The sequence below is a fragment of the Salinadaptatus halalkaliphilus genome, from assembly GCF_006543045.1.
Taxonomy (GTDB): Archaea; Halobacteriota; Halobacteria; order Halobacteriales; family Natrialbaceae; genus Salinadaptatus; species Salinadaptatus halalkaliphilus.
Window position 1 is genome coordinate 613 of record NZ_RBZW01000077.1, and the last position, 54,490, is coordinate 55,102.

Consider the following 54,490-nt stretch of genomic DNA (forward strand, 5'->3'; position numbering starts at 1 on the left):
GCGTAGAGATTGTTGTCGTCACTCCCAACGAAGACGGTGCCATCGGCCACCGTCGGTGACGAGCGAGCCAAACTGCCTGTGAATGCCCACTGTTGATTACCTGTTTCCGCATTCACTGCGTAGAGATTGGCGTCGTCACTCCCGACGAAGACGGTGCCATCCGCCACCGTCGGTGACGAGCGAACCCGACGGCCGGTTAGGAAGTTCCACAATACTTGGTAGCTAGAATCGGCAGCAACCGTGTTGGAGTTTCCCGTACCGAGGATGCCTAGTGTAGTGAGCCCGCTGATCTTCCGTAGTATCCGCCGCCGACTTGCCCTGGGCTGTCTATCCCACGGTTTGCCGTTCATATCCAATTGAGGGAACGCACATATAATCAATCACTTGGATTGTTTGCTAACTTGACGATCTATATCGGCCACGACGATTTCGCTGTATCAGAAATGTATAAAATTGCAGATATAAGAACTGCCACTAAACACTATGAGTCCCCGTGTCCCATGACTCTCTCGAATGCTGGCGCCGCCGTAACGTTCTCAGACCTGGCTCGAGAACCTCTCAGACGATGGTCGAGATACGGGTCGCTGACGACGCGGACGACCGCGACGATGCGTTTGCCGTTCGACGCACGGTGTTCGTCGACGAGCAAGGCGTCGACGAGGATCTCGAGTACGACGACCACGAGGACGAGGCGGTACACTTCGTGGCCTACGACGGAGCCGAACCGATCGGTGCGGCACGGTTGCGCGAGTACGAGGACGGCGTCGGCAAGGCCGAACGCGTCGCCGTCGTGCCGTCTCGACGCGAAAACGGTATCGGGCGGAACCTGATGACCGCCGTCGAGATGGAGGCTGCGACGCTCGGCTTCGAGACGCTCCTGTTACACGCTCAAACGCGTGTCACAGATTTCTACGAATCACTCGAGTACGAACAGTTCGGCGAGGAGTTCAAGGAGGCGGGCATCCCACACGTCAAGATGCGCAAATCCCTCGAGTGACGAAGACTCGAGCGCGTCTCAGACGAAGCCGACGATAAATGCGAGCCCCATCCCGATGAGGGCAACGGCCGTGATCGTCGGGAGGTACGGTGTGTATCGCTCGATCCGCTCATGATGGTGTTCGTAGCCCGCGATCAACAACAGCGTCGGCGCAATGATTGCGATAATGACCGCTAGCGAGTAGATCAACATGAGCTCGAGGCAGTGGCTCGTGCCGACGCCGCCACAGATCGCCAGAATCTGGATCGGCTCCTCGTGAGCGAATCCGAGCAAGAGCGCCGTTGCCCCGAGCGCCGTCAGCCCGCGTTCGGCGTGCTCCTCGGTGAGATGCTGGTGGCCGCCGCCGGGAAGCGCGTTTCGAACGCGCGCCAGGAGACCGTTAGTGTCGTCCATTTCGTGGTCGTGGTCCGTCGGATGGTCGTGAGTTCCGTGTTCGGACTCGTAATCGCCACCGCCATCCGTATGATGGTGCTCGTGGTGGTCGTGACTCTCGAGGGCGTCTCCGTGCCCCCCAGTTCGGTATTCGTGGATCCCGAGCAAGATGAGGAGACTGCCAGCGACGTAGCCGAGCCAGGGGCCGTCCGCGAACGCAGCGAACGTACTGAACCAAAAGTACGCTAATACGAGGACGACGCTCGAGACCAGATGACCGACGCCGAGGATCAACGCGGCGAGCAATCCGTAGAGCCAGCGACGGCGTTTGTTCAGCGCGTACGTCGCCGCGATCGGCCACCCGTGATCGGGCAACACACCGTGGATGAATCCGATGACGACGACGCCCAGCACGACGCCAAGTTCCATACCCAAATCGCGTCGCCGGTCGGGTAAACCGGTTGTTATGAACCGATCGAGGGAATCGTAATACGCCTAGTAAGCGTTGGTAGGCCAGCGACCGAGAATAGCAACCTGGCGGTATCCCACGGAGACAGTCTCTCGTACGGATCTACCGGCACAACCACTGGACAGGCCGTGACCGTAGTTAGTTTCCGTCGGCGTACTCGTATTCGGCCGCCGGATCCTCGACACCCTCCGTCCGCGAGCCGACCCAGGCACCGAGGGCGAGGCCGTAGACCAGGTGGCCCGCGTGAAAGAGCGCGAGTTCGTCGGCATCGAGGCGGATATCGAGCAGTTCCTTCAACATAATTTGTGAGCCAAACGCCGAGAGCCCCATCCCGTAGACGGCGCCCCAGACGAGACCGCGTTGTTCGGGTTCGATCGACCGTTCGGCATCCTGCAGGGCGAACAACGCACCGAAGACGGCCCCGGCTTGGATGCCGTAGACGAGGTGCAGGAGTAATCCGACGACGGGATGGTCGTCGGGATCGCCGCCGGGACCGTATTGGGCCCAGAAGTTCGCCGAGGGTGGGAGCGATCGCATGATCGGCAGCCGAAACGCCGTCATGATCAGCGTCGCGACGAAGCCAGCTTGCAGTCCGCGGACGCCGGCAGCCGTCGTCTGCTCGAGGCGCGATCGTCCGTCCGGCGGCTCGGTTCGATCCGTACTCTCGCCGGCAGGTCGAAGCTGCCGGAGTCGGTTGGACAGAGACATCCTCGCTCGAGCCCGCCACTACCACGGACGGGGACTTATATCGTCTGCTGGAACGTGTCGAAGTAGTATCAAAGTTGAGACAGACAGTATATAGGTCGGCCGCTCGATAGCCGACGTATGCGAGTCGCGGCCATCACTGATTCTGACCGACCGACCGAGATCGAGATTGGAGAGCGCGAGGACCCGTCACCGTCGAACGGGCAGGCCGTGGTCCGCGTTGAGGCGGCCTCGCTCAACCACCGCGATCTCTGGAAGCTGCGCGACGACGATCGACTGCCCGAGGAGCAGTTGCCCTTCGTCCCGGGGGGTGACCTCGCGGGAACCGTCGTCGAAACCGGCCCCGACGTCTCGAGGGTCGCTGTCGGCGATCGCATCGTTCTCTGTCCGCTCGAGAGCTGTGGTACCTGTCGGTTCTGCCGTGAAGGGCCCGAAAATATGTGCGAGAATTACAGCAGCTACGACGGCGCGTTCGCCGAACGGGCGCTCGTCGACGCCTCGCGGCTGATTTCCCTTCCCGACGACGTCTCGGTCGTCGAGGCCGCTGCACTGCCGATCGCCTACACGACCGCCTACCGGATGCTCGAACGCGGCGAGACGACGGCCGGCGACCGAGTCTTCGTCCCCGGTGCGACCGGCGGCGTCGGCATCGCGGCGGTCCAGCTCGCGAACGCGATCGGCGCGGAGACGATCGGAACCTCGCGCTCGGCCGATAAACTCGAGCGCGTCGAAGCCGAGGGGCTCGACCACGCGATTCGGGCCGAGGAACCGGACGAACTGCGGGCCGCCGTCGAGGAGATCGGCGAGGTCGACGTGACGATCAACCACCTCGGCGGGCCGTTCACGCGCGTCGGCGTCGACGTGCTCCGGACGAACGGCGCGATGGTCGTCTGTGGCCGCACCGCCGGCCGCTATCCGGAGTTCGACGCGCGCGACCTCTACTTCGGACACAAACGCATCCTCGGCAGCACGCTCGGCACCCAACCCGACCTCGAACGACTCGTCGGCTTCGTCGCCGACGGTCGCCTCGAGTCGGTGATTGCCCAGCGGTATCCCCTCGACGAGACGGCAGCCGCGTTCGAAGCGATGCGCGACAGCGAGATGGTCGGCAAACTCGTCATCGAGCCACAGGAGTAATACCACGTCGATGGTCCATCTCTACAGGCGGAGCAGGCCGAGTGCCTCGGGGTCGTACGGAAATCGGAGATTTCCGTGATGACGAGAGACTCCGTCTCTCGAACCACTTGACCCCGAGGGTGAAGGCCGTAAGCCCCGTTAAACGTGTTCCGTTCGCTCGATATATTGCTCAATCGTGTCGGTCGAAACATCGCCTGCCGTCCCAACGTAGTACGATTCCTCCCAAAATCCGCCACCCCATAGATACTCCTCCAAGAACGGTTCGTGCTGTTCCCACATCTCCCGCGCCGTGATGCTCTTGACCGTTCGCACAATCTTGCTCGGTGCGTGCTTCGGGTGGGCGGAAAGGAACAGATGTACGTGGTCTGGTGAGATGTGGAGCGACAGTATCTCGTAGCCGTACTCGTCGCACACGTCGCGGAAACTCGCTTCCAGCGAATCCTCAATTGGTTCGAGTATCGCGTGGTGGTACTTCGGACACCACACGAAGTGGTAGTTGACGTTGTACACTGTGTGGTTCGACCGCTTCTCCCCCATACCTATCAATACAACGACCAATCAGAAGTATTCTTTGAAGTGACTCATAGACTACCACCAGTAAACTTTTAAGCGTGGAGGAACAAGAGGTAGACGTGACGAAGCAACTCAAGGTATCCGACGCCGTATACGACGACCTTGACGAACTCAAGGACGAGGAGGGCCACACGAGTTTCGACAGCGTACTCCGTACGCTCCTCCTTCACTACCGTCACGTCCAACCCAACGAATCCGAAGAATGACCGACGCACAGGCTCTCGTCAAGACGCTGGACTTCCAACTCGACATCCAGAGTGACAACGAGAGCCTGCTGTACGACGCCACCCTCGAAGCTCGGTCGGCGTACAACGAAACCATCCGTCTCGCCAAGCAAGGCGTGGACTGGGACGCAATCCCCGACCGCGTGGCCGACGACGCCAACCTCGTGAAGAACACGACACAGCGAGTCGTCGCCAAAGCACTCGGCGCGATGGAGAACTACTACGAGTACGACGACTTCGGCCAACCGAGTCACAGCAAGGATGGTGCGTACCCGCTTCGTGCGAACTACGAGGAAGGGTACAACCTGTCGCTCACCGACGACGGTGACGTGGCGTTCCGCATCAGCGCGAAGCCGTACAAGCACGTCAAGGGCGTTCTCGAAGGCGACGACGCCCACCTCGACGTTCTCAAAACCGCACTCGAAAGCGACGAGTGGAAGATTGGGACGGCGGAAGCCCTGTTCCACAACGACAACCCCGAGTTGCACGTCAACGTCACCAACACCAAGCAGACCGTTCGAGACAAGCAGGACTCACGAACGGTCGTCGGCGTGGACGTGAACGAAGACAACGTGGCTCTCACCGCTCTCTCCGAGGATGGGATTGAGGACTCGTTGGTTATTGACTTCCCCGAAATCAAGTTCGAGCGTCATCGCTACTTCACGATGCGGAAGCGCGTGCAAAACGCGGGGAAGCAGAGTATGCACGACACGTTGGAAGGGCGTGAGGAACGGTTTGTCCGTGACCGACTCCACAAGGTATCTCGGCACATCGTGGAGTGGAGTCAGCGGTTCGAGAAGCCGTGTATCGTCTTTGAAGACCTCAAAGAGATGCGCGACAGTATCGACTACGGCACGCGGATGAACCGACGCTTGCACCACCTCCCGTTCCGTGCCCTTCAGTTCTATACGTCCTACAAGGCGTCGTTCGAGGGTATTCCGACTGGTTGGATTGACCCGTACAAGACGAGTCAACGGTGTCCGCTGTGCGGGCACGCCGAGCGAGCGAACCGCAACAAGAAGCGGTTCAAGTGTCGGTCGTGCGGGCATCAAGACCACAGCGACCGTGTTGCAAGCGTCAACATCGCCGTGAAAGGCATCAAGAAGCATCAGGACTGGAATGTGCCTACTCTCAACAGCCTTCCCCAAGTGCGGAAGGTGCGACGGCAGGCATCGGGGGCCGTGGACGCCCCGACCGTGACCCACGACGCCGTTCGAGGCTATCAGACCGATGGTATCGTGGGAGTGTCCGATTAAACCACGGGAAGCCTCGGGGCTTGACCCCGAGGCGGTTCACGCGTATCACGTGATCGAGGAGTACGAGCGCTGGGAACGGTTCCACGAGGCAAACGCCGAGACACGGGCAGCTCACGGTTCGCTCGGGACGCAGGTGTACCGAAAGTGCGAGGATCCAACCACGTTGCTCGTCATTCAGGAGATCGACGACGATCGGCTCGAGGAAGCACTCGAGTACTTCGACTCCGAGGCGTTTCAGTCGATGCTGGAACGGGCCGGCGTCGTCGACGTTCCGGAGTCCGGACTGCTCGAGCAAGTCCACGAACAGACCGTTTGAATATCGACGACAGTGCGTTTTTGCCCGTCCGACTCGAACGGGGGTGTATGACATCTGTCGAGGCGAAACGCGAGGCCGCACGCGAGGCGCTTACGGCCTACGACGGCGTGCTCGTGGCCTTCTCCGGCGGCGTCGACTCGAGCGTCGTGGCCGCACTCGCCGACGACGCGCTCGGCGGCGATGCGATCGCCTGTACCGCTCGTAGCGAAACCCTTCCCGAGGCGGAACTCGAGGACGCCAAACGCGTCGCCGACGAGATCGGGATCCGCCACGAGATCGTCTCCTTCTCCGAACTCGAGAGCGACGCGTTCGTCGAGAACGACGACGATCGCTGCTATCACTGCCGCACGATGCGGCTGGGCGAGATGCTCGAGACGGCCCGCGAGTTCGGCGTCGAAACGGTTTGTGACGGCACTAACGCCGACGACCCGGGTGCCGGCCATCGACCCGGGCTCCAGGCGGTCGAGGAACTCGAGGTCCACTCCCCGCTGCTCGCTCACGACATCACGAAAGACGAGGTTCGGGAGATCGCCGGCCAGTACGATCTGTCCGTCGCGGACAAACCCTCGATGGCCTGTCTCTCCTCGCGCATCCCGACCGGCATCGAAGTGACCGAAGATCGACTCACGCGCGTCGAACGGGCCGAAGCGCTGTTGCGCCAGTGGGGCTTCGACCAGTTTCGAGTCCGCGATCACGATGGTCTCGCCCGAATCGAAGTCGCCCCCGACGAACTCGAGCGTGCACTCGAACGCGAGTTCGTCGAAACTGTTCGTGCGGAACTCTCGGGACTGGGATTCGATCACGTTACGCTCGACCTTCACGGCTATCGAACTGGAAGCGTCAGTCCCGACGGCTCGACGGTCAGCAACTCCGTCGCCGACGACACCACTGCGATCGAACCGAACATCGACGACTGATCGACCACGATGTACTCGATACCTGTCAGCAGCACCACCCCGAGTACCGATCTGAGTCACCAAACGTTGGAAATGAGTGGCCAAAGGTGAACGTGCGTTCACCACACAACCGAAATTCAGCCATCGAACCTACCATTGGTTGTATTCCTCGACTAATGTCCGAGAATATTGCACAATACGATACGAACGTGGCACTCGAGTCAGTATTGCTAATCGATGGACGCCGACGTGCCGCCTGAGTGGACTACTGAAGAACGACAAACGTACACACCTGCCAACAGCGAACGGGAAATGCAGTATCGAACCTATCGCCACGAGTCCGGTGATCTCCGACTGAAGGTCGCACCGGCGTCGCTCGATGGCGAAGAACATCCCGGCTACGCTCTCACTGCAACGATGTATCCGGGATTGGATCTCGCCGAAACGGTCCGCGTTCGGACGGTGCTGACGTTCGAACGGTGCAACCGAATCGCCCGCGATTTCATGGATCTCTTTGCAGCCAGCTACGACGGCCCCGGCTCGATCGAAGACGCCGTCGACTACGCGTACGAGCGAACGCGTGACCACCGCTGACGTTCAGGGTTCTGTGGCGTTTTCGATATCGAGCGACTTTTTACTCGTTCCCGAGTAACTGGTTTTGATGATGTGGCAAGACCTCGTCTTTCTGGCCGGTAGCACGCTTTCGATCGTCTTTCTCGCTCCGACGATCCGCAATGCGACGGCTCGAGTCCCGTTGGGCTCGAGCGTTCCCTCGATGACGATCGGTGCACTCTACGCGTTTACCTACGCCACGATGGGAATGACGTTCTCGGCAGCCGGATCCGTCGGTGTCGCGGTTATGTGGTCGTTGATCGCCTGCTATCGGTCGCCCCACGCCGAGCCCGGTGTCCACAATATCGTTCGGTTCACCCGCGAGACGCTCGAGAGAGGGTATCGACTCGCCGCCAGCCTGGAGAGTCGCGATACAGTAGAACAGCACCAATCGGATCACAACCAAGCCGCGGATTGATCGGGATCGGTCACGACCCCGCGGCCAGCAGGATCAAACCGTCGTTTCTCATACGGCTTCCTGTACGTCAGTGCCGGCGCACCCGCGACCCGGGCGGCGGTTGCACCGGTTGATTCGCCTCGCTCTGCAACCGAGTCTCGTCTCACACAGTTCGACTCACTGCCGGGACATCGGTACAGTAATTCGTATCAATCGTCCGATGGCGCAGCTGAAGACGCCGCTGGAGCGTCCGACGCACCGTCTGCGAACGGATACCACGACTGTTTGGCGTCGGCCATGTACGGCGCCTCGAAGTCCGTTTCCTCGGGCTCACAGAACTCGATTAGCTGTTCAGTGCCAGTCGATTCGACCCACTGGCGGAACGTTTGGCCCTCGTCGCGGTGAGCCGCGAACGCCTCAACCAGGTTTCGAATCGCACCCGGGGCCTCGTCGGCCGGCACGCGCTGTTGGACCCACTCGACGAAGGATGGATTCTCGCCGATGCCGCCGCCGACACCGATGTCGAAAGCCTCGACCATCTCGTCGTCCTTTCGGGCGCGCATTCCCTGCAACCCGATGTCGGCGGTCATCGCCTGGCCGCAGTCGGCCGTACAGCCCGAGTAGTGCATCTTGATCGTCTCGATGTCGTCGGGAAGGTCGACGTTCTTGTTCAACCAGCGCAGTATGCGAGCCATCCGGCCTTTCGTCTCGGTGAGGGCGATCGAGCAGAATTCCGTCCCGGTACAGGCCATCGCCCCGCGTTCGAAGGGACTGGGTTCGGGCTGGAACTCGGAGAGCAGCGGTTCGGCCAGCAACTCCTCGAGGTCGTCCTCGTGAACGTCGACGATCACGGGGTTCTGTCGGCGCGTGAGCCGTACCTCACCGGAGCCGTACTCGTCGGCGAGATCGGCGAGTTCGATGCCGTCTTCGGCGGGCACGCGTCCGATCGGAACGTTCAGACCGACGTAATTCAAGCCGTCCTGTTTCTGGTCGTAGACGCCGATGTGATCGTGTTTACCCGCGTCGGTGGGCTTGCCGGCGTTGTAGGTGTACTCCTCGCGGAAGTCCTCGCCCGCGGTGTGCATCTCGAAGTCGACGTACTCCGCCTGGAGCGTCTCACGGATCTTTTCCATGCCCCAGTCCTCGGCGAAAAATCGCGCACGGTTCTTCGAGCGGTTCGTTCGACCGCCGTAATCGTGGTAGAGTTCGACGAAGCCACGGCCGACCTCGTAGGCGTTTTCGGGGCGAACGAAGACGTCGAGCGGCGTCGCAGCGCGGGGCTGGCGACCGCCGAGTCCGCCGCCGATGCGGACGTTGAATCCCTTGACCGTCTCGCCGTCGATTTTCTTGCATGCGGGTTCGAAGCCGATGTCGTTGATCGAGTCCTGGGCACAGCCGGATTTCGTCCCCGTGACGCTGATGTTGAACTTCCGGGGCATATTCGCCAGGGCGTCGTCGCCGCGAAGTTCTTCCTGGAACTGCTCGAGCAGCGGGCCGGATTCGACGTACTCTTCGACTTTGCCGTGTAGCGCGGTCCCGGAGATGTTTCGCATCGTATCGCCGCCCGCAGAGCGCGAGGAAACCCCAGCGGCCTCTAACTTCTCCCAGATTTCGGGCACGTCCTCGAGTTTGAGCCAGTGGAGCTGGACCGACTGCCGCGTTGTCAGATCGAACCAGCCGTTGCCGAATTCGGGGTTTTCGACTGGCCCCCTCGCGTAATCGCGGGCAGCCTCGGCAATCGCACGTAGTTGCCCCGGCTCCAGGATACCACTCGCGTTCGTCAGTCGCATCATGAAGTACGACTCCTGACCGGAGCGGTGGTGGAACAGGCCCCAGAACTTGAACCGGGTAAACCACGTGTCGCGTTCGTCTTCGGGGACGGCTTCGAAGCCGCCGTTCTCGGCGAACTCGAGGATGTGCTCGCGAACCTCGTCGCCGTAACAGTCTTCCTTCTGTTCTTCTTTCTTATGCACCATCGCCGACCACCTCGATACCGACCGAACGCTCTTCTGCAAATATACGGATTTCCACTCCAGACATTTCGTAATTCACGTGTTAGGACCATGTGTCTAAAGATTATAATGGTACTCGTTTACATACAGCCATTTCACGGACTGTTTTAGGATCAGTCGTAGGATGTACTACTGAATATTATCTGTATAAGGGCATATGCTAGCAGTGACTGTGCGGACAGATGTCGTCGTAAGTCACTGCATCGAAACGATACATCAAGCAGGAACGACGACAGTACACGGCCGCGGACGGTATTTCTGGGGCAACCGCGACTCGAACCGCGGTTCGGTCTTCCGACAAAACGGTCCCCCGGACCGTATGATACGGTTTACTGTCAGTCAGTTCCGGCCCAGCCGCGACCCGGGCGGCGGGTGAGCCGGTTGATTCGCTTCGCTCCGCAACCGAGGCTCGTCTCACACAGTTCGACTCACCGCCGGTACATCGGTACAGTAATCCGTATGAGTCGTCGGCCGGTGCTACCAAGTCGGTCTGGACCGTCGTCGACTCGGACCAGGACAACGAAACGGCAATGGCGAGCGCTGCGAGACCAGTCACAAAGCCGATACGAACCCGGTCGCATAGCCGGTGAGGCCTTGTACCAATAATGGACGTCCGTCCGAAGCGACCAGGGACCAGATTAGCGCTTCGTAACAGTTAGGGATTATCGTAGACGTTCATAGTTTTCTTCCGGCGAACCGAGATACTACGCCGAGGACCGGAGCTCGGAATTAGCGGTTGGCTACGATAATCCCTAAGTGTTACCTGTTCACTAGTATCAATATAGTGGTTGACAACCGAAGAACCATCGCTGTGGTCTCCACAGACAGTGTATCAGCCCGTCACGTCCCGGCCTCGGCGACTGCTTTCGCTTCCCCGTCACGAGACAGCGCGAGACGGACGGCACACTGTTTGAAGTGGGGCTCCTTCGACCGGGGGTCGACGTCGGAGAGCGTCAGTTCGTTGACGGCGGGGTGGTGAATCGGCAGCCAGACGACGCCGTCGGGGATCGATTCGTCGGCATCGATTCGAACGTCGATCGATCCGCGACGAGAAGCGACCCGCCCCGTCGACTGACTCTCGAGGTCGTCTGCGAGTGCGCCAGCCGTTGCGGGACTGACGCGGGCGATCGGCAGTTCGTCATCACGCGTCCGAACGCCGGTATTGTACGCGTCAGCATATCGTGCGGTCGTCAACGTCAACGGATACGATTCGTCGGGCGTCTCGGGAGCCGGTGGGGCCTCACCGTTCGAGAATCTAGCACGGCCTGACGGCGTCGGGAACGACCACGAGAGGTCGGCACCGTCGGCCGCTGAGATACTATCGTCTTCGCCGCCGGAGTCCTCGACGTATCGATAGCCGCCCGAAACGTTCGGCTCGGGCGCGGGCCAGCGAACCGCTGTCTCGGCCTCGAGACGGTCGTAGTTAATTCCGGAGAGATCAGCGGGCGTCCCCGCAGTTAACAGTGCAAGCTCTTCGAACAGTTCGGCGGGTTCGGGGCGCTCCGGAAAGAGATCGGGCGCGAGTCTATCTGCGAGCAGTCCGATTAGCTCGAGGTCGGTTTTGACTCCCGACGGTGTCTCCGTCGCCGCGCGGACACGGGAGACGGTCCGCTCCATGTTGGTCGTCGTCCCCTCGGATTCGCCCCAGGTCGCCGCCGGGAAGACGACATCTGCACACTCGACGGTCTCGCTGTGGAAGGCGTCCTGGACGACCAGGAAGCTATCGGCCAGCTGCTCGCGGACGTGATTCGCGTCGGGCATCCCCGCGACGGGATTCGTCGCGACCGCATACACCGCCGAGACATCCGAACCGATTGCGTCGACGATTCCGACCGGCCCGGGACCGGGGTCGTCTGGCAATCTCGAGACCGGAACGTCCCAGGCGTCGGCGACGTCGCGGCGGTGGTCGGGGTCGGTAAACGGTCGGTGACCGGGCCAGGTTCCCTTCGAAGAACACACGCGCGTTCCCATCGAATTTGCCTGTCCGGTCAGCGAGAACGGTCCGGATCCGGGACGGAGATTTCCCGTCGCGAGACAACAATCGATCAGCGCGCCCGCGGTCGCGGTCCCGTCGACGCTCTGGTTGATCCCCATTCCCCAGTACAGCAGCGTCGAGTCCTCGAGTGCCGCGGCAAGCCGATCGACGTCGGCGAGTGAAACGCCGGCACGCTCGGCGGCCGCGGACACGTCGGGCAGGTCGCCACGAAGCTCCTCGAACCCGTCGGTCGCCTCGGCGACGAATTGCTCGTCGACCCGATCGGTCTCGACGACGCGTGCCAGTACCGCGCGGGCGAGTGCGAGATCACCCCCGGGCGCAAGCGGGACGTGGTGGTCGGCAACGTCGGCGGTTTCGCTTTCGACGGGGTCGACGACGATCAATTCCGACCCTTCGGCAGCCGCCGACTGCGTGATCCACCGAAACATGACCGGATGGGCGACGGCCGGGTTCGCGCCCCAGACGAGGTGGGTGTCGGCCGCGGGGATATCGTCGTAGGTCGGCGGCGGTGCATCGCTCCCGAAGGCATCGTAGTAGGCCGTCACCGCCGAGGCCATACAGAGCGTCGTGTTGGCATCGTAGTAGCGGGTCCCGAAGCCGCCGCGTGCTAACTTCCCGAGGGCGTAGGCGGCCTCGTTGGTCTGCTGACCGCTCCCGAGGACGGCGACGCTGTCGGGACCGTCCTCGAGTGCCGTCTCGAGGCCCGTTCCCGCACGCTCGAGGGCGGTATCCCAGGTCGTCGGGACGAGTTCACCGTCGCGACGGACGAGCGGGCGACTCAGCCACTCGCCATCGGGATCGGCCGTTTCGCTGACGCCGCGCTGGCAGGCGAGCCCGTTGTTGACCGGATGCGACGCGTCGCCTCGAACCATATCGAGTCCGTATCCCTGTTCGACGGCCCGTTGGAGGTGGCCACAGCCGACCGCACACCGCATACACGTTGTCGGGACGAACTCGCTCACTCCCGACACCTCTCGAGGCGGTCGAGGAGGCGCATGCGTGGTTTACAATCGCACACTAGACAAGCATAGAGAGTCGATATCATAGTTTCGTATGCGGAGTTAGATTGCACACAGGCACTAAACACTAGTCATTTACAAACAATCCATTGTTGGCCGATTATCGGTCCGTTCCAGTAATCTATCGAGGAATACAAACAATATAAGGACGTGAACGGAAAGGGGAGTTCCGCGGACCAGACATCTGTGCACGGCACTACAGTCGATGCGACCGGAACACAGGTCAGTTCGCATCGTAACTCGAGCAAGACCTCCACAGCGAGTGCTGTGGGGGCTGTAACGAGCTACTCGGTGCCGACCCATTTGAGGACGAGCAACGTTCCCTCGAAGAGGAAGATCATCGTCATACCAACGAGCACCGGGGCCATCGCGGTCGGGTCGAACGTGAACATAAACGCCAGCCCGAAAAACGCCGCCCAGAAGTAGAGTCGTTTCTCGGCGAGCCAGCGGCGGGTGGTCACACCCATCATGATCGCCAGCATAATAAAGAGCGGAATCTGGAAGACGATCGCGAGGAACCCGGTGAGCGTGATGACGAGGTCGAACGTATCGCCGAGCGCGTAGGCGATGTTGGCGCTCCCCTCGGCGTAGAACGTAAAGTAGTAGAACAGGATCGGCAAGACGAGCTGGTACGAAAACAGCATACCGACGCCCGCGAGGACGACGCTCGTCGGGACGGCTGCCAGGTAGTACTTCCGTTCGTGGGGATACAATCCCGGCTTCATGAACAGATAGCACTGGTAGACGAACATCGGCAGTGCGACCATGATGCCAAGCAGCGCCGAGAGTTTGATCCGGGTCAGCCACAATTCGAGCGGATGGTAGATGTGTGGCGGTGGGACCTCCTCGGCCTGGTAGGGGAAGATATCGGTCCAAATGTAGCTGATCGCATCGGAGGCAAACAGGAGTCCGATCGCGGTCCCTGCAGCGCCGACCAGGGCGACCATCGCCAGCCGGAGCACCATCTCTTCGATGTGGTCGGCAAGCGGCATCTCCTCGTCGTCCGGCGGCGTCGAGATGCCGCCGACGTCTTCGTCGGGGTCAGGATACGATGGCTCCTCGTCGTCGTGGGCGCCACCGACGACACCCTCTCCGTCGGTTTCGACCGGCGGCTCCTCGTCGTCGTTCGCGGCCGGATCGGTGTCAGACGGCTCCACAGCCCCGTCGGTATCGGACGGCGCCGCAGCCATATCGGTATCGGGTCCGCGCTCGTCCGATACCGGTTGCTCGTCGTCGCCCTCGCGTGGCTCCGCGTGGTCCTCGCGGTCCCCCGTCGATCCCGACTCGTCGGCCATCTATCGGGATATAGATAGGCGGGCAGTTATAGGCCTTTTTCTTACGTACATCGAGGGAGAGTCACAAGGACCGGGAAATCTCTCGTCCGAGCGACATCCACTCGAAAGGTTGATAACTGGAAGTCAGGTAGGCCACAGTACGCAACATGAGTTCTGCCGTCGACGAGGACACCGCCCGCGCAATAAACAGCGGGCGCGAGACCCTCGGCGCGATGTTCTCGAGCGCCCAGACACACCTCCAGAAGGTGTTTATCGTATTCGTTATCGGCTTCATGGGGACGTTCTGGGCACTGCGGGCCTTTATTTGGGACTTCCTCGAGGCGACGGCAAAAGCGGAGATGGATCAGGAAGTCGCCCTCGCGACCGACATCATTACGCGAACGCCGTTCGAAGTGATCCTGCTGCAAGCGAAGATCGGAATGCTGGTCGGTGTTCTCGTGGCGATTCCTGCGCTTTTGTACTTCTCTCGTGACGCGCTTCGCGAACGTGGTATCGAGGCCGCGGTGCCGATTTCGAAGCGATACGTCGCCGGTTTCGTGACGATCTCGTTCGTCCTGTTTTGGATCGGCGTCACCTACGCATATTGGATCTTCTTTCCGTTTGCATTCGACTTCCTCGGTGCGGTCGCTCACGACGCCGGCGTCAATCCCAGCTGGGGGATCACCGAATTCACCGAGTTTATCGCCCTCCTGACGCTGTCGTTCGGACTCGCCGCACAACTTCCGCTGTTTATGAGCGTGCTCGCGTACACGGAGATCGTCTCCTACGAGACGTTTCGCGATAAGTGGCGCCACGCCATCGTCGCTATCACCGTCTTCGGCGCCTTCTTCTCGCCGCCGGACCCCTTCACACTGATCATGTGGGCACTGCCGCTGTTTGCCCTCTACATCTTCAGCCTCGGGCTCGCGAAGATCGTCACCAACATGCGACGCCGCGGCGCGGCCGAACTCGACACCGGCGCCGGCTTTGTCAAACGTCGCATCCTGCAGTTCGTCGGCGTACTCGCCGTCGTCGCCATCGGGGTGACTGCGTTTCTCAACCAGGCAGGATTCGAGACGCTCGAGGAATCCGTCCTCCCGCTGTTGCCTTCGTACATCCGACCGGACACTAGCGGCCTCGAGTCGATCGCCCTCGAGCACGGCCTGCTCGGCGAGGCCGCTATCGGCTCGCTCGCGGCACTCGTCGTCGGCTTCGGCCTCGTGCTCGTCTACACGCTCGTCGTCCTGCAGGGGCCGGTCTACCCGCGTGAAGGCGACATCCGTAACGCCGAGGGGCCCGACGACGTCGATTTCGACATGCTGGCCGCCGACGACATCGAGGAGATTCCGGCCCCCGTCTTCCTCGAAATGGACGAGGAAACCGCCCTCGAACACTCCCGGCAGGCGATGTACGACGACGACCGGGACAAGGCCGAAGCCATCCTCGACCGCTTCGACACGCTCGAGGCCCAGGCCGCGGACGGCGACGACGGCGACGGCAACGTCGCCTCGAGCGCCGGAACGGCCGCCGCGGAGACGGCCGACGAGGAGGAGGGGAGTCTCTTCTCGAGTACCGCAGCGGGGATGCTCGATCCGTTCACCGAGGAGGAGACGACCGAAGACGACATCGGGGGCTACGCGTACGATCTCGCCTTCATCGTCGACAGTCTCACGTCGAAGACGATCTACATCGTCGGCGTGTTCATGGCCGTCCTCGGTGGCTCATTTATTGCGCTCTACCAGGGCGGATTCGGCATCATCCTCGCCCAGTTCGTCGATCGCGTCCCGCCGGAGGTCTTAGACGAGGTGACCGAAGACGGCGCGACGACCGAAGAAGTGACGACCGAACTGGTGGGCGAACTCGGACTCGTCATCGCCTTACATCCCGTCGAGGTCCTCATCTTCATGGTGAAGGTGAGTACGATCCTGGCGTTTATCGCCGTCTTGCCGCTGATCATGTACTGGGCCTGGCCGGCGGCCAGAGAGCGCGGGCTCGTTCGCGGCGACCCGCGGCTGTTCCTCGTCTGGGGCGGCGCGTTGTTCGGCGGGTTCGGACTGGGTATCTTCGCGGGCTTTTACTGGATCGCCCCCTCGGTCATCTCCTATCTCATCACCGACGCGATCAGCAACCAGATGGAAGTCACCTACCGGATCAACAGCTTCTCCTGGCTCGTGATCTACACGACCATCGGCGTCGGGTTCCTCTTCAACATCATCGTCACGATGTTCCTCTTTCACGCCGGCGGCATCGTCCATTACCGGACCATGCTCAAAGGGTGGCGCCCCGTCGTCGTCGGTATCTTCGTCGTCGCCGCCTTCGCCAGCCCGAAAGGCATTCTGACGATGCTCCTGCTGGCCATTCCGATCGCATTGACCTACGTCCTCGGCCTGGTGATCGTCCACGTACTCACGCTCGGCGGTCGACTGTTCGGTGGCAAGCGTCGAGGGCCGACTCTCGATACCGGTCTCCTCGGTCGGTAGGCCGTTAGGCCGACTCCGCCGGCGCCGGTTGCTCGTCGGGCAACGGCGCGATCTCGAGGCGCTCGTCGACCCGAATCTCGATCGCACTCACTGGTTCCCCGAACGGCAGATCGAAGCGCTCCGTCGCGCTCGAGTCGTCGTCTTCCACGGTCGCGTCGATCTCGAGTTCGGCCGTCCCGGCCGGAACCGTCGCGACGGTTTCGTTCGTCGACGCCCCCGAGGGGACGCCCAGTTCGACCGTTTCGGAGACGAGCGAGTCTCCATCGGCGATCACGTCGACGGCCACTCGGATCTCCACATCCCGATAGTTGTAGAGGATAACGTCGATGGCGCTGCTCTCGCCGCCGTTCCCGTCGCGTTGGGTGTCGCCCCCGCTCGAGAACGGCTCCCCGAGACAGCCGGCAAACAGTGTGACCGAACTGCTCCCGGCTGCGAGTACGGTACGCCGATCCATATGTCCCCATCTCATACGGTTTACTGTAAGTCATTTCCGGCGCACCCGCGACCCGGGCGGCGGGTGCGCCGGTAAATCGTTAACAGTAATCCGTATCAGTCGGTCGGTAACTGCTTTGGGCCCGGCGGGGTGCCGACTGTGTCGCTCGCTCGAGATCACACCGCCAAAGCGAAATTCGAGCACGGGCGATAACGACAGCCGACAGTATAAGGGACCGCCCTCTAAACGTGCACGTAGACTGATGCCAAAGATCAGCGTGGAAATCCCACAGGAGTTGCTCGACGACCTCGACGACCACGTCGGCGACGATGGGAAGTTCGTCAACCGAAGCGATGCGGTTCGTGCATCCATTCGAAAGACGCTCGATATCCTCGACGAGATCGACGAGCGCCACGACCGCCTCGAGAGCGAAGAATGAACGTGACGACTGCCGTCCGCATACGGAGTGTTGGAGCGTTTTCCCGGTGATCGGTGGACTCTCGAGCGATCACCGGTACGGAACGACACCAGTCCGTCTCATACGGTTTGCTGTAACGATGTACCAGTGCAATCGCAGGACGGTCGCGATTGCACCGACAATGACTTACAGCATACCGTATCACTCCTGATCGAGTCGCTGTGCGAACCCGAAGTTCGGTTTGACATCCTCGACCCGGACGGTCACGGTCTCGCCCGTCTCGGTGCCCGGAACGAACAACCGGTAGCCGTCGACCGAGGCGATACCGTCACCCTCACCACCGACGTCGACGATCTCGACCTCGAGTTCGTCGCCTGCCCGGATGGGTGCGGTGAGACGGCCTTTCCCGATGAGGTAGATTTCGGAGGATTCGTTGCGAGTGGCCTTCGGTGCCGTCGCGCGAACGTACTGAAACTCGTCCCCGATATCGGCCCGGAGGTCGTCGACATCGGGACCCTGGAACACCTTCACGACGAAGTTACCGCCGGTATCGAGCAACTCGAGTGCGGTCTCGAACGCCTGTCGCGCGAGGTGTAGCGAGCGAGCCTGGTCGAGCGAGTATTCGCCGGACATATTCGGTGCCATGTCGGATACGACGGCGTCCACGGGCCCGCTGGCCCGTTCCGGACTGGCGGCGGTAGCCGCCCCGTCGACGCCACCGCCCGCGGCATCGATGACTCGTTCGCGCGTTCGCTCCTCGGTCATGTCGCCCCGAATCGTCTCGACGCGCTCGTTTTCCGTGCCGTCGAGGTCTTTGATCCGCTGGAGGTCGACGCCGATGACCGACCCCTGCGGGCCGACCTTCTCGGCGGCGACCTGGAGCCACCCGCCGGGTGCCGCACCGAGGTCGACGACGGTGTCGCCGCCGCTGATGACGTTCTCGAGCTCGTCGAGTTGTTTGAGCTTGTAGGCCGCTCGAGAGCGGTATCCCTCCTGTTTCGCTCGGTTGTAGTAGTCGTCGCGTCGCGTCATGGGTTCCTCACCGGACTCCGTGATAGGTTCCGCGGCGGAACGGTCGATGGATCTGCGGTCATAGAAGATCAGACGCCCCCGACTCGGAAAGGCACATCGGATAGTCTCTGCCAGCCCTCGGGCTCTGCACGAGCGTCTCAGAACGAAACGGGAGCGGGCCCGTTACATCTATTGCGTATCGTAACGTAATGGATCGTAACGATGAAAACGGTCACCACGCGCATCCCGGAGGACGACGAGGAGGTCCTCGCCGAACTCGAGACGGAGTTGAGTGCTGATCGGTCGGAGGTGCTTCGTCGCCTGATCCGACAGGGTCTCTCCGACTGGCGCAAGGAGCGGGCGCTCGACCAGCTCCGCGACCACCGGATCACGCTGCGGAAGGCAGCGGAACTGGCAGACGTCTCGTACGTCGAGATGGTGTCTCTCACCTCCGAAGCGGGGATCGATGTCGGGTACACGACGACCGACCTCGAACGTGATCTCGATCGCATCTAATGGTTGTCGTCGATTCCTCCGCACTGATTCCGCTCGCGTGGGTCGGACGACTCGACCTCGTCTCGATCGCCTTCGACGATATTCGGACGACAGAAGACGTTCGGGAGGAAGTCCTCACCGAGGGGAAGCGTGGTACCGCGACGCTCGACGAGTTTCTGGCGGACGTCGCTGTTCACGAAACGCCGGACACAGCCGACGAAGTGGCGTCGATGGAGGGAATTGCGATAGCCGACGCGTCAGTGATCCTGCTGGCGGAGACTGACGAGAAGCTCCTTCTCGCTAACGACAAAGGACTGGTCGAGGTTGCCCGGAGTCACGGCATCGAGTGTTGGTGGGTAACGACGCTGTTGCTCAGCTGTGCGAAAGACGGTGACCTGACGGCAGACGAGGCAACCGATATCCTGTACAATCTCGTCGACGAGGGAATGAACCTACATCCGAAAGTCTACACGCAGGTCCAGAAGAAGCTCCGAGAACTGGGGAACTGAATCGGGGTCCTGGGTTGGATAGAGGCGTGTTCAAAACTGACGAACGACACGTTCCGAACGGTCCCGACTCGAGACGGTCAAACACAACGCATAAATCGTCGACTCCCAACGTAGGCGATATGCAGGCCGAGCCGCAGCCGTTCGATCGGGTGCTGTCCTCGATGTGTACGAGGCCCCATCCGGTCGCGCGTGAGGCGGCCGAACAGTTTCTGGCGACCAACCCCGGCGATCCGGGGACGTATCCGACGATCGCCGCCCTCGAGGAGGATGCGATCGCGATGCTCGGCGAGATTGCAGGACTCGAGAACCCGTCGGGCTACGTCGCAAGCGGCGGGACGGAAGCGAACATCCAGGCGCTTCGGATCGCTCGCGAACGCGCCGACGTGGACCGCCCCAACGTCGTCATGCCCGAATCGGGCCACTTCAGTTTCCAGAAGGCTGCCGACCTCCTCGAGATCGACCTTCGAATCGTCCCGACGGATCGCAATTATCGGGCCGACCTCGAGGCCGTGCAGGCCTGTGTCGACGCGGAGACGGCCGCGATCGTCGGCGTCGCCGGCACGACCGAGTACGGCCGCGTCGATCCGATTCCGGCACTCGGCGAGATCGCTGATTCCGTCGACGCCCTCTTACACGTCGATGCCGCCTGGGGCGGGTTCGTGCTCCCGTTTACCGACGCCGAGTGGCACTTCGGCCACGCCCCCGTCGACACGATGACGATCGACCCGCACAAGATGGGCCAGGCCGCGGTGCCGGCCGGCGGCTTGCTCGTCCGATCATCGGACCTGCTCGACGAACTCGCTGTCGACACGCCATATCTCGAATCGACCTCGCAGGCGACCCTGACGGGAACTCGCTCGGGCGCCGGCGTCGCAAGCGCCGTCGCCGCGATGGAAGAGCTGTGGCCGACGGGCTATCGAGAACAGTACGTTCGGTCACGAAACAACGCGGAGTGGCTCGCAGACGCCCTCGAGAAACGCGGCTACGACGTCGTCGATCCGACGCTGCCACTGGTCGCAGCCGATGTCTCTCACTCGACGTTCGAAGCCTTGCGCGATCGGGGCTGGCGCATCTCCCGAACCGGAAACGACCAGCTACGGGTCGTCTGTATGCCACACGTCACCCGCGAGATGCTCGCGTCGTTCGTCGCCGATCTGGACCGCCTCGAGATGCGAGCGAGCGTCCCCGTAACGAGCGTCGACTAACGTCGCCGCTCGCGATATCAGTCTTCTATCAAGTAACTCACTCGAGTGCCGACCAGGAGTAGACGAACCGCTGGACGGCGGTCAGGTGTCCGACGACGGCGAGAAAGACGAGTAGCCAGCCGGCCAAGGTAAACCCGCCGTACGTGCCGGTCAGGCCGTACGCCAGCGCACCGACGATACCGATGATCGCCAGCCGATCTGCACGACCGACGAGCCCACCGTAGACGCGCTCGAGGCCGACAGCCTGGGCCTGCGTGCCGAGATAGGAAGTCATCACGACGCCTGTGACGGCGAGAAAGCCGAGCAGGTAGTTTTCGATCCCAGCGGCGATGCCGCCGATGATGACGATGTCGGCGTAGCGATCGAGGACGTGATCGAGTAAGTCACCGCCCGCGGAGGCGACCTCCTGTTCACGCGCGAGCGCGCCGTCGACGATGTCCAGCCAGCCGTTCAGCAGGACCAGAAACGCCGCGACGAGATACCAGATGGGGGCCGCACGCCCCCCAAGCGCGAACGCAACTGCAGCGAGGACGGCCATCCCGAAGGCAAGGACACTCACCCCGTTGGGCGTCATTCCGATACGATCGAAGCCACTGACGAAGGGGTCGAGAAACCGCGAGACGTACGGTCTGAACTTGTCGAGCGTCATTCTATGTACTCCACGAAGGAAACATCTCCGGCACTCGGTTCACGCTCACCCGTGATCACCGCCTCGAGGGCGTCCGCGACGACCTCGGGATCGCGATCGGTCGTATCGATCTCGTAGACCGACTCGAAGCCGTGTTCCTCGACGGCTTCGGCGAGGACGACATCGAGCGCCTCACTCTCCGCGTTTTCCGTCGCCTTCGCCTCGGTTTCGCCGCGCTCGAGCAATCGCTCCTCGAGGATGTCGGGTCGACACCGGAGGACGACGACGCGATCGGCCTCGAAGTGATGGGCGAGGTGCGATTCGATAATGACGTCGTCTCGACCCGCGAGCCAGTCGGCGAGCGACTCGAGATCGGCGATCTTGCTCTCACGGGCCGCGTCGATATCCGTGTACAATCCGTCGCGCTCGAGAACGTCGTTGAGGTGGGTCACCTCGAACGCTGTCTCGGCATCGCCGAGGATTTCGTCCGAGCCCTCGTCCTTGAAGCGGGACTCGAGGTGTTCCGTGACAGTCGTCTTCCCCGTCCCCGGGGTGCCGGTAACGGCGATCCTCACGGCTCGGTCACCTCCGCCGGCTGCACATCGAGGTCCACGAGGACAGCGTTGAGCGTCTCGATCGCTCGCTCGGTTTCGGCCTCGGTGCCGCAGGTGACCCGTACGCAGCCCGGCAGACCGAAACTCGAGCAATCCCGAACGATGACGCCGCGTGCTTGGGTCTCCTCGGCGACGGCGCTTGCGTCACCGACCGCAGCGAGGACGAAGTTCCCCTCGCTCTCCCAGACGTGGGTCTCGAGATGGTCGCGCATGGCCGCCCGCGACTCGCGGGCGGTCTCGACGGTTCGGTTGACGTGGTCGTCGTCCTCGAGGGCGGCGAGGCCGGCCCGGCAGGCGAGTTCGCTGGCTGCGAAGGGCGTGTTGACGCGGGTGTAGGCCTCGCTCCACGCCTCGGGCACGATCGCGTAGCCGAGACGCACGCCCGCCAGTCCGTACGCTTTCGAGAACGTTCGCAAGACAGCGACGTCGTCTCGAGCGTCGAACCCATTTCGGCCCTCGAGGAGGGAAACGGCGCTGTCGCGGTCGGCGAACTCGCCGTAGGCCTCGTCGACGACGACCAGCGTGTCCTCGCCCGTTTCAGCGGCGACGTGCTCGATATCGTCGAGTGCGATCGTCGATCCCGTCGGGTTGTGCGGACTGGTCAGCCAGACGATGCGCTCGCCGTCGTAGTGCTCGAGCACCGTCTCGGCGGTCTGGGCGAACCCGTCGGCTCTCGAGATCGTGTACTCGGTGACGCCGCCGTGGTGAAAGCGAGCGCTCATCCCGTAGTAGGCGAAGCCGGGATCGGGAACGAGCACGTCCTCTCCTGGCTCTACGGTCGCCCGGTGGAGGTAATCGATCGCGCCGTCGCCGCCGTTTGCCAGCCAGATCTGGGCGTCCACGAGCCCCCACTGGTCGGCGATCGCTTCGGTCAGGTCGGCGTGGGCAGCCTTCGGATAGCCGTTGACGCTTGCGGCCGTCTCGCGAATCGCCTCGGTTGCGGCCGGCGAGGGACCGTGTGGGTTCTCGTTCGAAGCGAGTTTGACGAACTCCGAGGGATTACGCCCGAGTTCGCGGGCGACTTCCTCGATCCCCCGACCCGCCTCGTAAGCGACGTGATCGGACAGGTCGCGCGGTTGCATACGCCAATCCAGTCGGGCGTGGCTCTTAAGGGTGCTTACCTCTCCTCGTGGCCGCCTCGAGCAGCCGGCTCATACGGACTGCTGTACGTCGGTACCGGCGCGACCGCGAGTCGTCCTGCGGTCGCTCCGATTAAACGGTACCGCAGACCGGCTCATTCCTCGTAGCTGTACGCGTCGTCGACCGGCGGCGCGCCCATCCCGAGTATCGTCGCCGTCGTCTCCGCATTGGCCGCGTTGGACGCCCGATGTGGGTGGTCCGGCTCGGCGATAAAGAACTGCCCTTCGGCGACGTGATAGTCCCGATCCGGCGTCTCGACCTCGAGCGAACCCGTGACGACGTAGAACGCCTCCTCCTGTTCCTCGTGGTAGTGCAGCCCCGAGAGCGGAATGTCCTCACCTGGCTCGACCTCGTAGACGCGCAGCCCCATGTGCTCCATCTGGGCCGCCTCGCTCACGTAGCGCATCGTCGACGGCCTGTTCGGTGCGGGCGCTATGTCGTCCGGATCGATGACGTGGTATCCCATGGTGATCTGTTCATGGACCGTCGATAAAGTTGTACGTGACCGTAGAGGGGACCGTAAATGCGGTGTCGAGGCAAATATAGCGGGAGGTGAACTGCTCTTGAGGCACCTCTGTGCTTTCCGTGGGTTATTGTGACACGCCCGCGACACCATCGGCACGCTGACCTCGAGCCGCTTTACTTTAAAATGGTCGTATCGAATCCTATTGACGGAAAAACGAGATGTAGTCGTATAGTTTTCTCTCGCTGTCGGTAGAGCAAGAGTATACTACACCGTACGAGGCCTGTTAACGGTAAAATTTGGATAGCGGGAGGTAGATTTGAACTACCGATCTGCGGGTTATGAGCCCGCCGGAATCTCCTGGCTATCCCATCCCGCTATCACATCATAACCGAGTGCACTAATTAAGGGTTGTGATTCGGGTACGGTGTGGGGATGGCTCCCCTACTCGAGGTGAACCTTCCACGTGTAGAGGCTTTCACAGGTGTAGTTGACGACGAAGCCGAGAGCGAGGCCAACGAGGTTGGCGGCCAGATACCAGACGCCGAAGCCGTAGACGAGGATCGTAAGCACCGACAGCGTCACCAGGAAGCCGCCAAAGCGGACCGCGTTCGACCGCAGAAATCGCCTGCCGAACGCTCGAGCGCCCAGCCGACCGTAATTCGAGAACGTCCACCGTTCGTTGATCAGGAAGATGACGACGATCGATAGCTCCCAGGAGATGGCTTTGGCCACGACGGGACCGAGGACGGTCAGTTCGACCAACGCGACGAGAACGACGTTGTCCACGGTCGCGCCGGCGATTCCGACGCCCGCGAACTGGCCGAACCGCTTTGGCGAGCGGAGTGCCCGCGACCGCGTTTGAATTGCCTCGAGGAGTGAATCACTCATTCTCGTGTCGAGAGTGTGCCCGTCGACGACGCGTGTAGCTATCGTAGCGAATCATAGCTACAGTATCAGACGTTGCGACGCAAAAACGTGCTGTACGCGGTGACGCTAGCGCCGGTTGCACAGGCCAAGATATATATAACGGCTGACGAAACTGTTCGTATGGCTGTCATTCGGTCCCTGAAGCGAACGCCGTCCCTCCTGCTCGAGCACCCGATCGTGTTCGTCCCCGTCCTCCTGTATGGCATCGTCCAGTTGGCACTGCAGGTGCCACAACTGTATGCACAATCGATCGATCCGTTTCTCTCGATCGGGCTCTCGCTAGCCCTCGGTGTCGTCTCCATCTTTGTCTTTCCGTTCTTTCAGGGCGGACTGCTCGGCATGGCAAACGACGCTGCAACCGGCGACCGAACGTCGATCGCGCGGTTCTTCGCGCACGGGAAAACAAATTACGTGTCGTTGCTTGGCGCGTACTTGCTCGTCTTCGCTATCGGCGTCACCGTCTCGATTGCCGTGATGTTTGGCATCTTCGCCGGTGCGATCGGATTTATCGCATCGGAAGGTAGTCTCGCCGTCATCGCCGGGATCGCACTCGTCGGGTTCGCGTTCGTCGTCCTCTACATCGTCGTCGTCACCGCGATCCACTTTTACGGTCACGCCATCGTCATCGAGAACGCTCGAGCGATCGAGGGCTTCAAACGAAGCGTTGCCCTGGTCCGATCGAATCTGTACCAGATCGGTGGCTACGTGGGTCTCATGCTCGTCGGCGGCGCGATCGTCACCGGAATATCCGTCGCCGTCATGCTGGTCGCGTTCCCGACGACGCCCACCGATCCGACCGCGACCCCGGATCTCGGTCCGGTCCTGCTCGGGTACGGCGGATCGACGCTACTGACGAGCGTGTTCGGCACCGTCTACCTGATTTTCTCAGTCGTCTTCTACCGGGCCATCGCTAGGCTGGACGCCCGTGACACCGCGGCAACGCCGTTGTAGCAGCCACGGTCTCCCGACGCGTTGAACCAGCCGGTCGAATCGACACACGACAGAAACGCCGTTTGTCGGCACCGATCAAACCGCGAGTTCGCCTTTCGGCCGCACGACCTCGACATCGGCGGCATCGACGCGGTCGACCTCGAGAAAGTGTGGCACGAAGTTACGTTTCTCGAAGTCCTCGTACTCGGCGTCCTCACCGACGGTACACCAGAGCTGGACCTCCTCAGGGCCGTTCCATTCTCCGTTGCGGTTGATCCCGAAACAGACCACTTCGTCGCCGTCGTACGCCACGATTGCCCCTTTTCGGATACCCGGGTCGCCGTGGATGATGAGTTGTTTCATACTCCCCGATTCAGCCGAAGACGGATTAAACGCTTCGACCGCTCCCGACCGAGACTGTCGCCCAAGCGGCGACGGCGTCTCGGAGTTCGTGAAATTCTCCCACAGTCACGAGGGCGAACCAAACGGGTTTTAAACGGCGCTGTCTTAGCCCACCTCAAGTGAGTTAATCATGCAGATGCCACGCCGATTCAATACGTACTGTCCGCATTGCCACGAACACCACGAGCACGAAGCCGAGAAGGTCCGATCGGGCCGGTCCTCGGGAATGAAGTGGGACGCTCGCCGCACCAAGCGAAACTCCTCGTCGATCGGTAACTCCGGTCGGTTCTCGAAGGTTCCCGCCGGCGAGAAGCCGACCAAGAAGACCGACCTCAAGTACCGCTGCAGCGAGTGTGGCAAGGCCCACCTCCGCGAAGGATGGCGCACCGGCCGCCTCGAGTTCCAGGAGTGATTCCAATGGCAGGAAATTTCTACTCGGTACGCTGTGGTGACTGCGAGAACGAACAGATCGTCTTCGGCAAAGCCTCTACGGAGGTCGCCTGTGCCGTCTGTGGCACGACGCTTGCCCGACCGACTGGCGGCAAAGCCGAGATCGAACACGAGATCACCGAAACAGTCGAGTCACGATGAAATACAGCGGCTGGCCCGATCCCGGCAACCTCGTCGTCGGCAAGATCGACGAAATCGAGGACTTCGGCGTCTTCGTCGATCTCGAGGAGTACGAGGACAAGCGCGGTCTGATCCACATCTCCGAAGTCGCGAGCGGGTGGATCAAGAACGTCCGCGATCACGTCCGCGAGGGCCAGATCGTCGTCTGCAAGGTCTTAGATGTCGACGAGGGGTCCCAGCAGATCGACCTCTCGCTGAAAGACGTCAACGACCACCAGCGCTCCGAGAAGATCCAGCAGTGGAAAAACGAACAGAAGGCCGACAACTGGATGGACCTCGCGCTGAGCAACGACATCGACGACGAGAGCTACACGGCTATCGCGAACGAACTGATCGGGGCTCAGGGGAGCCTCTACGACGGCTTCAAACAGGCCGCGATCCACGGACGGGAAGCCCTCGAAGAAACCGATCTCGCCGAGGACGAAATCGACTCGATCGTCGATACCGCACGCGAGAACGTGTCGGTCCCCTACGTCAACGTCACGGGCTACGTCGATTTGGAAAACCCATCACCGACCGGCGTCGACGGCATCCGCGACGCACTCGAGGCCGCGGAAGGAAACGGCGAAGTACCCGATGAAGTCGATCTCGAGGTTAGCTATGTCGGTGCCCCGGAGTACCGCATCGAAGTGCAAGCCCCGAACTACAAGACGGCCGAATCCCAGCTCGAAGACAGCGCCGACCGCGCGATCCGAGCGATCGAGGGCCACGACGGTTCGGGCGAGTACCACCGCGAGCGACGTACTGACGACGAGTAGCGTATGAAATCCGATATTCGAGTGTGTTCGGCGTGGCGTAATCGCCACGACCGGCCGGTGTATACGCTCGGATCGACCTGTCCTGACTGTGGTGAGCCGGCCGAAAACAGCGCGCCGGCGCCGTTCGACCCCGACGACCGCTACGGCGAGTACCGACGCGCTCTTAAACGTCGCAACCGCTGATACGGTATGGACGAACTCGAGATCGACGATCTCGCCGCGGTCGAGTTGGACGATCCGGTACTCGTCGAGGGACTGCCGGGTGTCGGACACGTTGGAACGCTCGCAGCCGAACACCTTCTCGAGGAGTTAGACGAGGAGTGTACGCTCGTTCGGCGGGTTTACTCCCAAGAATTCCCCCCACAAGTGAGCATCGAGGACGGCGTCTCGGAACTGACCTGTGCGGAGTTGCATGCCGTCTCGCCTGCTGACGGCCGTGATCTACTCGTGTTGACGGGCGATCACCAGGCCCAGACCAACAAAGGCCACTATCAACTGACGAGTGCCTTTCTCGACCTCGCCGAGGAGTTCGGTGTGAACGAGGTGTTTGCCCTCGGTGGCGTCCCGACCGGCGAACTCATCGAGGAGTACGCCGTCGTCGGCGCCGTCAGCGACGAATTGATGCTCGAGCGCTTCGAAGATGCGGGTGTCGAGTTCCGCGAGAACGAACCCGCGGGCGGCATCGTCGGCGTCTCCGGCCTCCTGCTGGGGCTGGGCGAGCGACGGGGCTTCGAGACCGCCTGTCTGATGGGCGAAACCAGCGGTTATCTCGTCGATCCCAAGAGCGCACGCGCCGTCCTCGAGTGTCTCGAGGCGTTACTCGAGTTCGACCTCGAGTACGACTCGTTAGACGAACGCGCCGAGGATATGGAAGACGTGATGGGCAAGATCCAGGAGATGGAACAGCAACAACAGCAACAGCAGATGGATGTCCCGACCGACGACGATCTGCGCTACATCGGCTGAGCATCGCAACGTCGCGGTCGTCGCTCGTCACTCGACCCGTCGTCCGGGCTCCCGATCGACTTCTTCGAGAACCGATTCGCCAGTACCCGGTTTCGATTCCCACGCCCTTTCGTCTTCGACGCTGAGACGACCGTCCTCGAGCAGTTCGATCGTTCCGATCGAGTGTCCGGTGGCCGTCTCGCCGTCGCTGGTCAACTGCACGTACCGAATGTCCCATCGATTGCCGTCGACCGTTCCAACCAGGTGTCCGTCCACGACGTCACCGCCAGCATAGCTCGCGTACAGGCGGTCGCCGTCCTGTTCGAAGTGATACGCATTACTGTAACGATGTACCGGCGCACCCGCCGCCCGGGTCGCGGCTGGGCCGGAACTGACTGACAGTAAACCGTATGAAACAGCGTCTCCGAACCGACATCGCCGCCGTCGCTGTTCGAAACGCCGGCGAGCGTTCGACCGTCGAGCGAGAGGTCGTCAGTCATACGGATACTGTCACAGCCGGAAGAATAACGATTGCGTTCGTCTCGTCACTTACCCCTCGAGCACTTCGTAGGAGATGTCGCCGTCCCGGAGCGCGTCGGTGACGCGGCCGACCGAGTCGGTGGTTGCAACGGCGGTCACCGCGAGGCCGTGTTCGGCGGCGTCGGCGGCGACCTCGCCGACGGCGAACGTGACTGCCGGGTCGGTACCGGCCTGTCGGCAGGCGACGACGGCCTCGACGCCCGTCGCTACGACGAGGTCGGCATCGACACAGGCATTCGAGACGGTGTCGTCGTCGATGGTTCTGCTGCCCCCGGTACGGACGCTCGGTACCTGTAGTACCGTCACGGAGCCGGGCTCGAGTTCCATGACGCCCTCGAAGCTGGTGACGCCGACGTCGGTGCCGGTGTCGGCGTCGGTGGTCGCGATGCCGGTCGCGGGCCCCTCGTTGCCCGGCTCGGCGTGGAGGAGCCCGTCTTCGAGAAAGAGGGAGACGGTTTCACCCTCCTCGATATCGGCGGCGGCGATGTAGGCGTCTTCGCTCATCGCGCCGAGGACGTCGCCAGTAACGTGGTCGGCGAAGCGACGGACATCGTCGGCGGCACGAAAGAGCCAGTCGACGCCTTCGCGAGTAACCCGGTAGCGCGAGCGACCCTCCTTCTCGACGAGGCCGTCGTCGACGAGTTCGCGGATGTATTCGCTGACGGCTTGACTCGTGACGCCGACTTCCTCGGCGATTTCACCTTGGCTCACAGCAGGTTGGCGCTCGGCGATCTGGACGAGGATCCGAAACCGCGTCGCGGCCCGCTTGTTGTCGAGGACGTCGACCATATGTAAGGGCTTATTTCGAGTACGGCAAAAAGGTACGCGGTCGACACATCGAACGAAGCCCCCAGAACAAAGCCGCTTGAGCCCGAAGTGAGCCACGTGAACGTTCGGAATGCCAACGAACGGCCAAACCTGTTCGCGGCACTACTTATCTGTAAGCCGACATTGAGGGACGACTGAATAAACTCATTAGGGATCAGGAGAGTCTCGAGTGCATGAACGACCGCTACGACGTAGTGATCGCTGGTGCTGGCCCGGCGGGCGCCCAGTGTGCACGCGACCTGGCAGCCAGGGGCTACGACGTCGTCGTCCTGGAAACAGAGGCCGAAGACGAGTTCCCGCGCCAGTCCAACAAGTCGACTGCGGGGACGTTCCCCTCCATGATGGCCTCGTTCGGGATTCCCGACGATGTCGTCATGCAGTACACCGACAGCGTCGTCCTCGAGTCGCCGACCGACTTCTACGTCAAAGAGCAACCGGGAGCCGTCCTCGAGTTCGCCGACTTCAAGCGATTTCTCGTCGAAGACAGCCGAGCGGACGGCGCGGCGTATCTGTTCGACGCTCGGGTGACCGGCCCGATCATGGACAACGGCGAGATCGTCGGCGTCAGGTACAACGGCGACGAGGAAGTCTACGGCGAGATCGTGATCGACGCGACCGGACCTGCGGCACCGCTGGCGAAGGAACTCGGCGTCAGCGACCTCAAGCGCGAGAACCACGCCATCGGCATCGAGTACGAGTTCGAGGGCATCGAGGTCGATCGGCCCGGCTACGCGGACCTCCACGACGCGATGATGCTCCGGCTGGACCACCAGATCGCACCCGGCGGCTACTCCTGGATCTTCCACACGGGCGAGGATACCGCCAAAGTCGGCCTCTGTTACATCCAGAACGGCTACCACAGCCGGTACGCGAAAGAGAGTTTCACCATCGACGACTACCTCGAGCACTGGCTCGAGACCGACCCACGACTCGCGAGCGCCGAACCGATCGAGGGCAAGCAACACCGCGGCTCGGCCCACATCCAGATGCCCGGCCAGATGCACACCGATCGATTCATGGCCATCGGTGACACCGTCCCGACGGTGGACCCGCTCTGGGGCGAGGGAATCAACAAGTGCATGCAGTCCGGTCGAATGGCCGCCGCGACGGCAGACAGCTGTCTCAAACACGGTGGTCTCGAGCCCACGGCTGACAATCTCGAAGTGTACGACACGCTCTGGCACCGAGAAGTCGCACCGAACATGAAAAACCGACTGCTGATGACGAAGCTGCTCTATCTGGCCGAAGACGACCGGTACGATCGACTCATGGCGGATCTCAACCGGCTCGATGACGACACGCTGGCGAAGGCAAACAAAGGCGACCCCGTCGCCATCGCGAAGCTGTTGCACGTAGAGGATCTGCCGATGCTCGCGGAGTTTGGAAAGCGGGAACTCCGTCCCGACATTCTGAGCTAACCGTGGCGATTCGTTCGTCCTGAGCAAGCGCGCTCGGTCCGTCTATCCACGACGAGCGTGCGCAGTGCTCTGTGGTTTCACGACCGACTGGGTGTCTTTGCCAGTCAAAGGTTCAACCGTCTCGGCGACGTAGCGTCGCGTCCAGTCGAGACCATGACTCAGAACGATACCGATGACTCGACGCTTCCGGATTCGATTGACGACCTCGAGGCCGGAGCAGTCGACAGTCCGATCGACGCGGCGCTGTCGACCGCTCCGGGCGACGACATCGACGACACACTGCCGCTCGTGGGTGGCGCAATCGTACTGCTTGCAGCGGTGCGGTCGCTGTTGCGCGGACAACGCCGTTCGATTCCACTCGCCATCGGTGGTGCGTGGCTGTTCAGATACGGACTTCGCAACCGTCGCTTGAGCGAATCGACCGACGAGACGTTCGACCCGATCGAGGAGACCGACGAGAACGAGCCCTCGAGTGGCTCCCAGATCGAGTTCGTCGACGAAGACGGGGCGGACGAGATTTCGGCCGATCCTCGAGACGATGGCGAGGACGACGTCGATCTCTCGGATGCGGCGATGGCCGACGAAGCGAGCGAAGCGACCGGCCCCGATCCCGAGCAGGCCCAGCCGACCCAGACGGACGCGACCGAACCCGAGGCGACGCCCGAGGAAGACGCCTCGGACATGAAAGTCGAGCCCGACGGGGACGAACAGGACGGGAATCGAAACGAATCGACTCTCTCGAGTGAGGAAAGCGAAGAGTGAACCGCCTCGGGGTCAAGCCCCGTGACATTCGCCTTGACAGCCTGTAAACCAATCGTCCCGGAACGGGGATGATACAGCGGCTTACTTGTAGGAGAGTTCGAGGTCGCGAGCGCGCTCGAGGAGGCCCTCGTCGTAGTATTCTTCGGTCTGTGCGGGTCGCGTCGAGTCGATCGCACGGACCTGCTGGACCGTATTCCGGAAGTTTTTGAAGGTGGCTTCGTCGACCATCTGCCCATCGAGAGTCACCGCACCGGTACCCTCGCGTTTGGCCTCGTTGAACCGTTCGATCTTACTGACGTCACGCTCGAGCTCCTCGGGCGTCGGCATGTGGACGGTGTTTGCTTGAATGGTCTGTTTAGGGTACAGCGACCACGAGCCGTCCAGTCCGAGTTTGGCCTCGTGTTCGACTTGGTCGGCATAGGCGTCGGCGTTGTAGTAGGTCAACCCGGCGCGTTCCTTGAACAGATCGTCGAAGGGACCGCCGATCGAGAGGAGATCGGCGGCGCTGGACTCGTTCGAGAGGGCCTCGAGGAGGCCGTCCCACCGTGGCATCCCGTCGCCGAGGTTGCGGCCGCCGAGTTCAGCGGCGTAGTCGACTGGGCCGAAGACGAGTGCGGTCAGTCGGGAGTCTTCGCCGAACGTGGCGATTTCGCGCAGGTCGGAGCGGGCACGGCCGGTCTCGATGATGATCGAGAGGCCGATCGAGCCGTCCTCGTAGCCGTATTCGGCTTCGGCGTCGGCGACGACCTCTGCAGCGCGCTGGACATCCTCGAGACGGCCGACCTTTGGGACGACGACGCCGTCGATCTCGTCGCCGAGTTCGGAGACGAGGCGGTCGATCTGGTCGCGACCTTTCTCGCGGTACTCCTCGTCCTCGTAGCTCCACTCGACGCGGGGCCAGATTTCGCCGGGGAAGTCGTACTGTGGGACCTTCTCGATGGTGTTCTCGAGGCCCTCGGCTTTCATGTTTGGCGCGGTCCCGTCTTCCATATCGGGGACGAGCCAGTCGGGAGCCTGGAACCCCTCAGCCTCGAGTGCGGAGACGAGATACTTCGCCGAGTTCTCTTTTGGAACGGCGGCCGGTGCGGTCTGGAAGGTTCGACAGAGTTGGATGTCGTCGCTCATGTGTCTTGCATTGGAGTTGATGTCGTCTGCGGTCGATTGTACTATTCGATCGTGTTAGTTAGAACGCTTTTGGATTTCCGCCGTCCGGGTGCCAGAATAGACGGGTTCGTCGTCCTGGTTGAACGCGATGTGCTGGAAGCGAACCGTTCCAGCCTCGTCGCTCGAGGCGTCGTCGGCCGCCTGGAGGACGCGGGTAAAGGCGTAGACGGTGTCGCCGACGGCGACGAACGTGTGAAACGATTCGTCGTCGAAGCCGACCTCGCGCCAGGTCTGTTCGTCCGACCGTGCGTGACCCAGTGCGGTCGATCGAGTCACGTCGCCGTAGGTGACGATCGAACCCGACGGTGAGTCGGCCATCTCGTCGACGTTGTGGTGCTGTTTGGCCGTGTTCAGCGTCGCAAGCGGCAGGGAGGCGACGGTGACATCGTCCTGCGTGCGGCCGCGCTCGTGCCGGTAGGCAACGGCAGCGTTTTCGGCGTCGGCCCGCTCGAGGGCGTCGACGAAGTCCTCGAAGTAACCGCCCTCGGGCGTAACGAACGTTTCCGGAAGCGTTGGCTCGTCGTCTTCCTCGGCTGTCGCGCCACCGTCGGTCGCAACCGGTTCGCGACGCGGGATCATGTTCGTGCGCTCGTACGAGCAGAGTACGTCCCCCGTCTCTGGGTCCTTGCCGCGGGTTCGCCAGGAGACGATGCCGTACTCGGGTCGGGAACTCGAGGTCGCCGTATCGACGACTTCGCTCTCGACGTGGAGTTCGGTGCCGGCGTAGACCGGCGCTTCGGGGAAGCGAACGTCGGTACGACCGAGGAAGTAGCCACCCTTCTCACTCAGGTCCTCGACGGTGATGCCAAGCGTCGCTGCGGTGAGGTAGTCCGGGTGGATCGGCGGCTCGTCGAAGTCACGCGCCTCGGCGGCGTCGGTTCGCCAGTAGGCGGGATCGTGGTTGAGTGTCTGGCCCATCCACTGTTCGTTCCCCCAGCGGGTCAGCGTGAGCCCGGGGTCGTGCTCGATGAGATCGCCCTCCTCGAAGTTCTCGAAGTAGTTCCCCTTCTCTCTGGTCTCGGCTTGCTCGAGTGCCTGTGCGAACGTGTCTGGATCCGTCCAGTCAGTCATCCGCTGTCACCTCGTCGCTCTCGGTTGGTAACTGTTCCCGTTTGTGTCGCGCAATCGTCCGACGCATCTCGTTTTCGACGATCATGTAGCCCTCGTCGAATCCCATACCGGGCTTTGCGAGTACCTGTGCCGCATTCGTCGCGAGCGCGACGTGGGCACAGGCACGCGCGGAGGTTTCGGTCTCGTTGCAGGTCCCACCGAGGTAGGCACGCGTCTCCGTGCCCTCACAGTAGCGAACTGCCTGTCCACTGCGATGAATCCCACCGAGATCGGGCGTCTTGACCTGCACGAGGTCGGCTGCGCCGGCGTCGACGAACGCCTGCACGTCCTCGAAGGTGTTACACCACTCGTCGGCGACGATGTCGACGCCGACGCCGGCGTCGGCCAGTCCCGCACGGAGTTCGACCATCGCGTCGATCTGGTCAGCGCGGTTGCCGACGTCCATCGGCCCTTCGATCTGGATCGGATACGGCGCGGCCGCTGTCTCGAGGGCGGCGAAATAGTCGACGACCGCTGTGCGATCGTACGGCGCGTCGAAGACCTCGCCGATCATGCCGTAGACGTCGATGTGAAAGCGGGGCTCGTAGCCGTCCGGGCCGAGTTCCTGGGAGCGTTCGGTGAGCCACTCGACGTACTCGAGCAAGGTCTCGCCGTCCTCGCCGATCTTCTCGACGCTGTTGATCAGCGCGTGGGGCAAGACGGGGACGCCCTTGACGAACATCTTCTCGGTGTTGTTGTAGCGGTCGTCGCCGGACTGGCCGAAGACCGGCACCGGTTCCGTCGCGGGTTCGGTCCCGAGCGCGTCGGCCATGACGGCCGTCCGCGTCGTGTTCTGGGCCTCGGCCGCGGCCCCGAGCAGCGCCTGCGAAACGCCGTATCGGATGGCGGTGTGCAGCTGGTCGCCCTCGACCGTCAGCGCCTCGAGCGTCTCGGCATTCTCGAGAAACGCAGTCGCGTCGCGACCTTCGAGTGCGTCGGCGACGGGCCCTTCGACGACGGGTGCGTATTCCTCGGCCTGGAACAGCGGGTCGCGCCCGCCAGCCCCGGAGTACTGCACCGCGGCACAGTCGCCGCGAACGACGGTACCGTCGGCGAGTTCGATGTCGACGATGAGCGTCTCGCCCGCCTGGCGAATCTCCTCGAAGCCGTCGGTGACGGGTTCGCCGTCGTAGGTAAAGCCGTCTTGCTGTGCACCCTGCTTGATCGCGCGCTGATCGTCGAAGAAGAACCCGGAAAAACCGGGCGTCGCGTGAATGCCTGTAATATCCATCGTTAGACGTTGCCCTGTGGGCGACCGATGAGTTTTCCGTCGCTGATCGCGTCGACGTCGTCTGCCACCATCCGGAACGACTGATCGCGCCCTTCCGTACTGGCCCGGCGCGAGAGTCGCGCCTTGTGGATCTCCTTGATATCATCGTCCATCTCGAGGTCGGCCCACTCGAAGATGCGGACGCGACCGTCGTCGTCTCGAGCGGGGAGGACGGCCCCCGCGGCGCTGTCAGATGGTGCGAATGGGACATCGAGTGCGCCCGAATCGAAGGCCTTGAGCGTTCCCTGAACGACGTCGCCGTCGCCGTGCTCGAAGATAGTGTCCATCAGACAGCGCGTTTCGCGCTCGATGAGGTCCTGTTCTTCCTCGATGCCGTCGATATCGATCTTCTGCTCGATCGCCATGTCGATGACCTGCCGCGTCGTGCGCAGCCCGGAGGCGTTTGCCTCCTTGGTCGGAACCCCCTGGAACTCCTGTGGGGACTTGGTGATGACCTTATCCGGCTGGGCGATGGCGGCGGTCATCCCGCCGAGGCTGATCACGCCGTTGGCACGGGCCTCGTCCGGCGGGAAGCCGCCCATCCACTCGTGGAAGACGGTGGTGACGACGACCTCGTCCGGGAGGTACTCGTTGCCCAGCTTCTTCAGGGCGTTCAGGGCGGCGACGTCCTGGACGACGTTGCCGACCTGCCCGTAACCGAGCGTGATCGAGCGCACGCCCTGCGTGGCGGCGAGTTTCCCCTCGACTAGCATGATCGCGATCGCGATCGACGGCGGGACGAGCGTCCCCGTGAGGGGACCGAACGGCTCGCGGTTGATGCGAACGCCGCGTTCGGTGTACGCGCCGGCCAGTCGATCTACGAATTGCCACTTCTCGATCGTCTCCTCGAGGCCGTGTCGCTTGGTGTAGGGGATGTTGTAGGAGATCGGACCGCCCTCGAAGCTCTGGAAACCACCGGCAAACGTGATCGCCGCCAGCAGTCGGGCGTCCGGCGTGCCGTGGCGGACCTCGATCGGAGCGTCGACCTCGTCGATCAGCTTTCGGCAGCCGTCGACGCCGTGGTTCACCGCGGGGAATCCGTTGAGCGTGTCGTCGCCCGTCTCACGCGCCTTCTCGAGGCCCTGTTGGGCTTTCTCGTATTCGTTATCGCGCGTGTACGAGTCGATCGTGGTCGGAATGAGATCCGCCTTCCCCTCCTCGTGGAGGTACTTCGAGAGTTCGATCTGGTCGTCGAGTCGCGGAACGCCAGCTCGAGGCTGCAAGAGCGGCTTGTCCGCCGACTCGAGGACATCTGCAAACCGTTTGTGGTCGGGCAGGGATTCGTGGTACTCGATGGCCTCCTCGAAGTCGACAGCTGCTCCGGTTGGCCAGTTCGATCGGATCTCTTCGTCGATACGCCGTAGCTCGTCGGCCGGTATACGTTCGTCTCGTATCATCTACGAATTCACAGTCGACATCTAGGAACTGATCCGTGGACGCTCCGACTCGGTCGGTCTGATATCTAAGTCCGTCCGGAGGGCGGCGATCGCCTCTTCCGGGTCGGTCTCGGAGTCGAAGACGCGGTCAAACCCGAGCGCTTCGAACGTCTCTCGAGTTCGGTCCCAATCGTCTTGCCCGACCGCCAGGTTGCCGCCGATGTAGCTGACGGCGTCGACCCCTCGAGACTCGAGGACGTCGTGAAAGCCCTGGCAGTCCTGCTCGGCGTGGCCGTAGAGCGAGGAGACCAGTACAGCGTTGGCGTCGTGTGCTACCGCGGCCTCGGCGAACTCCTCCTGGGAGGTCTGAACGCCGAGGTTGACGACATCGAAGCCAGCTGCACTGAAGGCCTGCTCTAAGATTGTGATTCCAACGACGTGGGCATCCGAGCCGATCACGCCGAGGACGACCGTTTGGGACATCGTATTCAAAACCATGATAGACGCCCCTATAAACTTAATGATCTTCCATGATAATACTCCTTAAACATCCTAGCAGCAGCCCTATGTCATGAATCCACATCCTCATGATCGATGGCAACAGTTTTTGTCGGCGTGACGCAATCGGTGGTACATGGGAGCGCTTTCGAATCTGCGCGTGTTGGATCTGACCCAGGTTCTCGCTGGACCGTACTGTACGATGTTACTCGCGGATATGGGCGCGGACGTAGTCAAAATCGAACGTCCCGGCGGCGATATGATCCGGTCGAATCCGCCGTTCGTCGACGACCCCGAGGAGGAGGCCTACGGCGGCTACTTCCAGAGTGTCAACCGCGGCAAGAAGAGTATCGAACTGAACTTAGGCGACGACGAGGACCGCGAGGACTTCCTCTCGCTGGTCGAGGAAGCCGATATCGTCGTCGAGAACTACCGGGCAGGCACGATGGAAAAGTACGATCTCGGCTACGAGACGCTTACCGAGTACAACGAGGATCTCATCTACTCCTCGATCCGAGGCTTTGGCGACCCGCGGACGGGTGAAACTGACCGACAGGGCCAGCCCTCGTTCGACCTCATCGCGCAGGCACTCGGCGGGGTCATGGAAACCACCGGCCAACCCGACGGCCCACCGACCAAGACCGGTCCCGGCGTCGGCGACCTCTTTACCGCGACGCTGAACTGCATCGGCATCCTCGCGGCCGTCAACCACCGCGAACAGACCGGCGAAGGCCAGTACGTCGACACTGGCATGTACGACTCGATGATCTCCTTTACCGAGCGTGCCATCTACCAGCAGTCCTACACCGGCGAGGCGCCATCCCGACGTGGGAACTCCCACCCGACGCTGTTTCCCTACGACGCCTTCGAGACTGCCGACGGCTACGCCGTCATCGCCGCGTTCAACAACAACCACTGGGCGGAACTCTGTAATGCGATGGAGCGTGACGACCTCGCCGAGTCGTATGCGACGACGCCGGAACGCCTCGCAAACCGCGAGACGCTTCACGAAGAGATCGGCGAGTGGGCCGGCGAGTTGACCAACGACGAACTCGTCGATATCCTCGAGGGGCGCGTCCCGGCCGCGAAGGTCCAAACGACCGAGGAAATCTTCGACGACCCACACATTCACACGCGTGATATGCTCGTCCCCGTCGAACAGCCCGGTGCGGGCGACGATGTCGAGATCGCGGGCACCCCTATCAAGATGACCGAAACGCCGCCCGAGCCCCGGGGTCGCGCGCCGTTGCTCGACGAACACCGAGACGAAGTGTTGGGCGAGGAGCCCGAGACGACGGCCGACGACTGATCGTCTGGGACGGATTTCTGGAACCGCCAACAAGCCCACCGTCTCGCCAGTCTGCTCGAGTCAGATCATTCTTGGATCGGGAACGCGTACGGACGGCTATGACCGACGAGGACGACGTGACCGACGATAGCGAGAACTGGATGGCCCCTATCGACGGCGACATCCTCGAGCTGATGCGAGACGACGACATTTTCACCCCGGACGACATCGCCGAGTACGACATCTGCCGCGGGCCGGACGCAGCCTATCGGTGTCGCGAATTGGCCAAACGTGGCCTCCTGCAAAAGCACGCGACCGGGATGTACGATATCACTGAGCTGGGCGAGCAGTTTCTCGCGGGCGAAGTCGACCCGATCGAACTCGAGATCGAAGACGAGTAGCGATCCACCGGCGTGGCCCCGGGATATGCCCCAATCGCGCCGGAAGCGACACACTGCAGTCTACGAGCGCCGACGCATCCGACCGGCCGACGCTAAGAGAGGCCCACCACCAGTGCAGGCGGAGAACGCCACTACAAATCCTCCGGCTGCGTGCCGATACCCTCGAGCCAGCCCGGGGGCTGTGCCGCGCTGGGATCTGCGTGCTCGCGTTTGAGTACCATCGGCGTCCGCTCGAGGCTGAGGACGAGGTCGCCGTCCTGGTTGTACGCGCGGAGTTCGGTTTCGACGATGCCGACGTGGTCGCGGGACTCGAGTTCGCGCTTCGAGAGGACTTCGCTCTCGGCGTAGATCGTATCGCCGTGGTAGACGGGGTTGTGGTGGCGGATGTCGTCGTAGCCGAGGTTCGCGGTGGCGTTGACCGAGACGTCGATGACGCTCATGCCGACCGCCAGCGCGATGACGAACGTGCCGTCGACGAGCCGTTCGCCGAACTCCGTCTGGGCTGCGTAGGCCTCGTTGAAGTGCATCGGGTTGAGGTTCATCGTCACGTTCGTCATCCAAACGTTGTCCGTCTCGGTGACGGTCCGACCGAACGGGTGCTTGTAGACGTCGCCAACGGAGAAATCCTCGTAGTAGCGGCCGTGCCAGCCGGCGACGATGTTCTTGTCAGTCTCCTCACTGTCGGAATCGGGCGTTTCCTCTGCCATACGTTGGCGTTGGCCGGGGAGGTAGTGAACCGTTCCGATATCGATCGACCGGCGGAACCGATCGCCGGTCGAGGGCGGGGTCGGCTCCCGGCGCCCACCCCAGATCGATCGCGTTAGAATCGGTTTGCGACGCGGTCGCGAAGCGCCGTTTTCTGGACTTTCTCGCCGTTCGGTCCCGCCGTCGTCGGGAATGCGTCGACGAATTCGAAGGCGGCCGGGACCTTGTAATCGGCGACGCGATCATCGAGGAACGACTCGAGGTCGGCCTCGGAGATGTCCCCGTCGGCGACGACAAACGCGACGGGCACCTCGCCGTGGCGCGGGTGGGACGCACCGACGACCTCGCAGGCGTCGACGGCGGGGTGGTCCTCGACGGCGGCCTGAATCTCGGGTGGGGCGACGAGAAAGCCACGCGTCCGCAGTGCGTCGTCTAACCGCGAGCGGTAGTAGACGTAGCCGTCGGCGTCTTTCCTACAGAGGTCGCCGGTGTAGAACCAGCCTGCATCGTCGAAGGCCTCGGCGGTCGCCTCGGGCTTGTCGAGATAGCTCTCCGCGACCAGGTAGCCCCGGAGTGCGAGTTCGCCTTCCTCGCCAGGTGGCCGTTGCTCGTGGCTTTCGGGGTCGACGATTTTCGAGTCGATAGCGGGATGAATCGGTGGCCCGCCGACCCGCTTGCGGCGCTCGAGCGGATCGTCGGGATCGCCGACGAAAATCTGGCTGTTGGCCTCCGAGAGGCCGTAGGGCTGGACAACCGGAAAGCCGAACGTCTCCTCGATGCGGTCGAACAGGGCGTCGTCGAACCCCTTGCTGACGAAGCCGACGACACCGGACTCGACCGTCTCGACGCGCGGGCGCGAGAACGATTCGTGCTCGAGCATGCGTTCGAACATTACGCCGAGGCCAGTAAGGACGGTCCCATCGTGCTCGTCGAGAAGCCGGATCGTCTCGCCGGGATCGAAGTGAGTCTGGGTCACGAGCGTCGCGCCCGTCGCGAGATGGCTGAACAGCGTGTTGTACCCCCAGATGCCACAGAACGGCAGGGTCGCGACGCCGATGTCCGAAGCGGTCATCTCGAGGTGATCGGCGACGTTCGCGGCGTGGTTCAACAGTGATCGACTCGACTGGAGACAGCCCTTGGGATCGCTCGTCGTGCCGCTGGTGTAGAAGATCGCAGCGGGTGTCCGGGGATCGCTCGCCGGCTCGATCTCCCGGCGGTCGCGTCCGACCGCGAGCACCGCCTCGTAGTCACGGGTGGCCGGCACCGTCTCGTCGGGCTCGAGGCTGACGACGGCCTCGAGATCCGGGTACGTGGCTGATTCGAACGTCTCGGGCGTCGACTCGGCGGTCGCGGGAACGGCGTCGGCCAACATCTCGTGATACTGGCGGCCCAGCAGCGATCGTTCGGTGACGAGCACGCTCGCGCTCGAATCTGCGAGTATGTACTCGAGTTCGTGGGTTCGATAGCGGGTGTTGACCGCGACCATCGCCGCGCCGAGATACGAGGCCGCGAGCTGACAGACGATCCATTCGGGACGGTTACCGAGCCAGACCGCGACGATGTCGCCGGACCCCACGCCGAGGTCGGCTAATCCGTGCGCGAGCGAGCGGCTATCCGCGAGAAGGTCCCCGTAGCACCACTCTTCTCCCTCGAAGACGACGGCCGTCCGTTCCGGTTCGTCGGCTGCGACGGCGGCGATCCCTTCGTAGATCGTCTCTTCCGGCCATGTGAGCATTGCTACCACGGTTGTGGCTGCGCTGATAAAATCGTTACCGATGACTCACAACGTCGGTCGTCTGCTCACGCGTCGCGATGGTCTGTCTCCCGACTCTCAGCAACTTGCTCGGCGTCGGCTCCGAACTCGGCCGCGAGGAGATCGGGAACGTCGTCCGGTTGCACGTCGCTATACCACTCGTTTCGCGGCTGGATCGTTAGCGCGGTGCCGCCCTCGCTACAGAGGCCGAGACAGTCCGTCCTCGAGACGCCGATCGGCGACCAGAACGCGTTTCGGGCCCTGAGCCAGTCTTTGACGGCGTCGACGGTTGCTTCGGCGCCGACGTCGCCACAGCAGGCGTAGTCGGAATCTCGGTCGTTCGTACAGACGAAGACGTGTGCTGCGAGCCGGTCTCGTTGGGCGTCGGTGCGTCGGTTCATATGGTGTGGGGAGGGCTGATCGACAGATGCAACTCAGATTTTACTACTGAAACGTTAGTTGTAATACTTGTGGTCGACGATCGATCCCCGACCGGGAGACGCTGCTCTACGGAATCTGCCGGGTGGTTCAGCGAGGATATCCTGCCGATATCGGACGAACGTTTCTCTTCCAATAGAAATGGCAAACGAGTGCAAAAATACGCGAACGATTGGATAGGATTTATCGATTCTCCAGCCTATCTGGCGGATAACGAAATAGTTTTCCTATGGGTACCGCTTGACTCGACTAACGAGAATAGAGACATGAGTGGCAAACGACGGTCATCTGGCAGGGTGTCCGTGGGACGGTTTGGCCCTTCGAGGCGCTGTCGACGCAACGTTGCGACCGACAGCCGATTTCGGAGGTCCCCGCGGGCGAACTCGAGGCGGAGACGAGTGTCGGTCGCGAGTAACTCGGGCCACGCCTCGTGGCAGCCGATACTGACGACGTGCCGTCCCGGGGGTGTCCCCGATGGCTGACCACGGCACCATCCTGGTTCCGATCGCACCGTCGTCGACGCTCGAGCAAACGGTCTCTCACGCGATCGGTCTCGCTCGAGAGCGAGACGGTGGCGTCCACCTCGTTCGAACCGTCTCCGGCCGGTATGCAGACGAGGAGCCGGCCGAGGTCGACAAACGGGTGCTCGAGCGAGCCGAGCGACGTGCTCGGGAGGCCGGTCCGGACGATCTATCACTGACGACGGCGTTTCTGGGCACCGATCAATACATGGCTGCGCCCTCCGAGCATATCGAGTGTCTGCTCGAATATGCCGCTGCGAACGGGATCGGTGAGATCGTCCTCGATCCGAACTACACCATCGACGCGACGGCACCCACGCTTCAATCGCTCGAGTCGATCCTCGAGCGAACCGGCGTCGATTTCGAACAGGCACCGGTCGCAACCGATGGCTGGCAGCCCACGGGCGAGGAACTGATCCGGGCCGGTCTCATCGGCATCGTCGCGTTCGTGTTCTACGTCGGCCTCGGCGGCCCGACCTACCCCTTCGCGCTGGCTTCCGGCGTCGTAACGGCGGTGATCGCCGCCGCCCTCCTACGAAACGTCGCCTTCGAGACGACGCCGCGTCTCGGACCGGTCGCTGGGACAGTCGCTCGAGGCCTCTACTTCGTGCCGTATCTGCTCTGGGAGATTACCAAGGCGAACGTGTTGTTCGCCTACGTCGTCTTGCATCCATCCTTGCCGATCGATCCCGGTCTCGACCGGGTCGATGCCGCCGTCGGAAGCGGGCTCTCCGTGACGGCGTTTGCAAACAGCATTACGTTGACCCCCGGCACGCTCACCGTCGACGCCGACGGCCACCATCTGCTAGTCCACTCGCTCAACCAGAGCGCCCGCGAGGACCTTCTCGAGGGCGTCCACGAGGCGCCGGTTCGATACCTCTTCTATGGCAGCGAAGGGGCCGATCTTCCCGGACCTGGGGAACGCGGCGATTTCGAAGCGATCCTCGGGCCGGCCCTCGAGGACGAGAACGGAGGTGTGACCGATGAGTGAGTTTCTGAGCACGGCGTTGCTCGGGGCTGCCGCGATCGTCGTCGTACTGGCCGCGATCGTTCTGTACCGCGTTATTGCCGGACCGACGACCCACGACCGCGTCGTCGCGGTCAACGTCATTGGTACGAGCATCGTCATCGTATTGGCACTGATCGCTGCCGGTCTCGATCAGCCGGCCTATCTCGACATCGCGATCGTCTACGCGTTGCTCAACTTCGTGTTGAGTCTCGTCGTCGGTCGGTTCACCTACGAACGTGAGGGGGTGGAGTGGCGATGACGCTCATCACCGCCCTCGTGATCGCGTTTGCGGCACTCGGCGTCTTTTTCACGTTCGTCGCCGCGGTCGGGATGATCCGCCTCCCCGACATCTACTCGCGAACGCACGCGGCCACCAAGGCCGATACCCTCGGTGCCGGCTTCTCGATTCTCGCCGTTGCGCTCTACTTCGGAACGGCTGGCGAGATACTTCGGGCCGGGCTGTTGGTCGTGTTCGTTTACTACACGAATCCAACGGCAGCCCACGCCATCGCACGCGCCGCCTACAGCAGAGATATCGATGTCTGGACGACCAAAGACGACGATTCGTCGGAGGAAACAGCATGATCTGGCTCGAGTTAGGATTGATCGCGTTCGTCGTCATCGCCGCACTGTTCGTCGCGTTCGCACGAGACGTCGTGGGTGCGGTCGTCACCTTCGCCGGGCTCACCCTAGGTATCGCCGTGATCTGGGTCCTGCTTGCCGCACCCGACGTCGCGCTGATCGAAGCCGCCGTCGGTGCCGGCGTCACCTCGGTGTTGTTCCTGATTACCATCGTCAAGACCACCGGGATGTCCGATCCCTCGGCGGAAGACGACACCGACGGTCGATTCTACGCGTTCCGGTCGCTCAACCTACCTGCGCTGGCCGTCGTCGGCGCACTCGCCGTCCCGCTTGCGTATACGTTCCTCTCGTTGCCGCCGGTCGGCGCCGAGAACGCTCCCGCCGTGGCAGCGACGTATGCAGACGGTGCGGAGACGCCCTATGGCTACTACATCGAGGAAACCCTCGAGGAGACCGGCTTCCCGAACGCCGTCGTGGCGGTGCTGGTCGTGTATCGTGGTCTAGACACCCTGGGTGAACTCATCGTCGCCTTCGCCGCGGCGGTGAGCATCCTCGTCGTACTCCAGCGGGAGGATATCCTATGATCGGGGACCGAACCGACGACCGGGCCGACCTCGTGGCCGACGGTGGTTCGGATACCGACGCTGCCGATGGTCGATCGGACACGAATGCTGCCGGCGCTGACGCGAATCCTGACGCCGATACGGAGGAGATCCACGGCTACGAGGCAGACGAACGGTCGCCGGCGGAACCGGCCTCCGGGTCGGGCGACGTGGCCGAAGACGCGACTCCTACCGGCCCGGAACGCGGGGACGGCGATCTCGAGACGACGGCCAATGTCGTCGAGAGCCCGGTCGTCAAAACCGCCGCGCGGACGATTACGCCGCTGGTCGTCGCATTCGGGATCTACCTGACGCTGTTCGGGACGAGTCTGCCAGGTGGCGCGTTCCAGGGCGGCGTCGTCATGGCCACCTCGATCGTGTTGATCGCGATGGCCTTTGGCTTCGGACCGACCCAGGAGTGGCTCGACGAACGGGCACTCGCTGGGCTGTTCATACTGGGCTGTGCCATCTTCGGCGGCGTCGCCTTCGGCGCGATCGTCTACGGCGGGGACATCCTCGAGCTGTTCGTCTTCCCGCTGTCGGTCGAGAACATGGTCAAGCTCGTCGAGGTCGCCATCGCCGCGCTCGTCACCGGCGTGATCATCGGCCTCATCGTCTGGCTCGCGGACGGATTCGAAGACGGCGGTGATTCCATATGATCGAAGCCTACCACTACTACTTCACCTCGTTCGCGCTCTTCCTGATCGGACTGTACATGATGATCGACAACCCGAACCTCATCAAGAAGATCATCGGGCTCAACTTCGCCCAGATCGCAGTCTACCTGATGCTCGTGACCATCGGCTACGTCGACGGTGCCACGGCGCCGATCATCGGCTTCGAGGAACCCCACGCGAATCCGCTGGTCCACGTGCTCGTCCTGACCGCGATTGTCGTCGGCGTGGCGCTGACGGCACTCGCACTGGCGCTCGTTATCCGGCTCTACGCCGAGTTCGGGACTCTCGATACCCGCGAGATAGAAGCCGCCATCGCCGCCGACGACACCACGTCGGCGAATTCGGGAGGTGGCGACGATGACTGAGGCCGTCCTCGCGAACGTGACGACCGACGTCGCCTCAATTCGACCGGGTGCCGTCCTGCTGGTCTCGTTGGTCGCCGTCGCGCTGATCTTCCTCTCGAAGAACCGGCCGAACGTCCGCGAGGCGTGGTCGCTGCTTGCGGCCCTGGCCATGTTCGGCATCGTCGCCAGCATGGTCCCCGACGTCCTCGAGGGCACCGTCCACGTCACCAACCTCGGGACGTTCGTCGACGGCATCGACCTCGAGTTGCGTGCCGACGGACTCGGCATGCTGTTTGCGCTCGTCTCGAGTGGCCTCTACGTGGTGACAGCGCTGTACTCCATCGGCTACATGCGCGGCCACCATGAGCCGTTCCAGACGCGGTTTTTCGCGATGCTGTGTGCCAGCGTCGGCGCGGCGCTGGGCGTCGCCTTCGCCGCGAATATCTTCGTGTTGCTCGTCTTCTACGAGATCCTGACGCTTGCGACCTACCCGTTGGTCGCTCACGACGAATCCGCCGAGGCACGCACGTCGGGGTACAAGTACCTCGCGTACGCGCTCTCGGGCGGGCTCGCCGTCTTCGGCGGCATGGTCGCCGTCTTTTGGATTACCGACCCAAGTACGATCTCGTTCACTCGAGGCGGGATCGAGGGACTCGCCGCGGTCGCGGCAGCCGATCCGTGGTACGCCCGCGGGGCCTTCGCACTGCTGGCGGGCGGGTTCGCCGTGAAAGCCGGCGTCATGCCGGTCCACGCCTGGCTGCCGAGTGCGATGGTCGCGCCGACGCCGGTCTCGGGACTGCTCCACGCGGTCGCGGTCGTCAAAGCCGGCGCGTTCGGCGTCGCCCGAACCGTCATCGATGTCTTCGGCCCGGAAGTCGTCTACGAGATCGGGATGGGCGTTCCGCTCGCGATTCTGGCAGGGGCGACGATCATCATCGCGAGTCTGTTCGCCCTGCGCCAGGACAACCTCAAGGCCAGGCTCGCCTACTCGACGATCGCCCAGCTGTCCTACATCGTCCTCGGGCTCTCGCTGCTGTATCCCGCAGCGCTGATGGGCGGGTTACTCCACATCCCCGCACACGCGTTCGCGAAGCTGACCCTGTTCCTCTGTGCCGGGGCGTTGTACGTCCAGCTCGATCTCAAGTACATCAGCGAGATGCCCGGCGTCGCAAAGCGGATGCCGATCACGATGTCGGCGTTTACGCTCGCGAGCTTCAGCATGGCCGGCATCCCCATCCTCGCCGGCTTCGTCAGCAAGTGGCACATCCTGCTCGGTGGCGCCGAAGCAGGTAATCTCCTCGTCATCGCCGTGCTCGTTACCTCCGGCGCGTTGAACGTCGCGTACTTCTGGCCGATCATCTATACAGCCTTCTTCGAGACCGCCAGCGACCACGGCGGCAAACCCGTCCTCGAGAACCCCTTCGGCGGCGCGCCGGAGAAGTCCCAGGAGTATCGCGCCGACGGTGGCGACGACGTTCACGGGGACGACCACGACGACCACGGTCACGGCCACGTCGACCTCCCGCCGAGTGACGGCTGGACTCGATCCGAGGGCTGGCTGGACGAAACGACGCTCCTGATGCTCGTTCCACTGATGACAACAGCAACACTCGTCGTCCTGTTCGGAACCGTTCCCGATCACATCGTCTTCTTCGAGTTGATCGAGGGCATCGTCGAAGCTGCCTGGGAGGTGAGCCCCGAATGAACGAACTGCTCGCATTCCCGCCTGCGCTGATCGTCGCCATCGCCCTCGTCCTCGTCCCGCTGCTCTCGAGGCGGTTGGCACACGGCCTCGCGACGCTGTCGCTCGCTGCGGTCGTCGCCTGGGCGCTGCTGGTTCCCGACGGCACCGGCCCGACGACGACGTTCATGGGCTTCGAGATCATCGTCCTCGAGGTCGATCAGTTCACGCGCCTGATGGCGATCATCTTCGGCGGGTTCGGGGCCTTCGCGGTCGCCTACGCCTACTTCGCCGAGACGAGTAATCGCCACCTCATGTGGGGGCTTGGCTACGTCACCGCCTCGCTGTGGACGGTCATGGTCGGCGACTGGCTCGGCCTGATCGTCGGCTGGGAGGCGATGGCCATCGCCAGCACGATCTTCGTCTGGCTCTCTGGCGGTCGCTCGATCCGGACGGGGTACCGATACGCCCTCGTCCACGCTATCGGGGGCAGCATCTTGCTATCAGCGATCGTCCTCTACCTCTTTGCTGTCGGTCCCGATCCGACCGCCTTGCACTTCGACGGCACTGGGATCGGCGGCCTCGAGGTCGCGGTCGCCGGCGTCACGGTCTCGGTGCCGGCGTTACTCGCTGGCGTCGGGATCGGGATCAACGCGGCGATCATCGGCTTTCACACCTGGCTGCCCGACACCTATCCGAGTCCACACGTCGCCACGTCGGTGTTTTTGGCCTGTTACACGACCAAGACGGCCGTCTACGCGTTCTATCGCGCGTTCCCTGACGACGGCAACCTCTATCTGGCGTACATGGGCGCCGCGATGGCGATCTACGGTGCAGCCTTCGCACTGGCCCAGAAGGACATGCGCCGGCTGCTGTCCTATCACATTCAGGGGCAGGTCGGATTCATGCTCGTCGGTATCGGGGTCGGCACCGAACTCGCCGTCGCCGGCGCCTTCGCCCACCTGTTCAACCACATCCTCTACAAGGGCCTGCTGTTCATGGCCGCGGGGATCATCATCATCAAAATCGGCAAGGAGAGCCTCGACACGTTCGGCGCGATCGGCACCACGGCTCCTATCGCCCTTGGTGCCTTCCTCGTCGGTGCACTGTCGATTTCCGGCGTCCCCGGATTCAACGGCTTCATCAGCAAGGGGATGCTGACCGATGCCGTCATCCACGAGAATCTCGTGACTCTCGAGTGGATGTTCTACCTCGGCAGCATCGGCACCTTCGCCTCGTTCATGAAGTTCGGCTACTACGCCTTCCTCGACGGCGACTCGATCGAGATGCCCGACGCCGACTGGGGGCACGCCATCGTCACCGGAGGCGTCGCCGCCACCTGTATCGGGTTCGGGCTCTACTATCCCGCGCTGTACGCGATCATCCCGTTCGGCGATATCTGGGGTGCAGAGCCGTACTCGCTCTACCAGTATACGAAAGTCGCCGCCCTCGCAACCGGCGGGCTGCTCGTCTTCGTCGTCTCGAAACCCCTGCTGTCGACCTTCCACGGCGGTATCGACGTCGACCGGGGACACAACCCCCTCGCGTTCTACGGGACGAAAGGCCTCTCGGGCGGACTCGGTGGGCTCTACAACGGTGTCAACGACATTGTCGTCTCGACCGGCTGGGCGTTGGTCCGGACGGCCCACGATCCGGAGCCGGCGATCCGATCGGCCATCCCGACGGGGTGGCAGGACCGATACGAGACACGCGTCGAGCGCACGCCCGGCAAGACCGGCGGAAAACTCGGTATCGGGCTGACGATCTACGTCGCGACCGGCGTACTCATGCTCGCGCTCGGATTCGCACTCTTCATCAACTAACAATGACGACGAACACTCTCACGACGACAGAGACGGACCGACGCAGCGAGGACGAACGCCACGTCGTCGCCAGAACTGGCTCTACGGGGGTGCGATAACGATGGAACACCTCGAGTGGCTCGTCGCTGCCGTCGTCCTCTTGCCGCTGTTGACGGCAGCAGTACCCGTCGCCGCGAGCCTTCGCTGGAAGCAGGTCGGCTGGGGCTTCGCTGCGACGATCCTCTCGGCGACGTTCGCCCTCGCGGTGGCGGTCACGTGGGTCATCTACGAAAACGGAGCCATTCGATACGCACTCGCCGGCGTGGAGGTCCCGTTCGGTATCGAGCTCTACGCAGACGAGTTCTCGATGCTCGTCGTGATCCTCACGCTTCTCATCTGTCTCGGGGTCCTCGTCTACACTCGGATCGGCGGTCCGCGCGGCAACAGCTTCTACGCCGGCTTCCTGCTGTTGACCGGTGGGATGCTCGGCGTCGTGCTGACGGGCGACATCTTCAACCTCTACGTCTTCCTCGAGATCATGGCGATTTCGTCGTACGCCCTAGTCTCGTCCTCAAAGTACCGGTGGTCGACCTACGCCGCGTTCAAGTACCTGCTGGTCGGTACTGTCGGCGCGTCGTTCTACCTGCTCGGGGTCGCACTCGTGCTCGCAGCGACGGGGACGCTGACCATGCAGGAACTGCCGCCGCTGATCGCCGATGCGGGCTACACCGATCCGGTCGTCGTCACGGCGTTCGTCCTAATGGGTGTCGGGCTGGCCATCAAGATCGCGCTGTTTCCGGTCCATACCTGGCTGGCAGACGCCCACGCCTCCGCACCCGACGGCATCAGTGCCGTCATCTCCGCGCTGATGCCCGCTGTCGCGGTCTACGCGCTCGCTCGGGTCATCTTCACCGTCTTCACGCCCGAATTCCTCGATGCCAACCCGACGATTTCGCAGTTGCTACTCGTCGGGGCACTCTTGAGCCTCTTTGCGGGCAGTTTCTTCGCTCTCCTCCAGGACCACATCAAGCTCGTGTTGGCGTACTCGACAGTTTCGCAGTTCGGGATCATCCTCACCGGGATCGCCGTCGCGAACGATACTGCACTCTTTGGCTCGATGCTCCAGATCTTCGGCCACGGCGTCGTCAAGGCCTCGCTGTTCATCCTGGCGGGGATGTTCGCCCTTCGCTTCGGTGGCATCCGAACCGTCGACGAGTACGCCGGCCTCGCAAAGCGCGCGCCGGTGATGGCGGGCGCCTTCGCCGTGCTCGGTATCTCCATGATCGGACTCCCCCCGACGGTCGGTTTCGTCGGGAAGTGGTACATCGCGCTGGGTGCCTTCCAAGAAGGCCTGTGGCTCGTCTCGGCGCTTGTCTTGGGGAGCACGTTGCTCTCTGCGGGCTACATTCTGCCGTTTATCAACCGGATCTACTTCCACCCATTCGAGGGCGAGGACGTCGATCCGGCCTCCATCACCTACGGTATGCTGATCGCGATCATCATCGGTGCGACGCTCGGGCTGACGCTCGGATTCGTCTCCGCAGACATTCACGCGCTCCTCGAGAGCGCCGTCAGCGAACTGGGCGTCTGATACGATCCGTTGTCCCGATTCACCGATACAACCTTCAGGAGTCGTGGTTGTACCGACAACGAGTTCCGCCACTCCACACCAACTGACGGTTCGAATCGATCTCGCCCTTACTCTTCGCTCGAGTTGGTGGTCCCGTCAGCGCTCGAGTTCGCATCGGTGTCCACGCTTGAGCCGGTTACGTCGACGATCCGCCGATCGTACGGCACCGCGATCGTTCGCTCGACTGGGGGTGCTCGGAGTTGGGGTTTCGACGGGCTGGCCTCGCGTCGATCCTCGCGTCCTGGCCGGACGCTGCGAACGCCACGGGGCGTCAGGTAATCGCCGTCGACCTCGATGTCGGCGCGTTCACAGAGCCGTTTGAGGACCGATCGTGCACCTTCCGTCGTGATCGCCGGCGGTGCGATCGCTCGCTCGCGGGCGAGTTCGCTCGCCGTGTTGGCCTCGAGTAACTCCTCGATCGCTCCGTCGTCGTGGCCTCTCGCCGCGAGTTCCTCGCGAACGCGAGCGGCGATCGAGGGGGCGTGACGGGTCGGAAACAGCGGCCAGTCGTTCGTCGGCGGATCGAGGACGACACGGTACCGGCGAAGGGCCGTCCGTGCCGGTCCCAGTACCGTCACTTCCTCGAGACGCTGGGATCTGCCCAGAACGCGCAGCCGGCCGGTGTAGAAATCGACGTCGTCCCAGGTCGCACCGGTCCGCCGGTCGTCCTCGGGGACGCGAAACAGTTCCGAACCCCGAGCACTCGAGTGGGCAAGGACGGCGACCAGTGCGTATTCCCGGAGTCGACGCTGTCGGTCGTCTCGCTCCCCGGCGACGGCAGCATCGGCCCGTTCGCGGACGTCGGCCTCGAGGCGCCGACGACGGTCGGGGGCCCACGAATCGCCGGAATCGCTCGGTTCGGGCGACGGCAGCGCCGACTCGGCGCGGTCGTCGGTCGCCGGGTTCGACGCGATGATACCGCCGCGAGCACACCAGGCGAGAAACGCCCGGACGACCGCGTAGTAGGTCGTCACACTCGAGGCGGTGTACTCGCCGCGATCGGTCCGCTCGCTGAGGGCGCCGGCGTAGGCACGCAGGTCGGCCGGCTCGAGGGCGGTGATCGAGTCGACGGCTCGCTCCTGGTCGATCCAGGTCGCAAACTGCCCTAGAATCGACTCGGCGTTTGCCGCGTAGGTGCCGGCACCCGATCCACCGGGGTCGCCGACGGCCTTGCGCTGGAGGTAGATGTCGATCGCGTCCTCGATCGCGATCGGCCGGTCCGTACTGCCGTCCGACGGGCCAGTCACGGCTGGACCACCGCGCGTTCGAGATCCCGTCGAACAGGATGGTGGCTGTGATCGTCGCCACGGGTCATCGCTCTCGTCGGCTACTGCGGGCGCCCGCTAAATCGGTGTTTCGGAATGGTGGTCGAAGAAAGAAACGACGAGCGGTGACAATCACGAGAGGATTTATGATCGTTGGGCTGACAGTGCTATCCTAATGAGTACCGCTTCGGTCACAGTCGGGGTTGGCGAACCGGCCCAGACGGTCGCGATCGCTCGCCTGCTCGCGTCGCTCGTGATCGGACTCGCCTCGGGCGTTCTACTCTACTATCTCACCCAGTACGTTCGACACGTCCTCGCGACGGGTGTCAGCTACGAGTGGTGGTACCTGCTCGTTGGTATCGGTGCGGGCGTCGTTTACGCCGTCGCCGGTATCGCCGAACTGGCCGTCGAAGGCGAGCAACTCGAGCCCTTCACAGACGGCGCGATCCTATTTTTCATCCTGTTTCTGGCACTCGGTATTCGGGCGATGTACCTGGCTGAACCCGGCGGCGACCGTCGCTCGAGCCCGGTCCCTGTCTGGGTTGATTACGGCGTCGTCGCCGTCTTCGTCCTGGCCTGGTGGGGAACCTACCTCGTCGACACCACCTGGACCCGCCCGGTCGTCGCGGTCGGCTGGATCGTCACGTCGGTGTGGGCCGTCTTCTACGGCGTCCAGACCGTCCGCGCCCACGAGGGGACGACGATCGCGGCGTTGACACGACATCTCTTACCGGCGATCCTCTGTATCGTCGCAGTCGTCTTCGTCGACCTCCTCACCGGGATCCTCGAGGTCGACCCGGCCATCGCCGACGCCGCCTGGATCGTCGGCACGACGCTCGTCGGCGCGTTCCTGTTCAACACCGCCGTCGCGATCCGCCAGCAGGGCGGCGAACTCGAGCGGATGTACGACTGGACGACCTGGCGCGAACAACGGTACGACCGCAGCGAGTAACGGCACTCGAACGAGGTCACTCGAGATAGCCCAGATCGGCGAGTCTGGCTTCGACATCTGCGTCGGCGGTCTCGACGGACTGGCGCTCGTCGGCGCGGGGATACGACCGTTCGCCGACCGGGTCGACACAGGGGAGGACCGACCCGTCCATCCGATCGCCGGCTGGGACACCGAGTGTCGCAAGGACCGTCGGTGCGATGTCGAAGAGATGGGCGTCACCGAGTCCGCGGGCGTGGTCGATACCCGCTCCGTGGACGGCGATCGTCCCCTCGAGTTTGTGGTTCCAGGGTTCGGTCGGCTGGCCGAACGCCTCCCCGCGAAGCGTCGCCGAGAGGAAGTGATCGAACTCCGCGGGGACGGTGACGATGTCGACGGCACGATCGCTTTCGGGACCGTGGAAGTAGTCCTCCCGGGGGCGAACGGCCGCGAACAGCGGCTCTCCCTCCGGGGTCGTCACCGACCGTAGGGCGTCGATCAGTTGCGTGCGGACGACCTCGTACTCTTCCTCGGGGACGACGCCGTTTGGCTCCCGTCCCTCGAGATTGATGCGAACGCCGAGTTCGATCCGTGAACGGACGTAGGCGTCCGACTCGGGAAAATCGACCTGGGTCGCGCCGGCCGAGACCATCCCCGTCGGCGCGTGGCTCGCGACGAGGTCGGCAAGGCCGAGACGCTCGAGAACGGCCCCGAGGCGCTGGCTCGTCAACCCGAGACGAGCGGCGCTGACCATCGCTCGCTCGCTCACGCCCGCCTCGCGATCGGTGGCCTCCTGGCCGTCTTTGAGCGCGTCGTCTCGCACCGTCGCCCAGGTCGGCATGCCGTCGCCGCCGCGTCGAGTCTCGACGTAGCCCTCGCTGTGGAGGTAGTCGTTGACGCGAAATTCCGTGCCGCGATAGGGGCCCATCCCGTGGTCGCTGGCGACGACGACGGTGTCGGGATCACAGCGCTCGAGGATCGCCGCGAGCTGGCGATCGAGTTCCCGGTAGATCGCCCGGATCGCCGCGTCGTTGTCGGGCTCCTCGTGGAAGATCGAATCCGTCGCCTGGAACTCGAGGAAGCCGAACTCGGGATCGAAGCGGTCGGTCAGATACCGAAACGCCTCACCGCGCATGCGGACGCAGTCGCTGTAGGCCGAACCGAGGTCGGCGGCGTCCTCGTCGGGATAGACGCGGTACTCGCCGATTTCCTCGCGAACGTCCTCGAGCAGCCCCTCGGGGTGACAGTCGGGATCCTCCGGGGCGGTGTAGCCGGGGATCAACGCGCCGTTGAACGGTCGCGTTGGGTGGGTAACCGGCGCGTTGACGACGACGCTGGTCTTGTCGTGGCGATCCAGCAGTTCCCAGAGCGTCGGCTCGCGAACGCCGGTCGCATTGACCACGTCCCACTCGTAGCCCTCGAAAGAGAGAAAGCCGAAGACGCCGTGTTTGCCCGGATTCTTGCCCGTGTAGAGCGACGGCCACGCACTCGCGGTCCAGGGCGGAATCTGGGACTCCAGTCCGGCGCTGGTCCCGTCTCGGTAGATCGACTCGAGGGTGGGGACCTCGTCGTCGTCGAACAGCGGCGCGAGCACCCGATCGCAGGCCGCGTCGATGCCGACAAGCAGCGTTCGAAGGGAGGTGTGTTCGTCC

At 62.9% G+C, this 54,490-nt stretch carries 60 protein-coding genes and 1 tRNA gene (1 of these 61 cut by a window edge); 33 read left to right on the top strand and 28 right to left on the bottom strand.

Translation table 11 applies throughout. The annotated features are described in order from the left end of the window. Positions 1 to 350 (bottom strand): outer membrane protein assembly factor BamB family protein (locus D8Y22_RS23065; RefSeq protein ID WP_246084548.1); only part of this gene is annotated, 350 nt, incomplete at its 3' end. Positions 351 to 565: 215 nt separating this feature from the next. On the opposite strand from D8Y22_RS23065, the gene D8Y22_RS21670 reads away from it, so the two are divergent. After that, the gene (locus D8Y22_RS21670) at positions 566 to 997 is read left to right on the top strand and encodes a GNAT family N-acetyltransferase (protein WP_141466720.1); all 432 of its coding nucleotides are present in this window, start codon (positions 566 to 568) and stop codon (positions 995 to 997) included. A gap of 18 nt (positions 998 to 1,015) precedes the next feature. Here D8Y22_RS21670 and D8Y22_RS21675 read toward each other — a convergent pair whose 3' ends face one another. After that, on the bottom strand, positions 1,016 to 1,798 hold the full coding sequence (locus D8Y22_RS21675; protein ID WP_141466721.1) for an ABC transporter permease: 783 nt from the start codon (positions 1,796 to 1,798) through the stop codon (positions 1,016 to 1,018). A 178-nt stretch (positions 1,799 to 1,976) separates the two neighbouring features. After that, positions 1,977 to 2,546, bottom strand: coding sequence for a hypothetical protein (locus D8Y22_RS21680; RefSeq protein ID WP_141466722.1), 570 nt, complete (start codon positions 2,544 to 2,546; stop codon positions 1,977 to 1,979). 117 nt (positions 2,547 to 2,663) lie between these two features. On the opposite strand from D8Y22_RS21680, the gene D8Y22_RS21685 reads away from it, so the two are divergent. Next, positions 2,664 to 3,680 carry an alcohol dehydrogenase catalytic domain-containing protein gene (locus D8Y22_RS21685; protein WP_141466723.1) on the top strand — a complete coding sequence of 339 codons (1,017 nt, stop codon included), beginning with the start codon at positions 2,664 to 2,666 and terminating at the stop codon, positions 3,678 to 3,680. Between the two features lie 138 nt (positions 3,681 to 3,818). Here the strand turns inward: D8Y22_RS21685 and tnpA are convergent, their stop codons facing one another. Then, entirely contained in the window at positions 3,819 to 4,217 is a 399-nt protein-coding gene (gene tnpA, locus D8Y22_RS21690; RefSeq protein WP_141466724.1) for an IS200/IS605 family transposase, read from the bottom strand. 95 nt (positions 4,218 to 4,312) lie between these two features. On the opposite strand from tnpA, the gene D8Y22_RS22620 reads away from it, so the two are divergent. The 6 genes from D8Y22_RS22620 (at position 4,313) to D8Y22_RS21715 (ending at position 7,975) form a co-directional block, all read left to right on the top strand. Continuing rightward, complete coding sequence (locus tag D8Y22_RS22620; RefSeq protein ID WP_174811945.1) at positions 4,313 to 4,459, top strand: hypothetical protein; 147 nt, start codon at positions 4,313 to 4,315, stop codon at positions 4,457 to 4,459. After that, entirely contained in the window at positions 4,456 to 5,733 is a 1,278-nt protein-coding gene (locus tag D8Y22_RS21695; protein WP_141466725.1) for an RNA-guided endonuclease InsQ/TnpB family protein, read from the top strand. Before D8Y22_RS22620 ends, D8Y22_RS21695 begins: the two co-directional genes overlap by 4 nt. Next, positions 5,708 to 6,049 (top strand): cyclase, encoded by a 342-nt coding sequence (locus tag D8Y22_RS21700; protein WP_141466726.1) that lies wholly within the window; start codon positions 5,708 to 5,710, stop codon positions 6,047 to 6,049. Before D8Y22_RS21695 ends, D8Y22_RS21700 begins: the two co-directional genes overlap by 26 nt. Before the next feature lie 47 nt (positions 6,050 to 6,096). Then, entirely contained in the window at positions 6,097 to 6,966 is an 870-nt protein-coding gene (larE, locus tag D8Y22_RS21705) for an ATP-dependent sacrificial sulfur transferase LarE (protein WP_141466727.1), read from the top strand. 216 nt (positions 6,967 to 7,182) lie between these two features. Continuing rightward, positions 7,183 to 7,539, top strand: coding sequence for a hypothetical protein (locus tag D8Y22_RS21710; protein WP_141466728.1), 357 nt, complete (start codon positions 7,183 to 7,185; stop codon positions 7,537 to 7,539). Between the two features lie 67 nt (positions 7,540 to 7,606). Next, complete coding sequence (locus tag D8Y22_RS21715) at positions 7,607 to 7,975, top strand: hypothetical protein (RefSeq protein WP_394348221.1); 369 nt, start codon at positions 7,607 to 7,609, stop codon at positions 7,973 to 7,975. A gap of 188 nt (positions 7,976 to 8,163) precedes the next feature. On the opposite strand, the gene D8Y22_RS21720 is transcribed toward D8Y22_RS21715, so the two are convergent. From D8Y22_RS21720 to D8Y22_RS21730, 3 genes are all read right to left on the bottom strand, one after another. Beyond that, entirely contained in the window at positions 8,164 to 9,930 is a 1,767-nt protein-coding gene (locus tag D8Y22_RS21720; RefSeq protein ID WP_141466729.1) for a nitrite/sulfite reductase, read from the bottom strand. Between the two features lie 876 nt (positions 9,931 to 10,806). Next, a complete protein-coding gene (gene nasA / locus D8Y22_RS21725) occupies positions 10,807 to 12,897 on the bottom strand; it encodes an assimilatory nitrate reductase NasA (protein ID WP_246084549.1) in 2,091 nt (696 codons plus the stop codon). A gap of 368 nt (positions 12,898 to 13,265) precedes the next feature. Beyond that, positions 13,266 to 14,276 (bottom strand): twin-arginine translocase subunit TatC, encoded by a 1,011-nt coding sequence (locus D8Y22_RS21730; protein WP_141466731.1) that lies wholly within the window; start codon positions 14,274 to 14,276, stop codon positions 13,266 to 13,268. 146 nt (positions 14,277 to 14,422) lie between these two features. Between D8Y22_RS21730 and D8Y22_RS21735 the strand changes: the two genes are divergently transcribed. After that, positions 14,423 to 16,735: a twin-arginine translocase subunit TatC gene (locus D8Y22_RS21735; RefSeq protein ID WP_141466732.1), complete on the top strand. Its 2,313-nt coding sequence runs from the start codon at positions 14,423 to 14,425 to the stop codon at positions 16,733 to 16,735. Between the two features lie 4 nt (positions 16,736 to 16,739). On the opposite strand, the gene D8Y22_RS21740 is transcribed toward D8Y22_RS21735, so the two are convergent. Continuing rightward, a complete protein-coding gene (locus D8Y22_RS21740) occupies positions 16,740 to 17,189 on the bottom strand; it encodes a hypothetical protein (protein WP_141466733.1) in 450 nt (149 codons plus the stop codon). A 241-nt stretch (positions 17,190 to 17,430) separates the two neighbouring features. On the opposite strand from D8Y22_RS21740, the gene D8Y22_RS21745 reads away from it, so the two are divergent. Further along, entirely contained in the window at positions 17,431 to 17,607 is a 177-nt protein-coding gene (locus tag D8Y22_RS21745; RefSeq protein WP_141466734.1) for a CopG family transcriptional regulator, read from the top strand. A 180-nt stretch (positions 17,608 to 17,787) separates the two neighbouring features. On the opposite strand, the gene D8Y22_RS21750 is transcribed toward D8Y22_RS21745, so the two are convergent. Continuing rightward, positions 17,788 to 18,618 carry a 23S rRNA (uridine(2552)-2'-O)-methyltransferase gene (locus D8Y22_RS21750; protein ID WP_141466735.1) on the bottom strand — a complete coding sequence of 277 codons (831 nt, stop codon included), beginning with the start codon at positions 18,616 to 18,618 and terminating at the stop codon, positions 17,788 to 17,790. Between the two features lie 201 nt (positions 18,619 to 18,819). Between D8Y22_RS21750 and D8Y22_RS21755 the strand changes: the two genes are divergently transcribed. The 3 genes from D8Y22_RS21755 (at position 18,820) to mfnA (ending at position 20,806) form a co-directional block, all read left to right on the top strand. Beyond that, a complete protein-coding gene (locus D8Y22_RS21755; RefSeq protein ID WP_141466736.1) occupies positions 18,820 to 19,113 on the top strand; it encodes a UPF0175 family protein in 294 nt (97 codons plus the stop codon). Then, positions 19,113 to 19,601, top strand: a complete 489-nt coding sequence (locus D8Y22_RS21760) for a hypothetical protein (RefSeq protein WP_141466737.1) — start codon at positions 19,113 to 19,115, stop codon at positions 19,599 to 19,601. The genes D8Y22_RS21755 and D8Y22_RS21760 overlap by 1 nt, the downstream gene beginning before the upstream one ends. A 119-nt stretch (positions 19,602 to 19,720) precedes the next feature. Continuing rightward, positions 19,721 to 20,806: a tyrosine decarboxylase MfnA gene (gene mfnA / locus D8Y22_RS21765; RefSeq protein WP_141466738.1), complete on the top strand. Its 1,086-nt coding sequence runs from the start codon at positions 19,721 to 19,723 to the stop codon at positions 20,804 to 20,806. A 37-nt stretch (positions 20,807 to 20,843) separates the two neighbouring features. On the opposite strand, the gene D8Y22_RS21770 is transcribed toward mfnA, so the two are convergent. The 6 genes from D8Y22_RS21770 to D8Y22_RS21795 form a co-directional block, all read right to left on the bottom strand. Next, positions 20,844 to 21,455 carry a CDP-alcohol phosphatidyltransferase family protein gene (locus D8Y22_RS21770; protein ID WP_141466739.1) on the bottom strand — a complete coding sequence of 204 codons (612 nt, stop codon included), beginning with the start codon at positions 21,453 to 21,455 and terminating at the stop codon, positions 20,844 to 20,846. Continuing rightward, the gene (locus D8Y22_RS21775) at positions 21,452 to 22,009 is read right to left on the bottom strand and encodes an adenylate kinase family protein (protein WP_141466740.1); all 558 of its coding nucleotides are present in this window, start codon (positions 22,007 to 22,009) and stop codon (positions 21,452 to 21,454) included. Before D8Y22_RS21775 ends, D8Y22_RS21770 begins: the two co-directional genes overlap by 4 nt. Then, a complete protein-coding gene (gene hisC, locus D8Y22_RS21780; protein ID WP_141466741.1) occupies positions 22,006 to 23,130 on the bottom strand; it encodes a histidinol-phosphate transaminase in 1,125 nt (374 codons plus the stop codon). The genes D8Y22_RS21775 and hisC overlap by 4 nt, the downstream gene beginning before the upstream one ends. 152 nt (positions 23,131 to 23,282) lie before the next feature. Further along, entirely contained in the window at positions 23,283 to 23,654 is a 372-nt protein-coding gene (locus D8Y22_RS21785; protein WP_141466742.1) for a cupin domain-containing protein, read from the bottom strand. Positions 23,655 to 23,955: 301 nt separating this feature from the next. Continuing rightward, positions 23,956 to 24,030 (bottom strand) — tRNA-Met (locus tag D8Y22_RS21790). Positions 24,031 to 24,095: 65 nt separating this feature from the next. Further along, positions 24,096 to 24,542 (bottom strand): GtrA family protein, encoded by a 447-nt coding sequence (locus tag D8Y22_RS21795; protein WP_141466743.1) that lies wholly within the window; start codon positions 24,540 to 24,542, stop codon positions 24,096 to 24,098. 159 nt (positions 24,543 to 24,701) lie between these two features. Between D8Y22_RS21795 and D8Y22_RS21800 the strand changes: the two genes are divergently transcribed. Next, on the top strand, positions 24,702 to 25,532 hold the full coding sequence (locus tag D8Y22_RS21800) for a DUF7847 domain-containing protein (RefSeq protein WP_141466744.1): 831 nt from the start codon (positions 24,702 to 24,704) through the stop codon (positions 25,530 to 25,532). Between the two features lie 75 nt (positions 25,533 to 25,607). On the opposite strand, the gene D8Y22_RS21805 is transcribed toward D8Y22_RS21800, so the two are convergent. Continuing rightward, positions 25,608 to 25,874 carry an HAH_0734 family protein gene (locus tag D8Y22_RS21805; RefSeq protein WP_141466745.1) on the bottom strand — a complete coding sequence of 89 codons (267 nt, stop codon included), beginning with the start codon at positions 25,872 to 25,874 and terminating at the stop codon, positions 25,608 to 25,610. Between the two features lie 169 nt (positions 25,875 to 26,043). Here D8Y22_RS21805 and D8Y22_RS21810 point away from each other — a divergent pair, with 169 nt between their 5' ends. From D8Y22_RS21810 to D8Y22_RS21830, 5 genes are read left to right on the top strand one after another with little or no spacing between them, the layout of a single operon-like run. After that, positions 26,044 to 26,325: a 50S ribosomal protein L44e gene (locus tag D8Y22_RS21810; RefSeq protein WP_141466746.1), complete on the top strand. Its 282-nt coding sequence runs from the start codon at positions 26,044 to 26,046 to the stop codon at positions 26,323 to 26,325. Positions 26,326 to 26,330: 5 nt separating this feature from the next. Beyond that, positions 26,331 to 26,504 (top strand): 30S ribosomal protein S27e, encoded by a 174-nt coding sequence (locus tag D8Y22_RS21815; protein ID WP_141466747.1) that lies wholly within the window; start codon positions 26,331 to 26,333, stop codon positions 26,502 to 26,504. Then, complete coding sequence (locus tag D8Y22_RS21820; protein WP_141466748.1) at positions 26,501 to 27,301, top strand: translation initiation factor IF-2 subunit alpha; 801 nt, start codon at positions 26,501 to 26,503, stop codon at positions 27,299 to 27,301. The genes D8Y22_RS21815 and D8Y22_RS21820 overlap by 4 nt, the downstream gene beginning before the upstream one ends. Positions 27,302 to 27,304: 3 nt before the next feature. Then, positions 27,305 to 27,484, top strand: a complete 180-nt coding sequence (locus D8Y22_RS21825; RefSeq protein WP_141466749.1) for an RNA-protein complex protein Nop10 — start codon at positions 27,305 to 27,307, stop codon at positions 27,482 to 27,484. 6 nt (positions 27,485 to 27,490) lie between these two features. Continuing rightward, positions 27,491 to 28,267, top strand: a complete 777-nt coding sequence (locus D8Y22_RS21830; protein WP_141466750.1) for a proteasome assembly chaperone family protein — start codon at positions 27,491 to 27,493, stop codon at positions 28,265 to 28,267. Positions 28,268 to 28,294: 27 nt separating this feature from the next. Here D8Y22_RS21830 and D8Y22_RS23070 read toward each other — a convergent pair whose 3' ends face one another. After that, entirely contained in the window at positions 28,295 to 28,522 is a 228-nt protein-coding gene (locus D8Y22_RS23070) for a hypothetical protein (protein WP_246084550.1), read from the bottom strand. 273 nt (positions 28,523 to 28,795) lie between these two features. Beyond that, positions 28,796 to 29,575: a DUF7839 domain-containing protein gene (locus tag D8Y22_RS21840; protein ID WP_141466751.1), complete on the bottom strand. Its 780-nt coding sequence runs from the start codon at positions 29,573 to 29,575 to the stop codon at positions 28,796 to 28,798. 212 nt (positions 29,576 to 29,787) lie between these two features. On the opposite strand from D8Y22_RS21840, the gene D8Y22_RS21845 reads away from it, so the two are divergent. Then, complete coding sequence (locus D8Y22_RS21845) at positions 29,788 to 31,032, top strand: digeranylgeranylglycerophospholipid reductase (protein WP_141466752.1); 1,245 nt, start codon at positions 29,788 to 29,790, stop codon at positions 31,030 to 31,032. Between the two features lie 153 nt (positions 31,033 to 31,185). Then, a complete protein-coding gene (locus D8Y22_RS21850; protein ID WP_141466753.1) occupies positions 31,186 to 31,794 on the top strand; it encodes a hypothetical protein in 609 nt (202 codons plus the stop codon). Positions 31,795 to 31,875: 81 nt separating this feature from the next. On the opposite strand, the gene citE is transcribed toward D8Y22_RS21850, so the two are convergent. Genes citE through glmS form a run of 5 tightly spaced genes read right to left on the bottom strand, consistent with a single transcriptional unit; the run spans position 31,876 to position 37,212 of the window. After that, positions 31,876 to 32,919 (bottom strand): L-malyl-CoA/beta-methylmalyl-CoA lyase, encoded by a 1,044-nt coding sequence (gene citE, locus D8Y22_RS21855; RefSeq protein ID WP_141466754.1) that lies wholly within the window; start codon positions 32,917 to 32,919, stop codon positions 31,876 to 31,878. 54 nt (positions 32,920 to 32,973) lie between these two features. Further along, positions 32,974 to 34,029, bottom strand: coding sequence for a 2-methylfumaryl-CoA hydratase (gene mch / locus D8Y22_RS21860; protein ID WP_141466755.1), 1,056 nt, complete (start codon positions 34,027 to 34,029; stop codon positions 32,974 to 32,976). After that, complete coding sequence (locus tag D8Y22_RS21865) at positions 34,022 to 35,299, bottom strand: methylaspartate ammonia-lyase (protein WP_141466756.1); 1,278 nt, start codon at positions 35,297 to 35,299, stop codon at positions 34,022 to 34,024. The genes mch and D8Y22_RS21865 overlap by 8 nt, the downstream gene beginning before the upstream one ends. A 2-nt stretch (positions 35,300 to 35,301) precedes the next feature. After that, positions 35,302 to 36,735: a methylaspartate mutase subunit E gene (locus tag D8Y22_RS21870; protein WP_141466757.1), complete on the bottom strand. Its 1,434-nt coding sequence runs from the start codon at positions 36,733 to 36,735 to the stop codon at positions 35,302 to 35,304. Positions 36,736 to 36,756: 21 nt separating this feature from the next. Beyond that, on the bottom strand, positions 36,757 to 37,212 hold the full coding sequence (gene glmS / locus D8Y22_RS21875) for a methylaspartate mutase subunit S (RefSeq protein ID WP_141466758.1): 456 nt from the start codon (positions 37,210 to 37,212) through the stop codon (positions 36,757 to 36,759). A 136-nt stretch (positions 37,213 to 37,348) separates the two neighbouring features. On the opposite strand from glmS, the gene mct reads away from it, so the two are divergent. Together mct and D8Y22_RS21885 are read left to right on the top strand one after the other, a co-directional pair. Then, a complete protein-coding gene (mct, locus tag D8Y22_RS21880) occupies positions 37,349 to 38,521 on the top strand; it encodes a succinyl-CoA:mesaconate CoA-transferase (protein ID WP_141466759.1) in 1,173 nt (390 codons plus the stop codon). A gap of 98 nt (positions 38,522 to 38,619) precedes the next feature. Further along, positions 38,620 to 38,901, top strand: a complete 282-nt coding sequence (locus D8Y22_RS21885) for a hypothetical protein (protein ID WP_141466760.1) — start codon at positions 38,620 to 38,622, stop codon at positions 38,899 to 38,901. 131 nt (positions 38,902 to 39,032) lie between these two features. Here D8Y22_RS21885 and D8Y22_RS21890 read toward each other — a convergent pair whose 3' ends face one another. The 3 genes from D8Y22_RS21890 to D8Y22_RS21900 all read right to left on the bottom strand — a co-directional run bounded on the left by D8Y22_RS21890 (position 39,033) and on the right by D8Y22_RS21900 (position 41,760). Beyond that, positions 39,033 to 39,608, bottom strand: a complete 576-nt coding sequence (locus D8Y22_RS21890; RefSeq protein ID WP_141466761.1) for a MaoC family dehydratase — start codon at positions 39,606 to 39,608, stop codon at positions 39,033 to 39,035. A 113-nt stretch (positions 39,609 to 39,721) separates the two neighbouring features. Next, the gene (locus tag D8Y22_RS21895; protein WP_141466762.1) at positions 39,722 to 41,341 is read right to left on the bottom strand and encodes a class I adenylate-forming enzyme family protein; all 1,620 of its coding nucleotides are present in this window, start codon (positions 41,339 to 41,341) and stop codon (positions 39,722 to 39,724) included. Positions 41,342 to 41,406: 65 nt separating this feature from the next. Then, on the bottom strand, positions 41,407 to 41,760 hold the full coding sequence (locus D8Y22_RS21900; RefSeq protein ID WP_141466763.1) for a (2Fe-2S) ferredoxin domain-containing protein: 354 nt from the start codon (positions 41,758 to 41,760) through the stop codon (positions 41,407 to 41,409). A gap of 511 nt (positions 41,761 to 42,271) precedes the next feature. Here D8Y22_RS21900 and D8Y22_RS21905 point away from each other — a divergent pair. The 9 genes from D8Y22_RS21905 to D8Y22_RS21945 all read left to right on the top strand — a co-directional run bounded on the left by D8Y22_RS21905 (position 42,272) and on the right by D8Y22_RS21945 (position 50,606). Further along, positions 42,272 to 43,309 (top strand): monovalent cation/H+ antiporter subunit E, encoded by a 1,038-nt coding sequence (locus D8Y22_RS21905; RefSeq protein WP_141466764.1) that lies wholly within the window; start codon positions 42,272 to 42,274, stop codon positions 43,307 to 43,309. Beyond that, positions 43,302 to 43,586, top strand: coding sequence for a cation:proton antiporter (locus D8Y22_RS21910; RefSeq protein WP_141466765.1), 285 nt, complete (start codon positions 43,302 to 43,304; stop codon positions 43,584 to 43,586). Before D8Y22_RS21905 ends, D8Y22_RS21910 begins: the two co-directional genes overlap by 8 nt. Then, positions 43,583 to 43,912, top strand: a complete 330-nt coding sequence (gene mnhG / locus D8Y22_RS21915) for a monovalent cation/H(+) antiporter subunit G (protein WP_141466766.1) — start codon at positions 43,583 to 43,585, stop codon at positions 43,910 to 43,912. Before D8Y22_RS21910 ends, mnhG begins: the two co-directional genes overlap by 4 nt. Then, on the top strand, positions 43,909 to 44,493 hold the full coding sequence (locus tag D8Y22_RS21920; protein WP_141466767.1) for a DUF4040 domain-containing protein: 585 nt from the start codon (positions 43,909 to 43,911) through the stop codon (positions 44,491 to 44,493). Before mnhG ends, D8Y22_RS21920 begins: the two co-directional genes overlap by 4 nt. After that, positions 44,490 to 45,170: an MnhB domain-containing protein gene (locus tag D8Y22_RS21925; protein ID WP_141466768.1), complete on the top strand. Its 681-nt coding sequence runs from the start codon at positions 44,490 to 44,492 to the stop codon at positions 45,168 to 45,170. The genes D8Y22_RS21920 and D8Y22_RS21925 overlap by 4 nt, the downstream gene beginning before the upstream one ends. After that, positions 45,167 to 45,553 carry a sodium:proton antiporter gene (locus tag D8Y22_RS21930; RefSeq protein WP_141466769.1) on the top strand — a complete coding sequence of 129 codons (387 nt, stop codon included), beginning with the start codon at positions 45,167 to 45,169 and terminating at the stop codon, positions 45,551 to 45,553. Before D8Y22_RS21925 ends, D8Y22_RS21930 begins: the two co-directional genes overlap by 4 nt. Continuing rightward, positions 45,546 to 47,237 carry a proton-conducting transporter transmembrane domain-containing protein gene (locus tag D8Y22_RS21935; protein ID WP_141466770.1) on the top strand — a complete coding sequence of 564 codons (1,692 nt, stop codon included), beginning with the start codon at positions 45,546 to 45,548 and terminating at the stop codon, positions 47,235 to 47,237. Before D8Y22_RS21930 ends, D8Y22_RS21935 begins: the two co-directional genes overlap by 8 nt. After that, positions 47,234 to 49,036: a Na(+)/H(+) antiporter subunit D gene (locus D8Y22_RS21940; RefSeq protein ID WP_141466771.1), complete on the top strand. Its 1,803-nt coding sequence runs from the start codon at positions 47,234 to 47,236 to the stop codon at positions 49,034 to 49,036. Before D8Y22_RS21935 ends, D8Y22_RS21940 begins: the two co-directional genes overlap by 4 nt. Before the next feature lie 100 nt (positions 49,037 to 49,136). Then, positions 49,137 to 50,606 carry a monovalent cation/H+ antiporter subunit D family protein gene (locus D8Y22_RS21945; RefSeq protein ID WP_141466772.1) on the top strand — a complete coding sequence of 490 codons (1,470 nt, stop codon included), beginning with the start codon at positions 49,137 to 49,139 and terminating at the stop codon, positions 50,604 to 50,606. Between the two features lie 107 nt (positions 50,607 to 50,713). On the opposite strand, the gene D8Y22_RS21950 is transcribed toward D8Y22_RS21945, so the two are convergent. Next, a complete protein-coding gene (locus tag D8Y22_RS21950) occupies positions 50,714 to 51,892 on the bottom strand; it encodes a tyrosine-type recombinase/integrase (protein WP_246084551.1) in 1,179 nt (392 codons plus the stop codon). 193 nt (positions 51,893 to 52,085) lie between these two features. On the opposite strand from D8Y22_RS21950, the gene D8Y22_RS21955 reads away from it, so the two are divergent. Continuing rightward, positions 52,086 to 52,862, top strand: a complete 777-nt coding sequence (locus D8Y22_RS21955) for a hypothetical protein (protein ID WP_141466773.1) — start codon at positions 52,086 to 52,088, stop codon at positions 52,860 to 52,862. Positions 52,863 to 52,878: 16 nt separating this feature from the next. Here D8Y22_RS21955 and D8Y22_RS21960 read toward each other — a convergent pair whose 3' ends face one another. After that, positions 52,879 to 54,490: the 3' portion of an alkaline phosphatase family protein gene (locus tag D8Y22_RS21960; protein ID WP_141466774.1), read on the bottom strand. 2 nt of this gene lie beyond the right edge of the window; 1,612 of the gene's 1,614 nt are visible here — the last part of the coding sequence; its start codon straddles the right edge of the window (only 1 of its three bases is visible, at position 54,490); the stop codon is at positions 52,879 to 52,881.

Coding starts and splice junctions, on each gene's coding strand:
- D8Y22_RS21895 (WP_141466762.1), bottom strand. CDS start 41,341: ATGCTCACATGGCCGGAAGAGACGATCTACGAAGGGATCGCCGCCGTC.
- D8Y22_RS21955 (WP_141466773.1), top strand. CDS start 52,086: ATGAGTACCGCTTCGGTCACAGTCGGGGTTGGCGAACCGGCCCAGACG.
- D8Y22_RS21685 (WP_141466723.1), top strand. CDS start 2,664: ATGCGAGTCGCGGCCATCACTGATTCTGACCGACCGACCGAGATCGAG.
- D8Y22_RS21795 (WP_141466743.1), bottom strand. CDS start 24,542: ATGAGTGATTCACTCCTCGAGGCAATTCAAACGCGGTCGCGGGCACTC.
- D8Y22_RS21930 (WP_141466769.1), top strand. CDS start 45,167: ATGATCGAAGCCTACCACTACTACTTCACCTCGTTCGCGCTCTTCCTG.
- D8Y22_RS21710 (WP_141466728.1), top strand. CDS start 7,183: ATGGACGCCGACGTGCCGCCTGAGTGGACTACTGAAGAACGACAAACG.
- D8Y22_RS21770 (WP_141466739.1), bottom strand. CDS start 21,455: ATGACGCTCGACAAGTTCAGACCGTACGTCTCGCGGTTTCTCGACCCC.
- mct (WP_141466759.1), top strand. CDS start 37,349: ATGGGAGCGCTTTCGAATCTGCGCGTGTTGGATCTGACCCAGGTTCTC.
- mnhG (WP_141466766.1), top strand. CDS start 43,583: ATGACGCTCATCACCGCCCTCGTGATCGCGTTTGCGGCACTCGGCGTC.
- D8Y22_RS21720 (WP_141466729.1), bottom strand. CDS start 9,930: ATGGTGCATAAGAAAGAAGAACAGAAGGAAGACTGTTACGGCGACGAG.
- D8Y22_RS21945 (WP_141466772.1), top strand. CDS start 49,137: ATGGAACACCTCGAGTGGCTCGTCGCTGCCGTCGTCCTCTTGCCGCTG.
- D8Y22_RS21730 (WP_141466731.1), bottom strand. CDS start 14,276: ATGGCCGACGAGTCGGGATCGACGGGGGACCGCGAGGACCACGCGGAG.
- D8Y22_RS21715 (WP_394348221.1), top strand. CDS start 7,607: ATGATGTGGCAAGACCTCGTCTTTCTGGCCGGTAGCACGCTTTCGATC.
- D8Y22_RS21805 (WP_141466745.1), bottom strand. CDS start 25,874: ATGAAACAACTCATCATCCACGGCGACCCGGGTATCCGAAAAGGGGCA.
- D8Y22_RS21810 (WP_141466746.1), top strand. CDS start 26,044: ATGCAGATGCCACGCCGATTCAATACGTACTGTCCGCATTGCCACGAA.
- D8Y22_RS21750 (WP_141466735.1), bottom strand. CDS start 18,618: ATGACGCGACGCGACGACTACTACAACCGAGCGAAACAGGAGGGATAC.
- D8Y22_RS21870 (WP_141466757.1), bottom strand. CDS start 36,735: ATGATACGAGACGAACGTATACCGGCCGACGAGCTACGGCGTATCGAC.
- D8Y22_RS21935 (WP_141466770.1), top strand. CDS start 45,546: ATGACTGAGGCCGTCCTCGCGAACGTGACGACCGACGTCGCCTCAATT.
- D8Y22_RS21825 (WP_141466749.1), top strand. CDS start 27,305: ATGAAATCCGATATTCGAGTGTGTTCGGCGTGGCGTAATCGCCACGAC.
- D8Y22_RS21700 (WP_141466726.1), top strand. CDS start 5,708: ATGGTATCGTGGGAGTGTCCGATTAAACCACGGGAAGCCTCGGGGCTT.
- D8Y22_RS21865 (WP_141466756.1), bottom strand. CDS start 35,299: ATGGATATTACAGGCATTCACGCGACGCCCGGTTTTTCCGGGTTCTTC.
- D8Y22_RS21885 (WP_141466760.1), top strand. CDS start 38,620: ATGACCGACGAGGACGACGTGACCGACGATAGCGAGAACTGGATGGCC.
- D8Y22_RS21940 (WP_141466771.1), top strand. CDS start 47,234: ATGAACGAACTGCTCGCATTCCCGCCTGCGCTGATCGTCGCCATCGCC.
- D8Y22_RS21735 (WP_141466732.1), top strand. CDS start 14,423: ATGAGTTCTGCCGTCGACGAGGACACCGCCCGCGCAATAAACAGCGGG.
- tnpA (WP_141466724.1), bottom strand. CDS start 4,217: ATGGGGGAGAAGCGGTCGAACCACACAGTGTACAACGTCAACTACCAC.
- D8Y22_RS21905 (WP_141466764.1), top strand. CDS start 42,272: ATGGCTGACCACGGCACCATCCTGGTTCCGATCGCACCGTCGTCGACG.
- D8Y22_RS21815 (WP_141466747.1), top strand. CDS start 26,331: ATGGCAGGAAATTTCTACTCGGTACGCTGTGGTGACTGCGAGAACGAA.
- D8Y22_RS21745 (WP_141466734.1), top strand. CDS start 17,431: ATGCCAAAGATCAGCGTGGAAATCCCACAGGAGTTGCTCGACGACCTC.
- D8Y22_RS21675 (WP_141466721.1), bottom strand. CDS start 1,798: ATGGAACTTGGCGTCGTGCTGGGCGTCGTCGTCATCGGATTCATCCAC.
- D8Y22_RS21800 (WP_141466744.1), top strand. CDS start 24,702: ATGGCTGTCATTCGGTCCCTGAAGCGAACGCCGTCCCTCCTGCTCGAG.
- glmS (WP_141466758.1), bottom strand. CDS start 37,212: ATGGTTTTGAATACGATGTCCCAAACGGTCGTCCTCGGCGTGATCGGC.
- D8Y22_RS21925 (WP_141466768.1), top strand. CDS start 44,490: ATGATCGGGGACCGAACCGACGACCGGGCCGACCTCGTGGCCGACGGT.
- mfnA (WP_141466738.1), top strand. CDS start 19,721: ATGCAGGCCGAGCCGCAGCCGTTCGATCGGGTGCTGTCCTCGATGTGT.
- D8Y22_RS21845 (WP_141466752.1), top strand. CDS start 29,788: ATGAACGACCGCTACGACGTAGTGATCGCTGGTGCTGGCCCGGCGGGC.
- D8Y22_RS21920 (WP_141466767.1), top strand. CDS start 43,909: ATGATCTGGCTCGAGTTAGGATTGATCGCGTTCGTCGTCATCGCCGCA.
- D8Y22_RS21890 (WP_141466761.1), bottom strand. CDS start 39,608: ATGGCAGAGGAAACGCCCGATTCCGACAGTGAGGAGACTGACAAGAAC.
- D8Y22_RS21820 (WP_141466748.1), top strand. CDS start 26,501: ATGAAATACAGCGGCTGGCCCGATCCCGGCAACCTCGTCGTCGGCAAG.
- D8Y22_RS21900 (WP_141466763.1), bottom strand. CDS start 41,760: ATGAACCGACGCACCGACGCCCAACGAGACCGGCTCGCAGCACACGTC.
- D8Y22_RS21830 (WP_141466750.1), top strand. CDS start 27,491: ATGGACGAACTCGAGATCGACGATCTCGCCGCGGTCGAGTTGGACGAT.
- D8Y22_RS21755 (WP_141466736.1), top strand. CDS start 18,820: ATGAAAACGGTCACCACGCGCATCCCGGAGGACGACGAGGAGGTCCTC.
- D8Y22_RS21785 (WP_141466742.1), bottom strand. CDS start 23,654: ATGGGATACCACGTCATCGATCCGGACGACATAGCGCCCGCACCGAAC.
- D8Y22_RS21910 (WP_141466765.1), top strand. CDS start 43,302: ATGAGTGAGTTTCTGAGCACGGCGTTGCTCGGGGCTGCCGCGATCGTC.
- nasA (WP_246084549.1), bottom strand. CDS start 12,897: ATGCGGTGTGCGGTCGGCTGTGGCCACCTCCAACGGGCCGTCGAACAG.
- D8Y22_RS21740 (WP_141466733.1), bottom strand. CDS start 17,189: ATGGATCGGCGTACCGTACTCGCAGCCGGGAGCAGTTCGGTCACACTG.
- D8Y22_RS21760 (WP_141466737.1), top strand. CDS start 19,113: ATGGTTGTCGTCGATTCCTCCGCACTGATTCCGCTCGCGTGGGTCGGA.
- D8Y22_RS21680 (WP_141466722.1), bottom strand. CDS start 2,546: ATGTCTCTGTCCAACCGACTCCGGCAGCTTCGACCTGCCGGCGAGAGT.
- mch (WP_141466755.1), bottom strand. CDS start 34,029: ATGACTGACTGGACGGATCCAGACACGTTCGCACAGGCACTCGAGCAA.
- larE (WP_141466727.1), top strand. CDS start 6,097: ATGACATCTGTCGAGGCGAAACGCGAGGCCGCACGCGAGGCGCTTACG.
- D8Y22_RS21670 (WP_141466720.1), top strand. CDS start 566: ATGGTCGAGATACGGGTCGCTGACGACGCGGACGACCGCGACGATGCG.
- D8Y22_RS21840 (WP_141466751.1), bottom strand. CDS start 29,575: ATGGTCGACGTCCTCGACAACAAGCGGGCCGCGACGCGGTTTCGGATC.
- D8Y22_RS21850 (WP_141466753.1), top strand. CDS start 31,186: ATGACTCAGAACGATACCGATGACTCGACGCTTCCGGATTCGATTGAC.
- citE (WP_141466754.1), bottom strand. CDS start 32,919: ATGAGCGACGACATCCAACTCTGTCGAACCTTCCAGACCGCACCGGCC.
- hisC (WP_141466741.1), bottom strand. CDS start 23,130: ATGCAACCGCGCGACCTGTCCGATCACGTCGCTTACGAGGCGGGTCGG.
- D8Y22_RS21695 (WP_141466725.1), top strand. CDS start 4,456: ATGACCGACGCACAGGCTCTCGTCAAGACGCTGGACTTCCAACTCGAC.